The 57,671-nt window shown below is 35.4% G+C and carries 56 protein-coding genes (2 of these 56 cut by a window edge); 31 read left to right on the forward strand and 25 right to left on the reverse strand.

Annotation, left to right across the window (positions count from 1 at the left end; genetic code table 11):
* The 7 genes from ACFSRZ_RS03360 to ACFSRZ_RS03390 form a co-directional block, all read right to left on the reverse strand.
* Positions 1-392, reverse strand: partial view of an energy transducer TonB gene (locus tag ACFSRZ_RS03360; protein WP_379665102.1) — the 5' portion only. Its footprint begins 112 nt before the window's first position; 392 of the gene's 504 nt are visible here — the first part of the coding sequence; it begins with the start codon at positions 390-392; the stop codon falls past the left edge of the window.
* A gap of 56 nt (positions 393-448) precedes the next feature.
* Positions 449-1,705 carry a tetratricopeptide repeat protein gene (locus ACFSRZ_RS03365; RefSeq protein WP_379665103.1) on the reverse strand — a complete coding sequence of 419 codons (1,257 nt, stop codon included), beginning with the start codon at positions 1,703-1,705 and terminating at the stop codon, positions 449-451.
* Positions 1,706-1,778: 73 nt separating this feature from the next.
* A complete protein-coding gene (locus ACFSRZ_RS03370; protein WP_379665104.1) occupies positions 1,779-2,498 on the reverse strand; it encodes an energy transducer TonB in 720 nt (239 codons plus the stop codon).
* Positions 2,499-2,580: 82 nt separating this feature from the next.
* The gene (locus ACFSRZ_RS03375) at positions 2,581-4,158 is read right to left on the reverse strand and encodes a M56 family metallopeptidase (protein WP_379665105.1); all 1,578 of its coding nucleotides are present in this window, start codon (positions 4,156-4,158) and stop codon (positions 2,581-2,583) included.
* Entirely contained in the window at positions 4,155-4,664 is a 510-nt protein-coding gene (locus tag ACFSRZ_RS03380) for a hypothetical protein (RefSeq protein WP_379665106.1), read from the reverse strand. Before ACFSRZ_RS03380 ends, ACFSRZ_RS03375 begins: the two co-directional genes overlap by 4 nt.
* Positions 4,651-5,025 (reverse strand): BlaI/MecI/CopY family transcriptional regulator, encoded by a 375-nt coding sequence (locus ACFSRZ_RS03385; protein ID WP_379665107.1) that lies wholly within the window; start codon positions 5,023-5,025, stop codon positions 4,651-4,653. Before ACFSRZ_RS03385 ends, ACFSRZ_RS03380 begins: the two co-directional genes overlap by 14 nt.
* A gap of 13 nt (positions 5,026-5,038) precedes the next feature.
* Positions 5,039-6,103 (reverse strand): serine hydrolase domain-containing protein, encoded by a 1,065-nt coding sequence (locus ACFSRZ_RS03390; RefSeq protein ID WP_379665108.1) that lies wholly within the window; start codon positions 6,101-6,103, stop codon positions 5,039-5,041.
* A gap of 118 nt (positions 6,104-6,221) precedes the next feature.
* On the opposite strand from ACFSRZ_RS03390, the gene ACFSRZ_RS03395 reads away from it, so the two are divergent.
* From ACFSRZ_RS03395 to ACFSRZ_RS03410, 4 genes are all read left to right on the forward strand, one after another.
* Positions 6,222-6,722, forward strand: coding sequence for a DUF456 domain-containing protein (locus tag ACFSRZ_RS03395; RefSeq protein WP_379665109.1), 501 nt, complete (start codon positions 6,222-6,224; stop codon positions 6,720-6,722).
* 234 nt (positions 6,723-6,956) lie between these two features.
* On the forward strand, positions 6,957-8,651 hold the full coding sequence (lysS, locus tag ACFSRZ_RS03400; protein WP_379665110.1) for a lysine--tRNA ligase: 1,695 nt from the start codon (positions 6,957-6,959) through the stop codon (positions 8,649-8,651).
* A 129-nt stretch (positions 8,652-8,780) separates the two neighbouring features.
* Positions 8,781-10,517, forward strand: a complete 1,737-nt coding sequence (locus ACFSRZ_RS03405) for an FG-GAP-like repeat-containing protein (RefSeq protein ID WP_379665111.1) — start codon at positions 8,781-8,783, stop codon at positions 10,515-10,517.
* A gap of 72 nt (positions 10,518-10,589) precedes the next feature.
* Positions 10,590-11,036 carry a DUF805 domain-containing protein gene (locus ACFSRZ_RS03410; RefSeq protein ID WP_379665112.1) on the forward strand — a complete coding sequence of 149 codons (447 nt, stop codon included), beginning with the start codon at positions 10,590-10,592 and terminating at the stop codon, positions 11,034-11,036.
* 52 nt (positions 11,037-11,088) lie between these two features.
* Here the strand turns inward: ACFSRZ_RS03410 and ACFSRZ_RS03415 are convergent, their stop codons facing one another.
* Entirely contained in the window at positions 11,089-11,646 is a 558-nt protein-coding gene (locus ACFSRZ_RS03415) for a thioredoxin family protein (protein WP_379665113.1), read from the reverse strand.
* Between the two features lie 338 nt (positions 11,647-11,984).
* On the opposite strand from ACFSRZ_RS03415, the gene ACFSRZ_RS03420 reads away from it, so the two are divergent.
* On the forward strand, positions 11,985-12,902 hold the full coding sequence (locus tag ACFSRZ_RS03420; protein WP_379665114.1) for an FkbM family methyltransferase: 918 nt from the start codon (positions 11,985-11,987) through the stop codon (positions 12,900-12,902).
* Positions 12,903-12,905: 3 nt separating this feature from the next.
* On the opposite strand, the gene rsmG is transcribed toward ACFSRZ_RS03420, so the two are convergent.
* Positions 12,906-13,544 (reverse strand): 16S rRNA (guanine(527)-N(7))-methyltransferase RsmG, encoded by a 639-nt coding sequence (gene rsmG, locus ACFSRZ_RS03425; protein WP_379665501.1) that lies wholly within the window; start codon positions 13,542-13,544, stop codon positions 12,906-12,908.
* A 122-nt stretch (positions 13,545-13,666) separates the two neighbouring features.
* On the opposite strand from rsmG, the gene ACFSRZ_RS03430 reads away from it, so the two are divergent.
* Both ACFSRZ_RS03430 and ACFSRZ_RS03435 read left to right on the forward strand, forming a co-directional pair.
* Positions 13,667-14,758, forward strand: coding sequence for a fatty acid desaturase family protein (locus ACFSRZ_RS03430; protein ID WP_379665115.1), 1,092 nt, complete (start codon positions 13,667-13,669; stop codon positions 14,756-14,758).
* A gap of 3 nt (positions 14,759-14,761) precedes the next feature.
* The gene (locus tag ACFSRZ_RS03435; RefSeq protein ID WP_379665116.1) at positions 14,762-15,949 is read left to right on the forward strand and encodes a pyridoxal phosphate-dependent aminotransferase; all 1,188 of its coding nucleotides are present in this window, start codon (positions 14,762-14,764) and stop codon (positions 15,947-15,949) included.
* 2 nt (positions 15,950-15,951) lie between these two features.
* Here the strand turns inward: ACFSRZ_RS03435 and ACFSRZ_RS03440 are convergent, their stop codons facing one another.
* From ACFSRZ_RS03440 to mraZ, 14 genes are all read right to left on the reverse strand, one after another.
* Positions 15,952-16,167 (reverse strand): hypothetical protein, encoded by a 216-nt coding sequence (locus ACFSRZ_RS03440; RefSeq protein ID WP_379665117.1) that lies wholly within the window; start codon positions 16,165-16,167, stop codon positions 15,952-15,954.
* Positions 16,168-16,441: 274 nt separating this feature from the next.
* A complete protein-coding gene (ftsZ, locus tag ACFSRZ_RS03445; RefSeq protein ID WP_379665118.1) occupies positions 16,442-18,343 on the reverse strand; it encodes a cell division protein FtsZ in 1,902 nt (633 codons plus the stop codon).
* Positions 18,344-18,386: 43 nt separating this feature from the next.
* On the reverse strand, positions 18,387-19,709 hold the full coding sequence (gene ftsA, locus ACFSRZ_RS03450) for a cell division protein FtsA (protein WP_379665119.1): 1,323 nt from the start codon (positions 19,707-19,709) through the stop codon (positions 18,387-18,389).
* Between the two features lie 5 nt (positions 19,710-19,714).
* A complete protein-coding gene (locus ACFSRZ_RS03455; RefSeq protein ID WP_379665120.1) occupies positions 19,715-20,440 on the reverse strand; it encodes a cell division protein FtsQ/DivIB in 726 nt (241 codons plus the stop codon).
* Entirely contained in the window at positions 20,437-21,783 is a 1,347-nt protein-coding gene (gene murC / locus ACFSRZ_RS03460) for a UDP-N-acetylmuramate--L-alanine ligase (RefSeq protein ID WP_379665121.1), read from the reverse strand. Before murC ends, ACFSRZ_RS03455 begins: the two co-directional genes overlap by 4 nt.
* Positions 21,780-22,880, reverse strand: a complete 1,101-nt coding sequence (murG, locus tag ACFSRZ_RS03465) for an undecaprenyldiphospho-muramoylpentapeptide beta-N-acetylglucosaminyltransferase (RefSeq protein WP_379665122.1) — start codon at positions 22,878-22,880, stop codon at positions 21,780-21,782. Before murG ends, murC begins: the two co-directional genes overlap by 4 nt.
* 78 nt (positions 22,881-22,958) lie before the next feature.
* Positions 22,959-24,143 (reverse strand): FtsW/RodA/SpoVE family cell cycle protein, encoded by a 1,185-nt coding sequence (locus ACFSRZ_RS03470; protein ID WP_379665123.1) that lies wholly within the window; start codon positions 24,141-24,143, stop codon positions 22,959-22,961.
* A gap of 5 nt (positions 24,144-24,148) precedes the next feature.
* Positions 24,149-25,483: a UDP-N-acetylmuramoyl-L-alanine--D-glutamate ligase gene (gene murD / locus ACFSRZ_RS03475; protein ID WP_379665124.1), complete on the reverse strand. Its 1,335-nt coding sequence runs from the start codon at positions 25,481-25,483 to the stop codon at positions 24,149-24,151.
* Positions 25,484-26,710, reverse strand: a complete 1,227-nt coding sequence (gene mraY, locus ACFSRZ_RS03480; RefSeq protein ID WP_379665125.1) for a phospho-N-acetylmuramoyl-pentapeptide-transferase — start codon at positions 26,708-26,710, stop codon at positions 25,484-25,486.
* Position 26,711: 1 nt separating this feature from the next.
* Positions 26,712-28,175 carry a UDP-N-acetylmuramoyl-L-alanyl-D-glutamate--2,6-diaminopimelate ligase gene (locus ACFSRZ_RS03485; protein ID WP_379665126.1) on the reverse strand — a complete coding sequence of 488 codons (1,464 nt, stop codon included), beginning with the start codon at positions 28,173-28,175 and terminating at the stop codon, positions 26,712-26,714.
* A complete protein-coding gene (locus ACFSRZ_RS03490) occupies positions 28,176-30,185 on the reverse strand; it encodes a penicillin-binding protein (RefSeq protein WP_379665127.1) in 2,010 nt (669 codons plus the stop codon).
* 14 nt (positions 30,186-30,199) lie between these two features.
* On the reverse strand, positions 30,200-30,526 hold the full coding sequence (locus ACFSRZ_RS03495) for an FtsL-like putative cell division protein (RefSeq protein WP_379665128.1): 327 nt from the start codon (positions 30,524-30,526) through the stop codon (positions 30,200-30,202).
* A complete protein-coding gene (gene rsmH / locus ACFSRZ_RS03500) occupies positions 30,527-31,426 on the reverse strand; it encodes a 16S rRNA (cytosine(1402)-N(4))-methyltransferase RsmH (RefSeq protein ID WP_379665129.1) in 900 nt (299 codons plus the stop codon).
* Entirely contained in the window at positions 31,413-31,880 is a 468-nt protein-coding gene (gene mraZ, locus ACFSRZ_RS03505; RefSeq protein ID WP_379665130.1) for a division/cell wall cluster transcriptional repressor MraZ, read from the reverse strand. Before mraZ ends, rsmH begins: the two co-directional genes overlap by 14 nt.
* Before the next feature lie 205 nt (positions 31,881-32,085).
* Here mraZ and ACFSRZ_RS03510 point away from each other — a divergent pair, with 205 nt between their 5' ends.
* The 18 genes from ACFSRZ_RS03510 (at position 32,086) to ACFSRZ_RS03595 (ending at position 45,426) form a co-directional block, all read left to right on the forward strand.
* Positions 32,086-32,850 carry an alpha/beta fold hydrolase gene (locus ACFSRZ_RS03510; protein ID WP_379665131.1) on the forward strand — a complete coding sequence of 255 codons (765 nt, stop codon included), beginning with the start codon at positions 32,086-32,088 and terminating at the stop codon, positions 32,848-32,850.
* A gap of 3 nt (positions 32,851-32,853) precedes the next feature.
* A complete protein-coding gene (gene yihA, locus ACFSRZ_RS03515) occupies positions 32,854-33,465 on the forward strand; it encodes a ribosome biogenesis GTP-binding protein YihA/YsxC (protein WP_379665132.1) in 612 nt (203 codons plus the stop codon).
* A gap of 5 nt (positions 33,466-33,470) precedes the next feature.
* The gene (locus tag ACFSRZ_RS03520) at positions 33,471-34,157 is read left to right on the forward strand and encodes an RluA family pseudouridine synthase (RefSeq protein WP_379665133.1); all 687 of its coding nucleotides are present in this window, start codon (positions 33,471-33,473) and stop codon (positions 34,155-34,157) included.
* A 29-nt stretch (positions 34,158-34,186) separates the two neighbouring features.
* Positions 34,187-35,224, forward strand: coding sequence for an alkane 1-monooxygenase (locus tag ACFSRZ_RS03525; protein ID WP_379665134.1), 1,038 nt, complete (start codon positions 34,187-34,189; stop codon positions 35,222-35,224).
* Positions 35,225-35,230: 6 nt separating this feature from the next.
* Positions 35,231-35,965 (forward strand): nitroreductase family protein, encoded by a 735-nt coding sequence (locus ACFSRZ_RS03530; protein ID WP_379665135.1) that lies wholly within the window; start codon positions 35,231-35,233, stop codon positions 35,963-35,965.
* A 554-nt stretch (positions 35,966-36,519) separates the two neighbouring features.
* Positions 36,520-38,133 (forward strand): vitamin K epoxide reductase family protein, encoded by a 1,614-nt coding sequence (locus ACFSRZ_RS03535; protein WP_379665136.1) that lies wholly within the window; start codon positions 36,520-36,522, stop codon positions 38,131-38,133.
* Positions 38,134-38,241: 108 nt separating this feature from the next.
* Positions 38,242-38,430, forward strand: a complete 189-nt coding sequence (locus tag ACFSRZ_RS03540; protein WP_379665137.1) for a hypothetical protein — start codon at positions 38,242-38,244, stop codon at positions 38,428-38,430.
* 16 nt (positions 38,431-38,446) lie between these two features.
* Positions 38,447-38,680: a hypothetical protein gene (locus tag ACFSRZ_RS03545; protein WP_379665138.1), complete on the forward strand. Its 234-nt coding sequence runs from the start codon at positions 38,447-38,449 to the stop codon at positions 38,678-38,680.
* A gap of 11 nt (positions 38,681-38,691) precedes the next feature.
* Positions 38,692-38,883, forward strand: a complete 192-nt coding sequence (locus ACFSRZ_RS03550; RefSeq protein ID WP_379665139.1) for a hypothetical protein — start codon at positions 38,692-38,694, stop codon at positions 38,881-38,883.
* An 83-nt stretch (positions 38,884-38,966) separates the two neighbouring features.
* Positions 38,967-41,153 carry a peptidase domain-containing ABC transporter gene (locus tag ACFSRZ_RS03555; RefSeq protein WP_379665140.1) on the forward strand — a complete coding sequence of 729 codons (2,187 nt, stop codon included), beginning with the start codon at positions 38,967-38,969 and terminating at the stop codon, positions 41,151-41,153.
* A gap of 81 nt (positions 41,154-41,234) precedes the next feature.
* A complete protein-coding gene (locus ACFSRZ_RS03560) occupies positions 41,235-41,444 on the forward strand; it encodes a hypothetical protein (RefSeq protein WP_379665141.1) in 210 nt (69 codons plus the stop codon).
* A gap of 53 nt (positions 41,445-41,497) precedes the next feature.
* On the forward strand, positions 41,498-42,790 hold the full coding sequence (locus ACFSRZ_RS03565; RefSeq protein WP_379665142.1) for an HlyD family secretion protein: 1,293 nt from the start codon (positions 41,498-41,500) through the stop codon (positions 42,788-42,790).
* 78 nt (positions 42,791-42,868) lie between these two features.
* Complete coding sequence (locus tag ACFSRZ_RS03570) at positions 42,869-43,051, forward strand: hypothetical protein (protein WP_379665143.1); 183 nt, start codon at positions 42,869-42,871, stop codon at positions 43,049-43,051.
* 133 nt (positions 43,052-43,184) lie between these two features.
* Complete coding sequence (locus ACFSRZ_RS03575; protein ID WP_379665144.1) at positions 43,185-43,367, forward strand: hypothetical protein; 183 nt, start codon at positions 43,185-43,187, stop codon at positions 43,365-43,367.
* 132 nt (positions 43,368-43,499) lie between these two features.
* Positions 43,500-43,697 (forward strand): hypothetical protein, encoded by a 198-nt coding sequence (locus ACFSRZ_RS03580; protein WP_379665145.1) that lies wholly within the window; start codon positions 43,500-43,502, stop codon positions 43,695-43,697.
* 33 nt (positions 43,698-43,730) lie between these two features.
* Complete coding sequence (locus ACFSRZ_RS03585; RefSeq protein ID WP_379665146.1) at positions 43,731-43,922, forward strand: hypothetical protein; 192 nt, start codon at positions 43,731-43,733, stop codon at positions 43,920-43,922.
* 733 nt (positions 43,923-44,655) lie between these two features.
* Complete coding sequence (locus tag ACFSRZ_RS03590; RefSeq protein ID WP_379665147.1) at positions 44,656-44,853, forward strand: hypothetical protein; 198 nt, start codon at positions 44,656-44,658, stop codon at positions 44,851-44,853.
* A gap of 369 nt (positions 44,854-45,222) precedes the next feature.
* Positions 45,223-45,426, forward strand: a complete 204-nt coding sequence (locus ACFSRZ_RS03595) for a hypothetical protein (protein ID WP_379665148.1) — start codon at positions 45,223-45,225, stop codon at positions 45,424-45,426.
* A 41-nt stretch (positions 45,427-45,467) separates the two neighbouring features.
* Here the strand turns inward: ACFSRZ_RS03595 and ACFSRZ_RS03600 are convergent, their stop codons facing one another.
* Complete coding sequence (locus ACFSRZ_RS03600) at positions 45,468-47,846, reverse strand: penicillin acylase family protein (RefSeq protein ID WP_379665149.1); 2,379 nt, start codon at positions 47,844-47,846, stop codon at positions 45,468-45,470.
* A 72-nt stretch (positions 47,847-47,918) separates the two neighbouring features.
* Between ACFSRZ_RS03600 and ACFSRZ_RS03605 the strand changes: the two genes are divergently transcribed.
* The 4 genes from ACFSRZ_RS03605 to ACFSRZ_RS03620 all read left to right on the forward strand — a co-directional run bounded on the left by ACFSRZ_RS03605 (position 47,919) and on the right by ACFSRZ_RS03620 (position 55,876).
* The gene (locus ACFSRZ_RS03605; protein ID WP_379665150.1) at positions 47,919-49,046 is read left to right on the forward strand and encodes a DegT/DnrJ/EryC1/StrS family aminotransferase; all 1,128 of its coding nucleotides are present in this window, start codon (positions 47,919-47,921) and stop codon (positions 49,044-49,046) included.
* Between the two features lie 6 nt (positions 49,047-49,052).
* A complete protein-coding gene (gene galE, locus ACFSRZ_RS03610) occupies positions 49,053-50,060 on the forward strand; it encodes a UDP-glucose 4-epimerase GalE (protein WP_379665151.1) in 1,008 nt (335 codons plus the stop codon).
* Between the two features lie 242 nt (positions 50,061-50,302).
* Complete coding sequence (locus ACFSRZ_RS03615) at positions 50,303-52,942, forward strand: BspA family leucine-rich repeat surface protein (protein WP_379665152.1); 2,640 nt, start codon at positions 50,303-50,305, stop codon at positions 52,940-52,942.
* A gap of 102 nt (positions 52,943-53,044) precedes the next feature.
* On the forward strand, positions 53,045-55,876 hold the full coding sequence (locus ACFSRZ_RS03620) for a M16 family metallopeptidase (RefSeq protein WP_379665153.1): 2,832 nt from the start codon (positions 53,045-53,047) through the stop codon (positions 55,874-55,876).
* A 57-nt stretch (positions 55,877-55,933) separates the two neighbouring features.
* Here ACFSRZ_RS03620 and fabD read toward each other — a convergent pair whose 3' ends face one another.
* Positions 55,934-56,821 carry an ACP S-malonyltransferase gene (gene fabD, locus ACFSRZ_RS03625; protein ID WP_379665154.1) on the reverse strand — a complete coding sequence of 296 codons (888 nt, stop codon included), beginning with the start codon at positions 56,819-56,821 and terminating at the stop codon, positions 55,934-55,936.
* Positions 56,822-56,930: 109 nt separating this feature from the next.
* On the opposite strand from fabD, the gene ACFSRZ_RS03630 reads away from it, so the two are divergent.
* Positions 56,931-57,440, forward strand: coding sequence for a hypothetical protein (locus tag ACFSRZ_RS03630; RefSeq protein ID WP_379665155.1), 510 nt, complete (start codon positions 56,931-56,933; stop codon positions 57,438-57,440).
* Between the two features lie 12 nt (positions 57,441-57,452).
* Positions 57,453-57,671, forward strand: partial view of a queuosine precursor transporter gene (locus ACFSRZ_RS03635; protein WP_379665156.1) — the 5' portion only. The gene runs 525 nt beyond the window's last position; the window shows 219 of its 744 coding nt (coding positions 1-219); the start codon lies at positions 57,453-57,455; the stop codon falls past the right edge of the window.

The following is a 57,671-nucleotide window of genomic DNA, read 5'->3' on the forward strand; positions in this document are numbered from 1 at the left end:
TCCAATGTAGGAAAACCGCTTGCTGCTGTTATGTCTGTAAGAGATCCATCTTTATCAATTACAAAGGATGTTTTGATCCTGGCACGATTCGTTTGTATTTCTTCTTTACAAACTTTAACCTTCTTTTTTAATTGCTTGTGATACTTCATTTTAAACTTAAGGCATTTTGCTCTTTCTACATCAAAATGTTTTGCAACAAATTTTCTCATTTTAAGACCTGTACACGCAATTATTTGTCTTGTATCTCCCGTACACCCCTTAAAAGCAGGAGCTCTCTCTACAATAACAATAGGGACACCTTGCTCTTCTGTTGAATCTTTATTTTCAAGATTTTCCTGTGAAAAGGAGAATAAAGAAGAGAATACAGTTAAAAGTAGTAATAGTTTTTTCATAGAATATTTTCAAGTTTAAGATGCACAAAAATAAAATTCTAAATCTATTGGCAAAACTATTCTAACTTTTCTCCTTTTAAAAAGTATTCTTTTTTGATCTCCTGCATCCTTCTTTTCGCGTAAGCAGTAAAATCTTTATCCATATTTTCAAACTGTAATACGTATTGATCATATAGTTTATAAGCTTTCTTCTTTTCCTTATAGTAATCGTCTGTTGTCTTTGCCAGTTGATATAGCGCTAAGTGATTCCCTCTGTTCTCTTTATAAGCTTTATCAAACATATTCATGGCCTCAAGAGGCTTTTTCAATTTCAAGTTCGCATGTCCTATTCCATAATATTCTTCATCTCTCTTGGTCACACCTATGTATGTTGCCATCATATAATTAAACTTGGCTTTTTGATAGTTTTTCAACTTCATTTCGGTATGTCCTAAATAAGTAAATATTTTAAAGTCTGTTCTATCAATATCTTTCGATTTTTCAAAGTATTCCTTTGCCTTTTCATGCTCTTCTTTATTGTAATAGGTTCTACCAAACATGTTGGTTACAAAGAGTTCATTAGGTGTTAAAGAATCTAACTTCTCCAATACTTGCAGCGTTACATCATATTGCTTTTCTCTATAAGTATGGTTTACCATCAATCGGTTCATATTTATATGGTTTGGCTCTAAGTCCAATCCTTTCTTTAAAAACAAGTAGGTTGAGTCTGTGTCTTGTAGTTTGTAATAACTATTTGCCAATTGATATAACGATTTTATATGTGTTGAATCTGTTTTATAAGCCTCCAAAAAACTGTTGATCATATCATCTCTTTTCTTCTTCATTGCATAAGCAACTCCTTTTTGATATGCATAATTAGGATTTGTCTTATCTACCGCAATCAACTCTTCAAAAGTTTTAATGGCTTTGTTGGCCTTTCTTTGAGTCAGATATAGCTTTCCTACTTGATACTTTATTAAAAGGTTGTAGGGATCTTTCTCAAGAAGTTGCTCATAGATCTCAATAGCTTTCTTATGATTTCTTAATTTTTGGTAGGCTTTTCCTAACTGAATCTGCGTTTTATAATCTTCTTTTTCTTTGAGTGCTTTTTCGTAATAAACTACAGATTGCTTTGTTTTATCTACTTGGTAGTAGATGCTAGCTATGGTTTTAAACTTATCAAAGGAGTCTTCTACTTTATCCAGTTGAGACAATGCCTTTTGATATCTTCCTACCAAGATTAAGCTATCAATCTCTTTATAGGTCTCTTCTGAGTTTTGAGCTGTCAGAGAAAAACTAACTGTTATTACTAGGAGAAAAAAAACCTTTTTCATGTGTACTTTGTTTTGCGATTTTTATCAAATATAAGAGTTTAAAAAGCATATATAAATTCTTCTATTGACTCCTTTATTCTATCATGATCCCCATAGGAAGTGTGTATCTAACGCCTACTGGCCTACCTCTTTGCTTACCAGGGGTCATTTTTGGTAATGACTTAATAATTCTTATTGCTTCTTTTTTTAATCTTGGATGTGGTGCTAAAGCCCTAATATCAACTACATTTCCTTCTTCATCAATTCTAAAAAGCATGGTTATTCGTTTCTTACCAGGTGCCAAACCTAGCTCATTAGGAAGATCTGAATCAAATTTCTTTTGAAAGTGCTTTTTCATCTTCTTGTTAAAACATGCTTTCAACTGTGCCTTGTTTCCTTTACAACCCGGAAAAACAGGGACATCCTCAATAACTGTAAAAGGCACATCTTCAACAACCTCTTCTTCTTCCTCTACTTCTTCGATCTCTTCTACCTCTACCGCTTCTGTTTCATCTGTTTCTGTAGTTTCAATCACAGTTTCTTCAACTTCCTTCTCATCTTCAACAACTTCAATTTTCTCCGGAGCTGGAGGTGGTGGAGTTTTGGGAATTTCCGGCTCTATACGTTCTGTAATTGGAATTTCCTCCTCAAGATCAGCATTCATTACCACATCTCCAAAGTCTCCAAATTGACGATCAAATGTCTTCTTCTCTATAGCTACATACGTGATAAAAAGAGCTAGTACCAAACCTATCTGCATGAACAGTTTACTATAGTTTTCTAGATTTGATTTTGGGTTTTTCTTGATTTCCATATTAAAAAATTTAGCATGAGAATTCCTACGCTACCGAACAGTAGTGCTAGTTAATTCTTAATTATTTTTGATTATATGATGCCTACTTTACGTCAATTCGTATCGGCAGTGTGTATTTTACATTCACTTTTACTCCTTTGTGTTCTCCGGGAATCATTTGAGGCAACTTTTCCATAATTTTAATCAGCTCTTCTTCTAGTTCTTTTGCAGGAGCTTTTACTTTGATATCTGTTACCTTTCCTGTTCTATCTATCTTAAACAGAACGATTATGCGCTTTTTCCCAGGTTTTAATCCTAATTTTTTTGGTAAATCTGAATCAAAATTTTGAACAAAATGTAGTTGCACATTTTTATTGAAACAATATTTGTCGTCGTCTTCACATCCTGGAAATGTTGGGATCTTGTCTATAACTGAAAAAGGAATAGAATTGACAAAGTAAGTTTTAGCTCCTGTTTGCTCATCTGAAAGATGGCTTTCAACTTTACCTAAGATTATATTTTTAGGTTTCTCATCATCTGCAAAGTAAGCAATCAACTTTCGGCCATTTTCCAGTTCAAAAAGTTGAACATCAAATTTCTTGAAATTTGGGTTTCGAACTACTTGTCTACCGATGATCTTTTCATATTCTTGAAGTTCAGCTACTGTTAAGTTATGAATCGTAATTTGTTTTTTAAAAGGATATACCGGGCCAAAATAACTATCAAACACTGATTTTGAATTGAGTTTTACCGAAGTTAAATTACCCCCATCACCCTTGTAAATCGTTGTAAAATCCTTAGAAAGAGTATAACTTTCAATTCCATTTTGAGCGCAGGAACTATAAATAATCATACTTAATACTAAGGGTAGAATCAATATATACTTCCATAGATTCATCCTTTTAGATTTCTCTTTGGTCATCATCATAATTCTTTTCTTGATGAAAGAATGTTTATAAAACTGATTGACAAAAGAAACATTCTCAACGTCAAAGAAACTAGTTAATATATGATTGATGTATGTGTCTTTTTGTTGCTTCTCGATCAATGCTGAATCTGACAAATACTCATGCACCAGTGTAATTCGCTTTTGATAAGTGTACACCAATGGATTGAACCACATGACAATTCTCAACACTTCAAAGAACAAGAGGTCCAAAGAGTGTTTCTGTTTGATATGAACCAACTCGTGTTCTATAATTTCTTTCTTCTTATCTAGTGATATGTTTTCTCCTAAAAAGATATAGTTGAAGAAAGAAAACGCAATATTAGTCTCCGGAATGGTGACAATTCTTTCCGTTTTACTTCTGTAAAGAGTAATGTATTTAACCAACTTAAACAGTTTGATCAAAAAGAGTACTAAAGAAATTGACGCACCTATATAAAAGATGATCTCCAAATAAGAAATATGATTTTCTTCAATGAGTATTTTTCCAAGACTTGTGTTTTCGATCACGTTTTGTGGTGATAGAACAATTTCCGGCAATACAATTGAGTATTCTTCTGAGATGGTGTTTTTAAAAGAAGAGAACTTTAAAAACGGAAGTACAAATGAGATCAAAACAGATGAGATTAGATACAGCCTGTTCTTTTTAAAGAAAGTCTCTTTGCTTAAGAAAAGATCATAAACCACTAAAAATAGTAGCTGAAATAAGATTACTTGCACAATGTAATTGATCATAATTCTTGTCTTTTAATTGAATTAGGAAGTGACATTTTTCCACATTGAGCAAAAGCAACATCTCTTGTTAGCGATATCTGTTTACTCTTTAAAAAATCTCCAATCACTTTTCCGTATTCTTCTGTTTTTTCTTTTCCTACTTGGTTGTATACTCTGTATGCATAAGCTTTTACCTTACCCTCTTTCGTAAAGTAAATCCTATTGAACAATTTGATGTTTTCATCATCAACACCCCAAGTAAAGTTTTTTGAGGTTAAAAAATCATTTAAGTCATAATGGAATTGTGACCATGATTTATAAATCGCTTCAAAACCATCTTTACTTATAGTTGGATTCAAGAGATTCACATGAGTATCGTCTAGTTTCAATACACTAAACTCTTTTCTATCGTCTTCATTAGCGACATTGAAAATTTTCACATCTGCAATTGTATCACTTGTTTTTTCTGACTTACAAGCAAAACTCAACAACAGCACAAACACTGAACAAATTCTAACGATTCTCATCTTCTTTTTTATTGATTTCTTTCAGAACCTTTTCAAGCTCTTCTACATCCATGTCATTTTTCTTTACAAAAAAGGACACCATACTTTTAAATGATCCTCCAAAATAACCATCCATCAATTTATGGAGGCTTTGATTGCTATAATCAGATTTTTCGATCAAAGGAGCATACACATACCCTCTTCCTTTCGGCTTATGAGAAACAAACTCTTTGTTCTCTAAAATTCTAACAATCGTAGAAACTGTATTATATGCAGGTTTCGGATTGGGTAGTTGATCGATCACTTCCTTTACCGAAGCTTCTTTCAAGTCCCATAAAACTTGCATAATCTGTTCCTCTGCCTTTGTTAATTGCTTATTCATTATCCATTTATATTTAATTGACACTTGCTAAGAAGGTGTCAAATATTGTTTGTACTCTATTAGGTCTTGTCAAATTCCATGCAGTAATCACAACCACTACATTTGTTTTTGGCTCTACAATGATCAATTGCCCTCCTGCTCCTCTTGCCAAAAAGATCGTATACTTTTTTCCTTTTCTATCAACCGGATCTTTCCACCAAAAATAACCATAATCATACTCCTGATATAACGGATTATCTTCCGCAGCTTTAACTACCGATGATGTAGCTTTAACAGCAAAATCTTCCGGAATGATCTGTTTTCCTTTCCATTTTCCTTTTTGCAAATACAACTGACCGATTTTAGCCAGATCACGTGATCGTAAAAAGATCAATGCCATTCCATTGTTTGATGGTCCTCCATTACCTTGCCAAAACCTATATTTTTCTATCCCTAATTCAGAAAACAAGTATTTTCTTGCAAAAGTTTCTATTGGCAAATTGGATGCATTTTGTATGGCTCCACTGATCAATGTAGGAGCAGCATTTGAGTAATTAAAAACCTTTCCCGGCTTTTCTCCCATTTCGGTACGAAGAATTGTTTGATACCAATCGCCAGAACTATTGATCAAATTTCGCCAATTGTTATCAGGACTGTTCCAAGGACTCTCTTTCCACTTTAAGCCATGCCTTTGAGTCAACAAATCTTGAATTCTTATCTCCTGCACTCCATCACTCACATCCTTGTACTTCTTATAATAATCTACAACCTTGTCATTGGTACTTTTTACAATACCTTGTTGAATTGCAGTTCCAAGGATAGTTGCTATGATACTTTTGGTAACTGATTGTGCTTGATGCAGTGAATCTTTATGCCACCCTTTGTAATAGTTTTCGTAGACAACTTTTCCCTCTTTCACTACTAAAAGACTATGAATATTCCCATATTCTCCATTCTCAATAGCTGCATTGGCTTTCAAAGCCTTTTCATATAGAACTTTGTCAGAATGCTTCTCTTTGAAGTTAATCTGTCCATGCATATTTACTCCCAAAAGGAGAAATATCACGGTCATTATTTTTATATATTGAATAGACTTCATTGAGAATATTTTTTCAAATGTAACTAAATTTTTAGTTTAAACTAATTTCTTAGTTCAATTTTAACATTTGTAACAAACATTCTTTTTTTTCGTTTCATATATACAACTAACATTGTCTATGGATATCTTACTTCTCTTTTTAGGTTTCATTTTTATGATCCTTGGTATCATCGGGTCTTTCTTACCTGTATTACCGGGACCTATTACAGGTTGGGTTGGATTACTACTATTACATCTCACAAAAACGATTCCTCAAAATTGGACGTTTTTGGGAATCACCTTGGCCATTGCCATATTAATATGGTTCTTAGATTATATTATCCCTGCCTTGGGAACAAAGAAGTTTGGAGGAAGTAAGTATGGTGTATATGGTACTACTATAGGATTGATTATCGGACTACTGTTCTTTGGCCCATTAGGAATTATCATCGGGCCTTTTGCCGGTGCATTAATTGGCGAATTGATGTTTGACAGTAACGATTCGAAGAGAGCTTTTAAAGCTGCTTTTGGTTCTTTTATTGGTTTTCTTTTCTCTACAGGGTTAAAGTTTATCACCAGTTTGGTGTATATGGGCTTGTTCTTATCTATTGTATGGGATCATAAGTCGGCCTTCTTTTAAAAACAAAAAAAAGCAACCCGTTTCAGGGAAGCTTTCCATTGGTTAACAAAACCACGGTACTTTTACGAAAGTACCAAAACAACACAACTAAAGCTGCTTTTTTCAAAACAGCCTACAAATATACTCGTTTTTTTTAACCCCACCAATCTTTTTTCTTTTTTTACAAACCTCTTTCTTTTGGCAAATGATTATCTTTGCGCCTTTAAATCATTAAAGAAGAAAACAGAATTTAAAATGCAATTATCAGAACAAGAAGTTGTACGTAGAGAAAAGCTATCGAAATTACGTGAACTAGGAATCAACCCTTATCCTGCCAATCTATTTCCATTAGACACAAATTCTAAGGAAATCAAAGAACAATTTGAGGAAGATAAACAGGTTGTTGTTGCTGGACGATTAATGTCAAGACGTATCCAAGGAAAGGCCTCTTTTGCTGAGTTGCAAGATTCTGAAGGAAGAATTCAAGTATACTTCAATAGAGACGAGATCTGTACTGGAGAAGACAAAACTTTGTACAATGAAGTATATAAGAAGTTATTAGATATTGGTGACTTCATAGGAATTGAAGGGACTTTATTTACTACAAAGGTTGGAGAGAAAACTGTAATGGTAAAAAACTTCACGTTGTTAAGTAAATCATTAAAGCCTCTTCCGTTGCCTAAAACAGATGCCGAAGGAAACACTTTTGATGAGTTTAATGATCCTGAGTTAAGATATCGTCAGCGATACGCAGACCTGGTTGTAAACCCTAATGTAAAAGAAGTGTTTGTAAAAAGAACCAAGCTATTCAATGCCATGCGTTCTTTCTTTAACGAAGCCGGATATTTTGAAGTTGAAACTCCAATTTTACAACCTATTCCTGGAGGAGCTGCTGCAAGACCTTTTATTACACACCACAATTCATTAGACATTCCATTATATATGAGAATTGCCAACGAATTGTATTTAAAAAGACTGATTGTTGGTGGTTTTGATGGTGTATATGAATTCTCTAAGAACTTCCGTAATGAAGGAATGGACAGAACTCACAATCCTGAGTTTACAGCGATGGAAATCTATGTAGCTTACAAGGATTACAACTGGATGATGGAGTTTACCGAGAACTTATTAGAGCATTGTGCTATTGCAGTAAACGGTACAACTAAAGCCACATTTGGAGAGCATGAAGTTGATTTTAAAGCTCCTTATGCAAGAGTAACGATGGCAGATTCTATTAAGCATTTTACAGGTTTTGATATTATTGGAAAATCAGAAGATGAATTGAGAGAGGCTGCTAAGTCTATGGGAATTGAAGTAGACGACAGCATGGGGAAAGGAAAATTGATTGATGAGATCTTTGGAGAAAAGTGTGAAGGAAACTACATACAACCTACATTTATTACTGACTATCCAAAAGAAATGAGTCCGTTGTGTAAAGAGCACAGAGAGAATCCGGAATTAACAGAGCGTTTTGAGCTTATGGTTTGCGGAAAAGAAATTGCAAATGCTTATTCTGAGTTGAATGACCCAATAGATCAACGTGAGCGTTTTGAAGCTCAGCTAAAATTAGCAGATCGTGGAGATGATGAAGCAATGTTTATTGATCAAGACTTCTTACGTGCTTTAGAATACGGAATGCCTCCTACTTCAGGATTGGGAATTGGAATGGATCGTTTGATCATGTTCTTAACCAACAATCAATCTATTCAAGAAGTGTTGTTCTTCCCACAGATGAAGCCGGAAAGAAAAGCTCCTACTGTAGAATTGAACGATGACGAAAAAGCAGTATTCGCAATCGTTGAAAAAGCAGAAAAAATAGAGCTTCCTGAGCTAAAAACTCAATCAGGGTTGAGTAATAAAAAATGGGACAAAACCATTAAAGGCTTGACAAAAAACAATCTTGTAAAAGTGAACAAAACTGAAGAAGGATTGTTTGTAGAGATTGTATAAAAACTAGATACATATATGTTAAAAGGATCGCAATTGCGATCCTTTTTTTATTACTTCAAAAGAATAAGTATCTTCGTAATCAATCTGTTAATCAGGTTAAACCAAATAACTAAAAATATTCAACTTATTATGACTCCTAGCTTTTCTATTATTAGAAAGGTCTTTTTGGTCTTTTCTTTATTTTTCTCACAGCTAATCATCGGACAAACTTTATTGTTTGGTGAAAGCGCTAATTCACGTGGTGTTGCCTATGCCTACGGTTCTTCTGTATATGGTGGTGGTGTGTCTTTTGCCGATTTTAACAATGACGGTTGGGACGATCTTACTTATGCAACAGACGAAACAAAAGAGGTGTACTTTTTTCAAAATAACAATGGTACCTTCACTCAAGTAGATTTAGGAATCAACCACCTGAACAGAGTAAAGCAGGTTCTTTGGGTTGATTATGATAATGATGGCGACAAAGATTTTTTAGCAACCAGTATTACAGGGATCAATAAGTTTTATCGAAATGACGGAAACTTATCTTTTACAGATATCACTAATACTTGTGGTTTGTTTACAGACAATCTGTTTACCTACGGAGCCACTTTTGGAGATATGGACAACGACGGAGATTTGGATGTGTTTATTTCCAACAGAGATGAAACCTTCACCCAACACAATTATCTATACAGAAATGATGGAGGCACATTTACCGATGTAACTACCAGTGTAGGAATCAACCTAGGTAGCGAATTGTCATTCTGTGCTTCATTCTTTGATTATGACAATGATGGCGATCAAGATATTTATGTAGCCAACGATAAGGTAGCCAATATCAACAGGCTATATCAAAATAATGGGAACGGAACTTTTACCGATGTATCTGTATCCAGCGGCGCAGGAATTGCCATTGATGCCATGTCTACCACTATAGGAGATTACAATAAAGATGGTTGGTTTGATGTGTATGTAACTCATACCAATGGTAACAACCTTTTAAAGAACAATGGAGACGGCACCTTTACCAATGTAGCAGTGGCAACCGGAACTTCTTTTGACAGTATTGCTTGGGGAGCTGTTTTTCTAGATGCTGATAATGATACCGAATTGGATCTTTATGTAAGTGGAATGTTAGATGGTTCTGATCCCAATAGGATTTCTGCGGCATTCTATCACAACCAAGGAGATGGCACCTTTGTAATTCCTAACAATATTGGTTTTCATAACGACACCAAATCTAGTTTTGCCAATGCCATAGGCGATGTAAATAATGATGGATTACCGGATATTGTTGTGATGAACAACGGTGGTGAGAATAACTTCCTATGGGAAAATAAGACCATTACCTCCAATAGCTGGATCAAAATAAAATTGGAAGGAGTTACCAGTAATAAAGATGGTATTGGGAACAAAATTGAAATCCACGCTAATGGAGAATCTCAATATAGATATACTGTTTGTGGCGAAGGCTACTTAGGTCAGAATTCCAGCAGTGAGTTTGTAGGGTTAAAAGACGCTACAAATATTGATTATATAAAAGTTACTTGGAATACAACTGGTCAAGTAGAAACAATTAACAACATTACTCCTAACCAAAGTATTACCATACAAGAAGGAAATGGTGTTCTTAGTACAGATGATGAGAATTTCTCTAATCTTTCTATCTATCCAAACCCAAGTGATGATGGGCTTTTTTATATAAAGAATCCTACACAAGAATCACTTAATTATAGAGTTTTTAACATCTTAGGAAAAGAACTGACAAAAGGAACTTTTTCTCTTGAGACCTCAATAGATTTAAGCTCTTTCTCTTCCGGAATATATTTAGTTAAGGTTTCATCCAGCAATAAATCACAAGCTTACAGAATAGTTAAAAAATAGTTTTTGGTAATCTACTGAAGATTAGATAACTTGCTTGCTTAGCTAACTAACCATTTAAACTAACTAATATCTATGGAAAGAATTAAATCTGAAGCAGAGTTTGGAATGATCGATTGGTGGAAAAAAGTTTTCATCGAAAATTACGCAAACTTTGAAGGTCGAGCCAGAAGATCAGAATACTGGTATTACGTCTTAGCAAACTTTTTAATTTCAATTGGCCTCTGGATTGTGGCCATTTTAGCCGCTTTGATACTTGGAGTTGCAGGAGGAATTCTTATGTACATTCTTATTATAGGATGGGGAGTTGCCAACATTATTCCAAGTTTGGCAGCTCAAGTAAGAAGATTACACGACACCAATAAAACGGGTTGGATGATCTTACTTGGTTTCATCCCGGTAATAGGAGGAATCATTCTTTTGGTATTCTACTTTACAGAAGGAGACAGTGGCGATAATCAGTATGGCCCTGACCCAAAAGCTCCAAATCATTCAACTATTAATGAGATTGGGAGTAATTAAAGATTCTATCTGAAAAAAATTAAAAAGCCAGCATTACAATGCTGGCTTTTTTTTATTGTTTCCATTTGATATTACAGCCTATACTCGGCTTTTCAGGTCCTGAATATTTATCATTGTTTAAGATCGCATCTAAAACTGCTCGGATACTTTCTCCAGTAACCGGAATACCATTGTCCGGTCTAGAATCGTCTATTTGACCATGATATACGGATTTCAATTCAGCATCAAATACATACAAATCCGGAGTGCATGCTGCATCATAAGCTTTAGCAACTTCCTGACTTTCATCATACAAATACGGGAACGGATATCCTACCTCTTCTGCATGAGTTTTCATTTTATCAGGAGCATCTTGTGGGTAATTTTCTACATCATTACTACTAATAGCTACAAAGCCAATTCCTTGATCTTTATAGTCTTTTGCCAAATGAACTAACTGCTCATTTACATGAATTACAAAAGGACAATGATTGCAAATAAACATGACCACGGTTCCTTTCTCTCCTCTAATATCTTGTAGAGAAATCGTATTTCCTGAAACGGTATCTGGTAATTTAAAATCGGGAGCTTTAGCTCCTCTTTCAAAACTGTTGGAAGGTGTTAAGGCCATGAATTATCTTTTTGTAAAAATACCATATTTCTAAAAATTCTAAAGCCTTATTTTTAATACTCCTTTTCATAAACAGCCTCACTTCTTAAGTCTTCAAAAACAAAATATTAAACTTTTGAATCTTCAAGAGGTCTAAAGGATAGGTTATAAGATGATTATCAACCGCTAACTAGTTTGTTTTTGAGTAGTGTACTTTGCCTTTCAGAACTCCCTGGATAATAAGGTAAATGCACTGCTCTCTTGTTTTTTTTAAAACTTTTAAGCTTTGTTTTAATCCGTTCGTAATATAATTTCTTACTATCTCTTAAAAAAAAATTAGATTTGCTTAAAAAACGAAGGTGCTTAAAAAACTCTTAAGAAAATTTGCAAGGTTTATAGGTTTTGTCATTCAACGTTTCAATCGAGAAGCTGAAGATCCAAAGTTGCTCGCTTTAGGAGCAATGCTCTCAAAACAACAAACAATGATGAACTCTAAAAACATTCAAGATTATGAGTTCAAGATCTTTAGTCAATGGGGTGATGATGGAATCATTCAATATCTGATTAAGAACATTACTATTGAGAATGAATTTTTTATTGAGTTTGGAGTTGAAGATTACCTGGAATCAAATACTCGATTTTTAATGATGCACAACAATTGGTCGGGTTTTGTTATGGATGGGTCTTCAGAGCACATCAACGGACTCAGAAAAAGAAGTTGGTACTGGAAATATGATCTTAACAGCAAAGCGGTTTTTATTGATCGAGAAAACATCAACTCTTTGTTATCTGAAATAGGCTGTTCTAATATTGGGTTGTTGCATATAGATATTGATGGTAATGATTATCATATTCTGGAAGAGATCGATTTATCGAAGCTCAACCCTTCTATAATCATCATGGAATACAACAGTGTTTTTGGAAAAGACAGAGCTATTTCTGTTCCTTACCGAAAGGATTTTGTAAGAGGAAAAGCTCATTATAGTCATTTGTACTTCGGAGCCTCTTTAAAAGCACTCAATCTTCTGGCAGTTAAAAAGGGGTATGCTTTGGTAGGATGTAACTTAGCCGGAAACAATGCTTATTTTGTACGAAGAGACTTGCTAAATGAGCAAGTAACTGAGATCTCTGTGGATGAAGCTTATGTAGAAAGTAAGTTTAGAGAAAGTAGAGATACTAACTTCAATCTATCTTATTTAAATGGCAACAAACGAATAGAAATCATGAAAGGTCTCGATGTACTTAATGTTGAGACTAATCAAATTGAAAAGCTGTAAGTTCTATTTAGACTTCCCTTGATACTTTAGTGGTAAATGCACTACTTTTTTGGTTTCAAAAAAGTCTTCCTCAAAATAATTAGGAAGGTCATAAATAGTAGCTTTAGGGAAATTTCTTAACTCTTCAGACAGATCTCCTCCTTTCAAATACAAAATCCCATTTTTAAGTTCGTGGTTTTGTTTTTTGGCTATTTTCCCTTTAGTCCATCGCACAAAAGTTTCCATTTGCGCTACAGCTCTACTTACAATAAAGTCGTATTCTTCTTTTACTTCTTCTACTCTACCATGTGTAGTTCTTAGGTTTTCTAATTGTAAACCTTCGGACACTTCATTAACAACTTTGATCTTCTTTCCGATGCTATCTACAAGGTGAAATTGAGTTTCGGGGAATAGAATAGCTAACGGAATTCCGGGAAATCCTCCTCCGGTTCCAACATCCATCACTTGTGCTCCGGCCTTAAATTGCATCACTTTAGCAATTCCCAAAGAGTGAAGAACATGTCGCAAATACAGTTCATCAATATCTTTTCTTGAAACTACATTGATCTTTAGGTTCCAATCTTGATACAGTTCTTGAAGCTTTGAAAACTGAGTTATCTGATTATCAGATAATTCAGGAAAATATTTAAGAATAATGTCCATCATAAAATAAGAAAGCACAAAAGTAATTAATCAAGTGAATAATTCCTTAAAAAAAGCACCGTTAATACATCTATGAATCATATAAAAACTATTACTTTTGTTTCTTAACTTTTCTCCCATATATGAAGACAGTAAACTTTTCAAGAATAGATAAAGCAAAATTCTTTAGAACCCTAAACAAGAGAGTTAATAATTACTTCAAAGAAAACGATATTAAAAGAACCGGTAATTGGAAGTTGTATACTAAAGCAGTAATCATGTTTACCATTTACCTTGTTCCTTTCATTTTATTGCTTACCGTTTCTATGCCTCAGTGGTTACAATTGTTATTAACTGCAGTAATCGGAGTTGGAATGGCAGGAGTTGGAATGAATGTTATGCACGATAGCAATCACGAATCTTTCTCAAGTAGAAAGTGGGTAAACAAATTAATGGGAAGCAGTATTTATATGCTTGCCGGAAATGTTTTTAACTGGAAAGTACAACACAACGTTTTACACCATACATATACCAATATTCAAGATCACGATGAAGATATTGATGCAGGAAGAGTAATTCGTTTTTCGCAACACGCCAAATGGTTCAGAATTCACGCTGCTCAAAAATATTATTCTATTTTCTTATACGGATTATTAACCATCAATTGGGCCATTACTACCGATTTTAAACAAATGCACAGCTATTTAAAGCGTAAACTTTCTTATGGAAAGTTTCCAAATCCGGCGACTGAGTGGACCAAATTGGTTGTAACTAAGATCCTATACTATGCCTTATGGATCGTATTGCCAATAGCCGTAATGGATGTTGTTTGGTGGAAAGTATTAATTGGATTTTTTGTGATGCATTATGTAGCAGGAATGATCTTGAGCGTCGTATTTCAATTGGCACATGTAGTACCAAATACGGAGATGCCTTTACCGGACAAAGATGGAAATTTAGAGCACACTTGGGCTATTCATCAGTTGTATACCACATCTAATTTTGCTCCTAGCAACTGGTTTATCAACTTCTATACCGGTGGATTGAACCATCAGGTTGAACATCATATTTTTCCACATATTTCTCATATTCATTATAAGAAGTTAGCTAAAATTGTAAAGGAAACAGCAAAGGAATTTAATCTTCCTTACAACGAATATAAAACCACCAGGAGAGCCATTATAGAGCATTTCAGACATCTAGGTAATCTTGGAAAAAAACCTCAAATGGCATAATCAATGGCACACCCATTATCTGATCGAATTAACAGTTTACCTGTTTCTCAAACTTTAGCGATGGCTGCTAAAGCAAGAGAGTTAAAATCACAAGGAAAAGATATTATCAGTTTAAGTTTAGGAGAACCTGATTTTAATACTCCAGATTTTATTAAGAATGCAGCAATAGAAGCGATCAATCAAGATTACAATTCTTACACTCCTGTAGACGGATATGTAGAATTGAAAGAAGCGATCAGTGTTAAATTCAAACGAGATAATGGTCTCGATTACGCACCCAATCAAATTGTAGTTTCAACCGGGGCAAAACAATCTATAGCAAATGTTGCTCAAGTTTTGTTAAATCCGGGTGATGAGATCTTACTACCTGCTCCGTATTGGGTAAGCTATTCTGCTATTGCAACTTTATGTGAAGCTAAATATGTAGAAATTCCTACATCTATAGACAACGATTTTAAAATTACTCCAGAACAGTTAGAAGAGGCTATTACACCTAAAACTAAGATGGTATTCTTTAACTCTCCTAACAATCCAAGTGGAACTATTTACTCGGAAGCCGAAGTAAGAGCTTTGGCCAAAGTTTTAGAAAAGTATCCACACATCTACATTCTTTCTGATGAGATCTATGAGCACATCAACTATGGTGTTAAACCTTTTAGTTTTGCTGCTGTTGAAAGTATCTACGACAGAACCATTACCGTAAACGGATTGGCAAAAGCATTTGCCATGACCGGCTGGAGAATTGGATTTATTGGTGCTCCTCAATGGATTGCTAAGGCCTGTACAAAAATGCAAGGTCAGATCACATCCGGAACTAACTGTATTGCTCAACGTGCTGCTATTACAGCTGTTTTAGCTCCAGTTAGCAAAGTACAATACATGGTAGATGAGTTCAAATCACGTCGTGATATGGTACTCGAGCTTTTGGGTGAAATTCAAGGTTTTCAATTGAATGTTCCTGACGGAGCTTTCTATATCTTCCCAGATATTTCTGCTTTCTTTGGAAAAACTTTCCAAGGGAAAACCATCAATAATGCTAATGATTTCTCAATGCTCTTATTAGAAGAAGCGAATGTGGCTACCGTTACAGGTGAAGCTTTTGGAGCTCCTAATTGTATACGACTATCCTATGCTGCTTCTGAAGAGCAACTCAGAGAAGCGATTCGTAGAATTAAGAAAGTTCTAAGCTAATTTTACAGTAAAATAAGTGCCAATACCAAGGTAAAGATGGAAACTTGAAGAATTGCTGCAGTTTGGCTGCGTAGTTTTTCGTGTTGGCTTAAGAAAGAGTTTTTGATCTGTGACAAAGATCCTGATTTCATGTCACGAACTGTTTGTCTGATTTCTTCTTTGTAAGCAGACGTTAAAATTCCTCTCTCAATGACTCGTGGGTGTGCTGTTGATTTCATTTTTTTATTGTTTTAAAGTTATGATTAATTACACTATATAGACGTGTAAGTAATTTCTTTGTTACACCCCTTTGCAACACATCAAAACAAAATCAACGTAAAAAAACAGATGAAAAATCGATAAAAATCCAGTAAAATCAACGCCTCTCACTAGTATTAGCCTCCTGCTTGAAAAAAGAAAAAAACGTTGTATTTAAGAGATTTTTAACGAAAAAAGAAAGCCGTACTCAAAATTTGGTCGAATACGGCTTATAGGTTAGGGGTCAAAACCTTCTTAATCTACATTATCATGTAAAAAAGAATTATTTGATCTCAATTGAATATCGTCATTATCATCAGTCGATAAACTTGTCTTAGACTTACTAATAGCGGTATTGGTATCATCCAAATCCACTCCTAGTCTTTTATAGGCTGGCTGACGCTCGATCTCATCAATGTTCTTGCTCATTTGGTCTGTGAACTTGTAATTGAACCCTTTCATCGTCTTACGTCTTTCTTCTGCTCTCTTTTGCAATTCAGAAATTGTTAAGCTTAATGGAGAAACTTCTTCACTCTCTGTTTCTATTTCATTAATCTCCTCTTGAGTGGCTGTGGTTTTCAATTCGAACTGCAATGCATCTTCTGCCACTTCTTCTTTTTCTATAGAAGAGCTTTTGTTGATTGTAGGCTCGATATCGAAATCCTCCAAAACAAAACGCTTTTCTACCACCTGCTCATCTTTTGCTACGATCTCTACCGGATCTTTTACCTCCATTCCTAAAATATCTTCCGTTAATTCGAAAAGTGTCTTAGGTTCTTCTGGCTTGATCTCTTCATAGCTATTCAATGGCAAATCAAATAATAGGTCTCCAGAAATTTCTTCTTTTACCTCTTCAATTTTCTCCTCTTCTTTAGCCGGAGTTACATTGGTTATGATAAAATCGTCTTCTGCTATATTTTCTACAGCAATCTCATCGTATACAACATCAATGTTCTTGATAAAATCTGTGGTAGGGATCAAATCCATTTTCACCTCTTCCTCTTCAAGATCATCTTCTAATACATGTACGATTTTCTTTTCTACTTTATCTATAGGCTCATCTACTACAGGCGACTTGCTTACCGTTTTCTCATTAGAAAAATCATAGGTTGCTTTTTGCTCATCTTCTAAGGTATGGATGATCTTTTTAACCTCTGTATTGGTAATATTACTTTGCTGATCTGCGGCAAATCCTGTAGCAACTATCGTTACTGAAATTGCATCTCCTAATGCTTCATCTTCTCCGATACCCATAATGATGTTGGCATCGTATCCTGCTTCTGTTTGAATATAATCATTGATCTCTCCGATCTCATCCAAGGTTACTTCATTGGTTCCGGAAACGATCAACAACAATACATTCTTAGCACCCTTAATCTTGTTGTCATTCAACAATGGAGAATCTAATGCTTTTACAATGGCATTTTTAGCTCTGTTCTGACCTTCTTCTTTGGCCGATCCCATAATAGCTGTTCCACTGTTAGACAATACGGTTTTGGCATCGTGTAAATCGATATTCTGCTTATAGTGATGTGTAATTACTTCTGCAATTCCTCTTGCTGCTGTAGACAACACTTCATCTGCTTTAGAGAATCCGGCTTTAAATCCGAGGTTTCCGTATACTTCTCTTAGTTTATTGTTATTGATGACAATTAAAGAATCTACATTTTCTCTCAATGCGTCGATTCCTAATTGTGCTTGTTTTGAGCGCATTCTTCCTTCAAACTGAAATGGCATCGTAACAATTCCTACTGTTAAGATGTCCATATCTTTAGCAATTTTAGCGATGATTGGTGCAGCCCCGGTTCCGGTACCACCACCCATTCCGGCTGTAATGAATACCATTTTGGTTTGCGTATTCAGCATTTTCTGAATTTCAATCATACTCTCTTTAGCAGCTTGCTCACCTACTTCAGGGTTTGCTCCAGCTCCTAGTCCAGAAGTCAAGTTGGCTCCTAGTTGGATCTTATTGGGGATCGGACTATTTTCCAATGCCTGTGCATCAGTATTACAAATCACAAAATCTACCCCTCTAATATTTTGGTGGTACATGTGATTTACTGCGTTACTTCCGCCACCACCTACTCCAATTACCTTAATAGCATTGGACTGTGATTTTGGCATGTCAAATAAAATGTTATCAAATTCTGCGCTCATAATAACGGTTCTATTTTGTTATTGGTTGTTTTATGTATGTTTTTTATTCTGCGTTATCCAAAAATTCTTTTAAGCCATCGGTAAACTTTTCGAAGAATGATTTCTTTTTAGGTTTTGGTGCTTCTTCAACCACTTCTTTTTCTTCTTCTTCTTTTGTTTCTTCTACAGCTTCAATTTCTTCCTCAGGTTGCTTTTCTTCTCTGGCATGATTTTCCAACCCTTCCATCAACAGCCCTACCGCTGTTGCATAAGACGGACTAGACAATGTGTCGTCAGAGTCTCCGGCAAGATGCTCATTAGGATAACCTATTCTTGCATCCATTCCTGTTATATATTCTACTAATTGACGTAAGTGTTTTAATTGCGATCCTCCTCCTGTAAGAACAATTCCTGCAATCAATTTTCCCTTTTGCGTCTCGTGTCCGTAATTTTTGATCTCTAAATACACGTGCTCTATAATCTCTTGCACTCTAGCATGAATGATCTTAGATAAATTCTTTAGAGTGATCTCTTTAGGTTCTCTACCTCTTAACCCCGGAATAGAAACAATCTCAGTTTCTTTATTTTCACCCGGCCAAGCCGATCCAAATTTTATCTTTAGCAGTTCTGCTTGCTTTTCAATGATAGAACATCCTTCTTTGATATCTTCTGTAATCACATTTCCACCGAAAGGAATTACTGCCGTATGACGAATAATCCCGTCCTTAAAGATGGCCAAGTCTGTTGTACCACCTCCTATATCGATCAAAGCAACTCCTGCTTCTTTTTCTTCTTGACTTAAAACAGCTGATGCTGATGCTAAAGGCTCTAATGTGATATCAGATAAATCCAATCCGGCACTTTTTACACAGCGTCCGATATTTCTAATTGAAGACACTTGCCCTACAACTACGTGGAAATTAGCTTCTAACCTTCCTCCGTACATTCCTATAGGTTCTTTAATCTCTCCTTGACTATCTACTTTAAATTCTTGCGGTAACACATGAATGATCTCTTCACCGGGAAGCATTACCAATTTATGAACTTGATTCACCAAATTCTCAATATCGATCTCATCTATAACCTCATCTGCATTAGAACGAGTAATGTAATCGCTATGATGCAAACTACGGATGTGTTGTCCTGCAATACCCACCACAACATTCTCTATCTTATGTCCGGAAACACTTTCTGATTCTTCTACAGCTTGTTGAATGGATTGAATGGTTTGAGTAATATTACTCACAACCCCACGCTTTACACCTAAGCTTTTAGCCTTACCAATACCTAAAACTTCCAGTTTTCCGTATTCGTTCTTGCGTCCGATCATAGCAACAATCTTTGTTGTTCCAATATCTAAACCGACAGCTATTTTGTTATTTTCCATCTCTATTATTTTACACCAACAACCTGATTATGGTATTTAATGTTTATGGTTTTGTATTTATGTATTGTACTATCACGAAAAGCTTTGTTATAAAATGCTTTTAGTTTTCTAAATTTTTGGTCAATTTCCTGTAATCCTCCAAATTCTACCTTATAATTTCCGCTCCTAACAGTCAATAAACACTCTTTGGAATTCTCAAAATGAATTCCAACGATCTCTTTTTTCAAAAAGTCATCTGCTATTATTTTGCGTAATAGTTGATTAACTTCTCCTAAATTTTGGTCTTTTTGCACCCCTGTAATCAACGGAACTCTGGCCGAATAATTATCGGACAGAGGAACCTTTACCCCTTGCGAATCAAGGTAGTAAGTTTCATCATCGGCGATCACTCTGGCAATTGGGGTTCTTTGTTTGATCAGAGAATTTAAAGTTCCATCTATTGTTATGAAAAGCGAAGCTTTTTCGATGTAAGGGTTTTTTAAAATCTCTTTCTCTAAACGGTATAAATCTATTACAGATTTTGCTTGGTTTTGAACTGATTTGTCGTTTTGTATTAACAATTTATTAACCATGCCATGAGTTAAGAAATTATTCTCATCAGATTCAAAATCAATATTGATTTTCTCCACCTTCTTTTCGCCATTTCTATGATTAGAAAATCCGTACAAGAATCCCAAAGAACTCAGTAAAATCAACAGAAGCAGGTATTTTAAAGTTCTTTTTAACTTCATACTTTTTCTATTGAGTTTAATTGATCTGTTACTTCACTTATCATGACACCAATGTCTCCGGCTCCTAACATTGCCACAATTTTAGCTCCTGATTTTTTGATTTCAGAGACTAAATCTTGTCTGTATGTTATTTTTTTGTTTCCATTGTTAATTTTTGTCAATAACCACTCAGAATTCACACCTTCAATAGGCAATTCTCTGGCCGGGTATATATCCAACAGCAACACCTCATCGAACTGAGACAAGCTTGATGCAAAATCATCAGCAAAATCTTGTGTTCTAGAAAACAGGTGAGGTTGAAAAATGACCATATTTTTCTCTTCAGGATACATTTCCTGAACAGCATCATATACTGCGTTGATCTCGGTTGGGTGATGTGCATAATCATCGATCAAAACCAGATCATCCGTTTTTATTTTATAGGAGAACCGTCTTTCTACTCCTCTAAAGCTTTGTAACGATTCTTTAATACTATCTGTAGAAATTCCATATGACTCAGCCATAGCAAAAGCTGCCAAAGCATTCATCAAATTATGTTTTCCGGGAAGTGAAAACTGAATTCCATCTACATATTTTTCCGGAGTTTTCACATCAAAAACATAACTTCCATCTTTGATCGCTACATTTTGGATTTGGTAATCTGCTTCTTCTTCTACTGCATAAGAAGTTCCTTTAACCCCTACTCCTTTTGCCACAAATACCTGACCGGACACTTTATCTGAAAATTCTTGAAAAGAATCTTCCAATTCTGAATGATGTCCATAGATATCTAAATGATCAGCATCGGTAGATGTAATACATGCAATGTTTGGAGATAGTTTTAAGAAAGAGCGATCAAATTCGTCTGCTTCTACAACAGTCAACTGATCACCTCCGAGAATAAGGTTCGAGTGGTAATTCTCTGAAATTCCTCCTAAAAAGCTCGTAGCGTTATAGGGTTGCATGATATGACCCAAGATAGACGACGTTGTTGTTTTCCCGTGAGTTCCGGCTACTGCAAAGCAAAAAGAATCTTCTGTGATTAATCCTAGCACCTCAGCTCGTTTCATAATTACAAAACCATTGTCTTGGAAATAATTCAACTCCTTATGATCTTTAGGAATAGCCGGTGTATAAACGATTAACGTATTATTTTTCTCTTTAAAATTTGAAGCAATTAGATCTATATCATCTTCAAAATGGATATCAATCCCTTTCGATTGCAAATCGTCTGTAAGCTTGGTAGCTGTTTTATCATATCCGCCAACTTGTTTTTTGGTCGCGTGAAAATAACGGGCAAGAGCACTCATACCGATTCCTCCGATCCCTACGAAATAAACATTATGTATTTCTTTTAAATTCACAGACCTAATAGTTTTTCAACTTGATTTACAATTTGATTTGTTGCGTTTGGCAAAGCCAACTCTTTAATATTTTCACTTAAGCTCTCTTGCTTTCCTTCATCTTTGATCAAAGTCTCAAAAAGAATCGGAAAAGTTTCCAGCTCGTTTTCTCTTAATAAAATGGCTGCATGCTTATCTGATATTGCTTTTGCATTTTTGGTTTGATGATCTTCTGCCACATTAGGAGAAGGAATAAAAATGGTAGGTTTCCCTACAATGCAAAGCTCAGAAACAGAACTTGCTCCAGCTCTTGAAATGATAATATCTGCAGCTGCGTATGCTAAATCCATCTGATTAATGAACGCATGCACATGTACATTCTTTTTCTCATCGTGTTTTTTATACTGATCGTAATACAGTTTTCCGCATTGCCAGATCAGCTGTACTTTTTGTTCTTTAAAAAACGGAAGGTTCTCCTCTATTAATTCATTGATCTTTCTCGCCCCTAAACTTCCTCCCAGAATTAAAATGGTCTTTCTTTTCTTTTTAAGATCGAACAGTTCTCTTGCTTTCTCTATTTTTTCTTTTACATGAATAGACAACAAACTTGCTCTTACCGGATTACCGGTTTTCACCAATTTATTTGAAGGAAAAAACCGCTCCAGATTATCATAAGCCACACAGACTACGTTTGCTTTCTTCCCAAGGTGTTTATTGGTAATTCCCGGGAAGGAATTTTGCTCTTGAATCAACGTTGGAATTTTCTTTCTGTGTGCTGCCATTAAAGTAGGCCCACTTGCAAAACCTCCAGTACCAATAGCCACGTCCGGCTTGAATTTTCTAATGATTCTTCCTGCTTTGATCAGGCTATCCAATAATTTGATAGGAAACATTAAATTTTTCAATGTCAACTTTCGTTGGATACCCGAAATCCATAATCCTTTGATCTCATAACCCGCCTGTGGCACTTTCTCCATCTCCATTTTATCCTTTGCTCCCACAAACAAGAAATTAGCTTCAGGGTATCTTGCTCTTAACTCATTGGCAATAGCAATTGCAGGATAGATATGTCCTCCTGTTCCTCCTCCGCTAATCAATATGTTAATCGATTGTTTCATACAGTCAAAAACATTTTTTTAATTCGGTTATACGGAACATTGCAATCAAGCTTTCCAGTAAAAAAATTATATGTCCTTTTACAATGTTTCATGCAAAATATCTAATGGATTATCATCTAAAATTGATTCTTCTGTTTCTTCTTTGGATGCACTTACACTTAAGATCATTCCAATAGCAAAACACGTCATCCAAATGGATGTACCTCCACTACTAATTAGTGGTAATGTTTGACCCGTAACCGGGAATAAATTAGTGGCAACCGCCATATTAATGGATGCTTGGAATATGATAGGCAATCCTACTCCAATCACTAAGAGTGTTCCAAATACCGTTGTTGCTTTTCTTACTGTAATAAATATTCTGAATAGCAATAAGAAATACACAAAGACAATCAAAATAGCCCCTATCAACCCATATTCTTCCACAATAATCGCATAGATAAAATCTGATGAAGATTGTGGTAAAAAGTTCTTTTGTATACTCTTTCCGGGACCTTTCCCAAAAGCTTGCCCCGTAGCTATGGCTATTTTTGCTTTTTCTACCTGATATGCCTCAGCACCGTCTGAACTTGAGAAATTCTCAATTCTCTTTTGCCATGTACTCACACGGTTTGGCATGGCATCAGGAAATGCTTTTGCAATCAGAATGAAAATGGCAAAAGCCACGACTCCTGTTCCAAGGATAAAGCCTATATATTTTAATGGATATCCTCCTATAAAAGCTACAATCAATATCATAGAAAATATGATTGCTGTGGTAGAGAAGTTTGCAGGCAAGATCAGCATCAAGATCAACCCTACCGGCAGCCATAATTGCCAAAGGCTTTCTTTAAACCTGATCTTAGTATCCTTATTTTTTGCCAGATATCTTGCTACATACACCATTAAAACCAATCCGGCCAATGTTGATGTTTGAAAACCTATTCCTACAAAAGGAATTCGTATCCACCTACTCGCATTTGCTCCTCCAATAGTTGTTCCTTGTGCCAATGTATAGATGAGCAAGACAAAAACTATAGGAAGCATTAAAACTGACCCGCCGCTAAAATACCTATACGGAACTCTATGTACTCCGTAAATAATGGCAAACCCCATGATTAACAGGACCACATGTTTTAAAAGATATCCAAGAGTTGAACCCCCGACTACATTTACCAGATTTGCACTGGCACTGTATACCGGCATAAAGGAAAAGATAGCTAGGATAGCCACCAATGCCCAAATGGTTCGATCTCCTTTGATATGTTTTAAAATTTCTCTCACAGGTTTTATAAACTTCTTACTGCGTTTTTAAATTGACGTCCTCTGTCTTCGTAACTATCGAACAAATCGAAACTAGCACAAGCTGGTGATAACAATACTGCATCTCCTTTTTGAGATAGTTTATAAGCAACTTTTACAGCCTCTTCTGCTCCTGCTGTTTCCACCATCATATCTACTACATTAGAAAAAACTGCTTTTAATTTTTCGTTATCTTCTCCAAGGCAAACTATTGCTTTCACCTTTTCTCTTACCAACGGTAACAGGTCACTGTAATCATTTCCTTTATCAACACCTCCTACAATCCAAACTGTTGGCTGCTCCATACATTCCAAAGCATAAAACGTAGCATTTACATTGGTAGCTTTTGAATCGTTGATAAACTGAACTCCATTTACTTTTTGAACATTTTCTAATCTGTGCTCAGCACCTTCAAAGTTTACCAAACTTTCTTTGATAGACTGACTTCTTACATTAAGTAATTGTGAAGCCAAAGTTGCTGCCATTGTATTTTTTACGTTATGTTTTCCTTGTAATGTTAATTTAGAAATGCTCATGCTAAATTCTTCTGTATTTAATCTTGTTATTATTTTATCTTCTTTTAAAAACGCCCCATATTCCAACTCTCTCTCAATGGAAAAAGGAACTAATTTTGCGTAGGGCAAATGTGCTCTTAACCCTTCTTCTATGACTTCATCATCTGCATCATAGATTAAAAAATCACCTCCATCCTGATTCATCGTGATCTTGAATTTTGAAGAGACATATTTATTGAAATCGTAATTGTAACGATCTAAATGATCTGCGGTAATGTTTGTAATAATTGCAATGTGTGGCTTGAAATTATTAACTCCGTCTAATTGAAAACTACTAATCTCCAACACATAATTATCTACATTATTTTCAGCTACATGTTGCGCAAAACTATCTCCTATATTTCCTGCAACACCAACATCAACACCTGCTTCTTTTAACAAATGATGCGTTAAAAGAGTTGTCGTTGTTTTCCCGTTGGATCCGGTAATTCCTATGATGGTTGCATCTGTATATTGCGATGCAAATTCAATTTCTGAGATTACAGGTATTTGCTTCTCTATAAGCTTTTGTACCAAAGCAACCTTTTCCGGAATTCCGGGGCTTTTCATTACCAGATCAGCATTCAAAATCAATGATTCTGTATGCTTTTCTTCTTCAAAATCAATCCCGTGATGTAAAAGAACTTCTTTATACTTTTTTTGAATCTTGCCTTTGTCTGAAACAAAAACATTGTATCCTTTTTTCTTTCCTAAAATGGCGGTTCCAACTCCACTTTCACCACCTCCTAAAATCGTCAGTCTCTTCATTTACCTCAACTTCAGTGTCACTATTGTAAATACAGCCAGTAAGATTCCTACAATCCAAAATCTGACAACAATCTTACTTTCGTGATATCCTAATTTTTGATAATGATGATGAAGTGGCGACATCTTGAAAATCCTTCTTCCTTCTCCAAACTTCTTTTTTGTGTATTTGAAGTAAGAGACCTGTAACATTACCGATAGGTTTTCTACAACAAAGATTCCGGCCAATACAGGCAACAATAATTCTTTACGAATTGCTATGGCAATAACCGCAATGATTCCTCCAATTGTCAAACTTCCTGTGTCTCCCATAAAAATTTGGGCCGGGTATGTATTGTACCATAAGAACCCTATAAGCGCTCCGGCAAAAGCCAGAATATACACTGTCATTTCCCCTGAATTAGGAATGTACATGACATCTAAATAATCTGAGAAAACTATGTTACCTGAAATCCAAGCAAACAGACCTAACGCGACGACTATAATAGCAGACGATCCTGTTGCCAATCCATCAATTCCATCAGTAAGATTTGCTCCATTTGAAATTCCGGTTACAATAAAAATGGTAATGAAAATGAAAATGATCCATCCGTATTTTTCATATCCTTCTCCTAAGAAACTAAGCGCACTTGAATAGTCTAACTCATTATTTTTAAAGAATGGCACTGTAGTTTTGGTTGACTTATGAGCCTCTCCAAAGATTTGTCTTCTTCCGTCCTCTTGAACGATTTGCTGATCGGCAGGAAGTTGTTCTTTTATAGTAACTCCATCATGGAAATACAGCATTGAACCTACGATCAAACCTAATCCTACTTGCCCCAATACTTTAAACTTTCCTTTCAATCCTTTTTTATCTTTCTTGAACACCTTGATGTAATCATCAATGAATCCAATAAGCCCCATCCAAACTGTTGTGATCAAAAGAATGATCACATAGATATTATCTAATTTTGTTAGTAGAATTACCGGGATCAGCGTAGAAAAGATAATGATCAAACCTCCCATTGTAGGTGTTCCGGCTTTTTGAGTTTGCCCCTCCAAACCAAGGTCTCTGATCGTTTCTCCTACTTGTTGTTTTCTTAAATAGTTGATGATTCTTTTTCCATAAATAGAAGAAACCAACAATGCAAGAATAAATGCCATCGCTGCCCTGAAGGTGATAAATTGAAACAATCCAGCCCCAGGAAAATCGAATTGAGAATCTAAATATTCAAATAAATAATACAGCATTTTACTTCTTTAATAGGTTAAAACATTGGGTTACTTCTTCTAAATCGTCAAAATGAAATCGCTCTCCATTGATCTCTTGATAGGTTTCATGACCTTTCCCTGCAATCAACAAAATATCTCCACTCTCAGAAAATTTACACGCTGTTTTAATTGCCTGTCTTCTGTCTGATATGGTTAGGGTTTTCTTATAGTTTTCCGGAGAAACACCAGCTTCCATTTCTTCCAAAATGACGTCCGGATCTTCTGTTCTTGGGTTATCTGATGTAAAAATGGCCTGATTACTTAGTTGAGAGGCTATATGCGCCATTTTTGGTCGTTTGGTTTTATCTCTATCACCTCCACACCCCACAACTGTAATTAGTTTTTCATTGTCTGTTCTGATATCATTGATGGTTTCCAAAACATTCTTCAATGCATCCGGTGTATGCGCGTAATCTACGATTGCTGTAACACCATTTTCTGAAACTATATATTGAAATCTTCCACTTACACTTTCCAACTCGCTAAGGATAGTAAGTACTTCAAATTTATCTAAGCCTAATTCACTCGCTGTTCCAACAATTGCCAAAAGGTTGTATGCATTAAACGTTCCGATCAGTTTGGTCCACACTTCAACACCATCAATTGAAAGGAGCGTTCCTGAGAACCTTTTTTCAATGATCTTAGCTTTGTAGTCTGCTAAGGTTTTAAGTGCATAGGTTCTCTTTTTTGCTTTTGTGTTCTGCATCATCACATTTCCGTTCTTGTCATCAATATTTGTCAAGGCAAATGCCGATTTAGACAAAGAATCAAAGAAGGATTTCTTCACATCTCTATATTCTGCAAACGTATTGTGGTAGTCTAAATGATCATGAGAAAGGTTGGTGAAAATTCCTCCTGAGAATTCCAACCCTTCTGTTCTTTTTTGATGAATTCCATGAGAACTCACTTCCATAAAACAGTAATCTACTCCGGATTCGACCATTTCATTCAAAAAACGATTGATAGTTACTGAATCGGGTGTTGTATGGGTTGCCGGGTATTCTTTACGGTCTACCAAAACTTTTACCGTAGATAGTAATCCGGTTTTATATCCTGCTTTTTGAAACAATTGATACAACAAAGATGCAATGGTTGTTTTACCATTAGTTCCGGTTACCCCAACCAAATTTAGTTTTGCTGATGGGTTGCCATAAAAGTTAGAAGCTACAATTGCCAATGTTGTGTTTGAATCATCAACTTGCACATAGGTTATATTTTCAGCTCTCTCTTCAGGTAAATCTTCACAAATGATCGAGCTTGCACCCAATTCAATTGCTTTTTCTATATATAAGTGACCATCAACCGTTACTCCTTTTTGAGCCACAAACAGGTCTCCTTTTTGCACTTTTCTCGAATCAAAGATCACTTGAGAAATATCCACATTGGTATCTCCGTAAACAGCATTTACAGAAACTTTATACAATATGTCTTTTAACTTTTTCAATTAAGAAAGATTTAAAATGATTGTCGCTCCCTTTTTGATAGGAGTTCCTTTTCTTATTGATTGTTTTTTTACTTTTCCAACACCTCTAACCTTCACTTTCAGTCCGATATTTTCCAAAAGAGATATAGCATCCATCGCCGGCATCCCTCTTACATTAGGCACCTTTTTCCCATCCACATCTTTTGTAATATTCGCATAGGTATCCTTGATGATTTTCGAATCAAAATCATCTGGAACAACTTCTCTTTGAACTGGTGTACTGGTATATATTTTTTGAGCGATCTCCTTAAAAACCGGAGCTGCTACGGTTGCCCCGTAATATCCTTTCTTCTTATTAGGCTCGTGTATTACAACAATACAAGAGTATTTTGGTTTGTTTACCGGAAAGAATCCGGCAAAAGAGGCTGTATATTTTTTCGTAGAATAGTGACCTAGAATTCTCTTTCCTTCTTCATTGGTATGTGTTGGCACCCAATTTTTTGCAGTTCCTGTTTTACCCGCCATTGAGAATTCAGGAGAATAGATATTATCTGCCGTTCCTTTGATCACAACATTCTCCATTACCTTCTTCATCTTTTTGATGGTTTCAGGAGAAGCTATCTGCTTATTTAAGACTACGGTTTCAAATTTCTCTTTGGTAACATTTTCTTTTCGCAGTTCTTTGATAAAACGAGGCTTTACCATCACACCATCATTTGCAACCGCATTGTAGAGCATTAATGTTTGTAATGGAGTAACAGATACACCATATCCCCACGACATCCACTCCAGACTGATCTTGTTCCAACGTTTTGTTTTAGGACGAGGAATAAATGGTTTTCCTTCTCCTTTAATTTTTAAGCCTATTTTTTCTGTAAGTCCGAAGTTTTCTAAGTGGTTAATGAATTTCTCCGGTTTATCGTCGTAGTGTTTTCGAATCAGTTTTACGATTCCGACATTTGAAGAAACCTCAAAAACACGTCCGGCTGAGATCTCTCCATATCCGTCTCTTTCTGAATCTTCAACTTTCTTACCGTGAATAAATATTCTTCCTTTCTCCGTATCCACTACTGTAGAAGTATCTATTACTTTGTCTTCTAAAGCTGCCATTAAACTAGCAAGTTTGAAAGTCGAACCCGGTTCGTGCGACTCCCAAACCGCATAGTTTCGCTTTTCGTAATATTTACCCTTTTTTGTTCTTCCTAAGTTTGAAATTGCCTTGATCTCTCCTGTAGCCGTTTCCATAACTACTGCACAACCATGATCTGCTTCGAAATATTCTAATTGTTTTAACAAGGCGTGATGTGTAATATCTTGAATATTCACATCTATTGTTGTAATCACATCAAAACCATCTATTGGCTCTTGTTCGTTTACATTATTGATAGGCTTCCACTGACCTTTTCCGATCTTTTGCTTCAATCGAGAACCGTCAATTCCTTTCATATCATCGGCGTAAGCCCCTTCAATTCCGGCCTCACCTCTTTGATCGTGGTACCCAATGGTGCGTTCAGCAATTTTTCCAATAGGATGCGCACGTACTGTTTTTTGCTCAGCAATAAACCCACCTTTAAAAACCCCCAATTTAAAGATGGGAAATTGCTTCATTTTTACGTAATCGTTGTATCCAACATTCCTTGCTATTAGCAAGTACCTGTTCTTCAACTTTCTTGCATTACGTAACTTTTGTTCATAATGACTGCTTGGTTTTCCCAAGAAATCCGACAAAGATTTTGAAAGAGCTTTTACATCTCTATTAAATATCTTACTGTCTACCGACATAACATCCATTCGGATGGTGAACTTAGACATTGAAGTTGCCAAAAGGTTTCCGTCAGCTCCATACACATTTCCTTTGTTTGCATAAATCGTAAACGGCTTTTGCGTCAGATCTTTTGACATCTGTCGATACTTATCACCTTCTACATATTGAATGCTGACTACTCTAAAAATAATTGCAAAGAGAAGAAACGTCATAAAAGAAGCTACTATGTAGAATTTAGTGAGTATGCTTTTTTTATGAGTTTCCAAGTTGATGACGTTTATTAATCTTTACTAATTACTTTTATTCTTTTGGGCGGAGTCTTAGCGGGCTGCAAACCCATTTTCTTAGCTTTCTGGCGAATGTTTGACTCCATTTTCATTCGCATGAGCGTCGTTTGTGTATCTATATACTCGGCTCGCAGTTCTCGTTTCAGCTTATTCAGCTCCGAAATCTTTAGCACTTTTTTGTCTGCACTATGTGCATTAGAGATCATTATTAATAAGAGAGCTACAACAAAAATGATCATCCTCCAATTCTTAAAAGCAGACTCATTTGTGAGGAAACTTCCTCTCAATACATCGTATATACTTTTTTTAACCTTAGACATTTACACTTTTAATGTAGCTACTCTTAATTTAGCGCTACGAGCCCTGTTATTGACGTTAATTTCCTGTGGGGTAGGCACTATTAACTTTCCTACTTTCATTAATGGAACATTGGTGTTTCCATAAAAATCCTTTTCGGGCTCGCCGCTAAATAATCCTGTACGTATAAACCTCTTAACCAATCGATCTTCTAGTGAATGATAAGAGATCACACTTAATCTTCCTTCAGGATTTAACAATCCTGGTATCTGATTTAAAAATTCTTTAAGAACTTCCAACTCTTCATTTACTTCAATTCGAATTGCTTGAAAAATCTGAGCTAGTATTTTATGCTCTCTTGCTTTTGGCAAGTACCTTTTTAATACCTGCTTTAACTGAAAGCTTGTTTCTATTCTTTCTTTTTCTCTTTCTTCAACAATTGTTTTTGCTATCGATCTGGCATTCCTCAATTCTCCGTAGAGAAACAAAACATCCGCCAACTCTTTTTCCTCATAATCATTCACCACTTCTTTTGCAGATATCTTTGAGTGCTGATTCATCCTCATATCCAACTCACCTTCAAATCGAATTGAAAATCCTCTTTCAGCTTCATCAAACTGATGAGAAGAAACTCCCAAATCTGCCAGAACACCGTCTACCTTTTTTACCCCATAAAATTTTAAGAACCTAGAGATATACCTGAAATTCTCTTCGATCAGCACAAAGCGATCATCATCTATTTTATTTGCTATCGCGTCCGGATCTTGATCAAAAGCGTAAAGCCTCCCATTTTTTCCCAGACGTTTTAAGATCTCCTTAGAATGGCCACCCCCTCCAAACGTCACATCAACATACACTCCATCTTTTTTGATGTCGAGAGCATCCACACTCTCATTCAACAAAACAGGATTATGATAACTCATCTACATCCGTATTTCCCATTACTTCTTCTGCAAGAGCAGCGAAATCCGTCGCAGCATCATCTATGGCTTTTTCATAATTATCTTTATCCCAAATCTCAATGATGTTGATTGCAGATGACAGCACCACATTCTTTTCAATACCCGCAAACACACATAAATCTTTTGGAATCAATAATCTCCCCGAGGCGTCCATTTCTACCACTTTCACTCCAGCTGTAAACCTTCTGATGAAGTCATTATTCTTTTTCACAAACCTGTTCAACTTGTTAATCTTACTCATCATCACATTCCACTCCTGCATCGGATACAACTCTAAACACGGCTGAAAAACAGCTCTTTTCACTACAAAACCTTCTTGCAACACAGGCGCAAGCTGCTTCTTGAAAGCCGATGAAATCATCAGTCTTCCCTTAGCATCCGCCTTACACTCGTATGTTCCGGTCAAGTTGATCAATGGTTTGGATTTTGCCTATTGAAGCCAAAAATAGAAAAAAATCACCACTTTTTACCACTTTTTACCACTTTGTTGATAAAATTTAACACGCAGTTTCCTTTTCCATCAAATTCGACCCTAAAATTTTGAATTTCAACAAGATTGCAATTGAATGCAATTGTCATAAAAAAAGCCTACATTTGCGTTTAAGTCTAACTAGAAAATAATGACTGAAAACTTAAAGACCGAAGGGAAATTTACCTATGCTGAAGCAGGTGAAGGACGAGCTATAATTGTACTGCATGGATTGATGGGAGCCCTAAGTAATTTTGACAAGACCTTTGAGTATTTTTCTAACAGAGGATATAAAGTTCTTATTCCAGAACTTCCCTTATACACACTGCCTTTAATAAAGACAAACGTTAAAAATCTAGCGAAATATTTGCATGATTTTATTGCCTATAAAGAATTAAAAGATGTTGTCCTTTTAGGAAACTCTTTGGGAGGGCATATTGCCCTTTATTACACCAAACATTTTCCTGAAGATGTAGGTGGTTTAGTTCTTACAGGAAGCTCTGGACTTTACGAAAAAGCCATGGGGGACAGTTACCCAAAAAGAGGTAATTACGAATACATCGAGCAAAAAACCAAAGACGTTTTTTACGACCCTGAAATCGCTACAAAAGAGTTGATCGATCAGGTGTACAAAATTGTTAATAACCGTAATTCTGTTATAAAAACTTTGGCAATTGCAAAAAGCGCCATCAGACATAACATGGCTGGCGATTTGCCAAATATGCATCAACCTACTTGTATTATTTGGGGAAAACAAGACAATGTAACTCCGCCAGAAGTAGCGGAAGATTTCCATAAGTTACTCCCTGATTCTGATCTATTCTGGATAGATAAGTGTGGACATGCTGCCATGATGGAAACTCCAGAAGAGTTCAATAAGATTTTAGAAGACTGGTTTACCACTAGAAATATTTAAATCATGAAAATCAAGTCGGCAGAGTTCATCATAAGCAATACTGATGTCTCTAAATGTCCTAAGGAAAGACTTCCTGAATATGCTTTTATTGGTAGATCCAATGTAGGCAAATCCTCTTTGATTAATATGCTGATGAGCAGGAAAGATCTTGCAAAAATCTCAGGAAAACCAGGTAAAACACAGTTGATCAATCACTTTAAGATTAACGAAAACTGGTTCTTAGTAGATCTTCCCGGTTATGGATACGCCAAAGTTTCTAAGAAGAAACGTCAAAAATTTCAAAGTTTTATTGAGGACTATTTCTTAAAAAGAGAACAGCTTGTTTGCACTTTTGTTTTGGTAGATTCTAGGCACGATCCACAAAAAATTGATCTGGAGTTTATGCAGTTTTTAGGCGAAAACAGAATTCCTTTTTGCATTGTATTTACAAAAGCAGATAAATTAGGGAGCTCAAAATTGAACAAACAGATCGTTTCTTATAAAAAGAAGTTATTACAGACTTGGGAAGAAGTGCCTACATCCTTTATTACATCTTCTTCTACAGGGTTTGGTCGTGACGAATTTTTAAAATTTGTTGATGGGGTTAATCAGGACGTAGCTAGCAATTTCCAATAATTCAAATGCACTCTCACAAAGACAATTTACAAGTTCTTTTTGAAGACAATCACCTTATTATTGTCAACAAAAGAGCTGGTGATATTGTTCAAGGCGACAAAACTCAAGACAAACCTTTAAGTGATGTTGTTAAGGAATACATCAAAGAGAAATACAACAAACCCGGAAATGTTTTTTTAGGTGTGGTTCATAGATTAGATCGCCCTACCTCAGGAATCATCATCTTTGCAAGAACTTCTAAAGCCTTAGAAAGACTCAACAAAATGCTTCGTGATAGAGAGGTTCAGAAAACCTATTGGGCAGTAGTAAAGAGTTCTCCTAAAAAAGAAGACGGAACACTTATCAACTACCTAAAAAAGAACCCTAAGAACAATAAATCTTCTGTTTTTCAAAAACCAATAGACGGTAGCAAAAAAGCTATTTTACATTACAGAGCTATCAAAAAATTAGATAATTACTGTTTGTTAGAAATTGACTTAGAAACCGGAAGACACCATCAGATAAGAGCTCAATTATCTTTTTCCGGAATGCCTATTAAAGGGGATCTGAAATATGGTTTTGCGCGTAGCAACAAAGATGGAAGTATTCATTTACATGCTAGAAAAATAGAATTCATCCATCCGGTTAACAAAAATAAAATTAACATCGAAGCTCCTGTTCCACAAGATGTTATTTGGAAAGCTTGTCTATAGTTTTTTGTATCTTTAGGCAAATCGGTATTATGAAACGCTTAAAGTATCTTTCAATTCTCTTATTACCAATTACCGTATACATTTCTTTTACTTCCAATGGCTGGCTAACACTTCTTCCGGTTATTGTTTTTTTTGGCTTTGTTCCTCTACTAGAATTATTCTTTCAACCCGACAAAAGTAACTTTAGTAAAGAGCAAGAAGCGTATGAAAAAGAACAAAGTATTTACAGCGCTATCTTATACTTGATGATTCCTATTCAATTGATCTTTTTAGGTTATTTCCTTTTTAGTATTCAAGACACCACGTTGACAAACCTCGATCTTATCGGAAGAGTTTCTGCCATGGGTTTACTATGTGGAGTTATTGGCATTAATGTGGGGCATGAACTGGGACATAGAAATAATAGAATCGATGAGTTTCTGGGCGAAATCCTGTTACTCACTTCACTGAACACCCATTTTTTACCTTACCATAATGGAGGGCACCATTACAATGTTGCCACTCCTAATGATGCTGCTACCGCAAGGAAGAACGAACTACTTTATATTTTCTGGATACGATCACATTTTATGAGTTATTTTCAAGCTTGGCAATTGGAGAACAAAAGAATGAAGGAAAACAACCGAAGTTGGTTTCACCTACAGAACAGAATGGTTGTTTACAGTTTTGCCAACATCATTCTTTTAGGTACAATCTTTTATTTTTTTGGCGAATTTGTCTTGCTAGCTTTTATTTCTGCTGCAATTATTGGCATTCTTCTTCTTGAAACTGTAAATTATATAGAGCACTATGGATTGTTAAGGGAGAAAAATAAACACGGTAGGTATGAAAGGGTGAAAAGAACTCATTCATGGAATTCTGATCATGTTATTGGTAAAGTTATGTTATTCAACCTTTCCAGACATTCAGACCACCATTACAACGGAAGCAAACACTATCAATTATTAAAATCCTTACCTGAAAGTCCACAAATGCCAACGGGATACCCTGGAATGATGCTTCTTTCTTTGATTCCTCCTTTGTGGTTTTCTTTCATGAATAAAAAACTTCAACAAATAACCTCTTAATAGATTATGACACAAGAAATGACGGTTTCAGAAGCGATACACTATCGTCGCTCTGTACGTATCTATGATCCTGAGAAAAACATTGATCCAAAAGTTGTCAAAAAATGCATTGAACAGGCTGTGTTAGCTCCTAACAGCAGCAACATGCAGTTATGGGAATTTTATCATATTACCTCAAAAGAGACTCTTGAAAAGATTGCTCCCTTATGCTTTAATCAAAACGCTGCAAAAACAGCTCAACAACTTGTAGTGGTAGTAACCCGAAAGGATTTGTGGAGAAAACGAGTGAAAGCCAATTTAAATATGCTAGACAAAATTTACCCTCCTAAGCCTAGACCTGAACAAAGTGGGAGAGAAAAAGGATTAAGAAAATACTACGGAAAGCTTATTCCTTTTGCCTATGGTGAATTCTTAGGTCTTTTTGGACTCATAAAATATATAACCATTCTTTTCACCGGGTTATTTAGACCTATGTATAGAGAAGTAAGGAAAAGCGATATGCGTGTTGTTGTTCATAAAACTGCTGCTTTGGCAGCTCAAAACTTCATGATTAGCATGGCTGCAGAAGGTTACGACACTTGTCCTATGGAAGGTTCTGACACGTGGAGAGTTAAAAGAGTTTTAGGGCTTCCTTTAGGTGCTGAAATTAACATGATCATCTCTTGCGGAATTAGAAAACCGGAAGGAGTTTATGGAGATCGTTTTCGAATTCCTTTTGAGGAAGTTTACAGAAAAGTATAAGCTTCACCTTCAAATTGCTATAATTATCCCCAAAAATGGGGATGAAAAATTTCACCATTTTCGGTGATTGACAAGCATTGTATCATTCAATATTTTTATCTAGAAAAATTGAAGGAAAGAAAAAGTTTAGAAATTACCCCCAAATTTTTTTTAAAACTTTTCACCTTTTTTATTGGTAAGTAAAAAGATTACCTATTGACGTAGTAACTATTCCTTGAATGCACACAAGTTGTACTCAGAGGAGTTTGTAGCGACTTATAATTAAAGTAAAACCAAAACCAAAGTACACAGCGAATGTTTTAAAATGTTCGTTGAACAAATCTTTTACAAAATGAAAAAATCAATAGCATCCCTAAGAAAAGTTTTAACCAAAAAAGAATTACAAAACCTAACGAATAGCAATACATGACATTTAGCAAGCAGCACTTAATCATGAGTGTTCCTTGCTTTTTTTAAGCAAAAATGAGACTGTTAAAATTCCTCTCATTTTTGACTATTGGCATTAGCCTACGAATAAATAGCTTTATATTTCCAACGCTTAAAAGAAAAGAAAAATGTTTAAAATTGCTAGTTTACTACTGCGCAAGAATTCTATTCCGTTTGATAAAGAAGAATTATCATTTCAAATAGAAAGCCATCCCTCATACCCTAGTTTACATTCTATTACCGGTGTATTAGATCATTTCAACATCGAAAATGTAGCTGCAAAAGTTCCTGTTAACACCGAAGTTCTTAACCAACTTCCCAATTCATTTATTGCTCAAGTAAATGGTGATCAAGGGTTGAAACTTGTTTTACTGGAAAAACAAAAAACCAACTATATCATACATAGTTTGGAAGGTAAAAAAGAGAAAGTTTCAACACAACGCCTTCTAGAACTGTTTACCGGAATTATCGTAGCTGTAGAGAAAGACGAAAACTCTCAGGAAAAACCTAAGAACAAAAAACTCTTGAATACCATCGGCTTTTTTATAGCTAGTATAAGTATTCTTGGAGTATTGTTTTTATCAGAGCCCAGCATCGCTACTTATACCTCATTACTCATCTCTGTGGTTGGAGTTTTAGTTAGTATTTCAATTGTAAAGCAAGAGTTTGGAATTAAAAATGCTATTGGAGATACCTTCTGTTCTTCGGAAAGTGAAAAGAAAGATTGTAATGCTGTGCTAACATCTAAGGGTGCCAATATCTTTAAAAATCTAAAACTTAGCGATCTTAGTTTGATTTACTTTATAGGTATTAGCTTAAGTATTCTACTACTTGGCATTCAAAAACTAAACTTGGATCTTATCTATATCATTAGCTTACTAAGCATTCCTATCACCTTATATTCTATCTATTATCAAGCTTTTGTTGTAAAAACATGGTGCTTATTATGTCTTAGTATCGTTGGAATTTTATGGCTACAAGCCGGAATCCCTTTTGTATTGGATTCGTTCAGTTTTGCTGTTGATTTTCAACCTATCGAAGGATTGATATTACTTCTCAGCTTCACACTAGCATTCTCAATTTGGAACTTCTTAAAGCCTAAGTTTTCTGAGTTTTCTGAAAACAAGCAGTACAAATTAGATTATTATAAGTTCAAGAGAAAGTTCAGTTTGTTCTCTACTCTTTTAGGAAGTAAACCTGGAATAAACACCTCTATTCAAGACGACAATGAAATTGTTTACGGGAACCCCAGATCAAACTTAGAAATTGTAATTATAACCAACCCGTTTTGCGGGCACTGTAAGCCTGTACATACAATTATAGAAGATATCATTCATCAACATAAAGACATTGTAAAAGTCAGAGTTCGATTCAACATCAATTTAAGAGATCTGGAAGGTGATGTTGTAAAGATCACTACCAATTTAATGAGTATACATGAAACCGAAGGTCAAGAAGTAAGTTTAAAAGCCATGGATGAAGCCTACAATGTGTTGTCTCCAGCGGAATGGATAGAAAAATGGGGCAAGTATGCTTTGAACAGTGAGCAATATATAAAAACCTTAAACAGACAGAAAGATTGGTGCACGGATCATAAGATCAATTTTACGCCAGAGATCTTAATTAACGGATACTCTTTTCCAAAGGAATATGACAGGGAAGATTTAAAGTTCTTTATAGAAGAGCTTTCTGAAAAATATAACGAAGCTGTATTGGAAACAGCTACCGAAAATGCATCATAAAAAAACAAGGCCCGAAGGCCTTGTGAACAATATTCTCTCGCAAAGAATAGACACAAACAGTGAGTGTCTTTAAATGTTCGCTGCAAATGTAACTTAAAATTTTAAATGATGAAAAAATCAATTTTAAACATCGGAAAAGCTTTAAGCAAAGCAGATCAACAGGAAGTTAACGGTGGTATCAAGCCTTGGTGTCAAGGCGGTGGAGACCCTGAGTGTTGCGGTACAGGACCAGGACAGTGTGGTATTGGGCATTGTGCTGGAGGTATTTTAAACAATGGTGTTTGTGTTTGTTTCTAACTCTAAATCTTAAATGATGAAGAAATCAATTTTAAGCATTGGCAAAGCTCTCAACAAAACTCAACAGAAATCGATTCTGGGAGGAGATCCTATTCCAAACGGAAATTGCGGAAGCTATCCTACTTATCCTAACCTTAGTCCCGGAGGCTATACAAACACTGCTTGTTCTACAACAGCAGACTGTCCTCCAAACCCTCTACCAGGCGCACCGTATATGTGTGACTTCGGATGTTGTTTATACGCCTACTAAAACCTTAAATTATGAAAAAATCAATTTTAAATATCGGAAAAGCTTTAAGTAAAGCAGATCAAAAAGAAATTAATGGAGGAGGAAGAGGAAATTGCTCTCTTTCTTACTGTTTAAGTCACTGTCAATACGAATGTGTAGAGACAGTAAATTGGCATACACAACCTCCTTGTTGGGAGTGTGTAGACACAAATAACCATCAATAACCAACAAAATGAATTACAAACGTATGTCTGAAAACAGGCATACGTTTATTTTATTTGATTTATTATTTTTATAAAAAAATTGCATGCGGAAATTCCCTACGTATAGACAAACAGAGGCTAAAGACTGCGGTCCTACTTGTATTAAAATCATAGCAAAACACTATGGTAAGATCATCAACACTCAACAGTTAAGAGATCTTAGTGAAACTACACGAGAAGGGAGTAGTTTAATGGGATTGAGTGATGCTGTAGAATCTGTTGGCTTTAAATCTCTAGGAGTTAAGCTTTCGCTAGAAAAGCTAAAAGAAGCTCCGTTGCCATGCATACTTCACTGGAACAAAAATCATTTTGTTGTTCTATATAAAATAAAAAAAGACATACTTTATATTTCAGACCCTGCACACGGACTTATTACACTAACCAAACAAGAATTTTTAAAACATTGGATTGGGCAAAATGCAGATGAAACCACTGAAGAGGGAATTGCTCTTTTGGTAGAACCCACACCAAAATTCTATACCGAAGAATTTGAAAAAGATGAGAAATTCGGGTTCTCATTCATCTTTAAATACTTATACAAATACAAGAAATTTGTAACACAACTTATCATAGGATTGCTAGCCGGTAGTTTACTACAACTCATCTTTCCTTTCTTGACTCAAAGCGTAGTTGATGTCGGAATCAAAAATCAAGACATCAACTTTGTGTACCTCATATTAATAGCCCAACTATTCCTATACGTGGGTAGAGCCGGTTTAGAAATCATTAGAAGTTGGATCTTGCTTCACTTGAGCACCAGAATTAATATCTCTTTAATTTCCGATTTCTTTATCAAGCTTATGAAGCTTCCCATCTCTTATTTTGATGTAAGAATGACCGGAGATTTATTACAACGTATCAATGATCATAAGAGGATTGAAAAAATACTGACAACCTCATCGTTAAACATTCTCTTTTCCATGTTCAATCTTGTCATTTTTAGCATTGTTCTTGGATATTACAGCTTTCAAATATTAGGAATTTTTGTACTCGGTAGTATTCTTTACTTCGGATGGGTATTGTTCTTTTTCAAAAAACGTAAAGAACTCGATTACAAAAGATTCTCGGAAGTTAGTCAAGAACAGAGTAAAGTGATTGAATTGATTAATGGAATGCAAGAAATAAAGCTTCACAACGCTGAAAAGAGAATGCGTTGGAATTGGGAATATGTTCAAGCACGACTCTTTAAAGTTGCCACCAAAAGTTTGGCTTTGGAACAAACCCAAAGTGTAGGTTCTAATTTCATCAACGAGTTAAAAAACATGCTAATTACCATCCTTTCTGCCAAACTGGTAATTGATGGTAATATTACTTTAGGGATGATGATGGCCATTAGCTACATCGTGGGGCAGCTTAACTCTCCTATTGCTCAATTGATAAGTTTCATGAGAGATGTACAAGACGCCAAAATATCATTGGACAGACTTGGTGAAATTCATAATATGGAAGATGAAGAGGTTCCCGGAGATAATAAAGCAACAAATATTCCTGAAAATGCTCCTATACGACTCAAGAATATTTCCTTTCGTTATACCGGAGGGTTAGAACCTGTTCTAAAAGATTTAAACTTAGAGATTCCGGCAAACAAAACAACAGCAATTGTTGGGGTAAGTGGTAGCGGTAAAACAACTTTGATGAAGCTACTTCTAGGTTTTTACAAACCTGACAAAGGAGAAATTGCTGTTGAAAATTTCAACTTAAATAATATCTCACAAAGAGTTTGGAGGCAACATTGTGGAGTGGTTATGCAAGAGGGGTATATTTTTAATGATACCATTGCCAAAAATATTGCTGTGGGTGAAGATTACATAGACAAAGAAAAATTAAACCATGCGATTCATGTTGCTAATATTTCTGATTACATCCAAGGGCTTCCTTTAGGATATAATACAAAGATCGGAAATGAAGGTTCCGGTTTGAGTACAGGGCAAAAGCAACGTTTGTTGATTGCAAGATCTGTATATAAAAATCCTCATTTTTTATTTTTTGATGAAGCCACTTCGGCATTGGATGCCAACAATGAAAAAGTAATTATGGAGAACCTAAATAACTTTTTCAAAGACAAAACAGCTGTAGTTATAGCCCATCGTTTAAGCACGGTGAAAAATGCTCACCAGATCATTGTTTTAGACGGCGGAAAGGTTATTGAAAATGGAAATCATGAGGAATTGATCAAGTTAAAAGGAAGTTATTATCACCTAGTAAAAAATCAATTGGAACTAGGTAATTAAAAATATCTCTCGCGAAGGTAGACACAAACCTTGAGTGTCTTTAAATGTTCAGGGATTTAAATTATTTTAAATCATAAGGTTATGAAAAAATCAATTTTAAACATTGGAACGCCTCTAGATAAAGCAGAGCAAAAAGCCATTGTAGGTTCTGGAAGAGGATGTACAACTGATTGCGAATGCTATTGGTCGCACGGAGGAAATGATTCTTTTGGTTATGTATGCTATAACCCAACCGGGCAGTTTGGCATTTGTGTTCAAGGAATTTATACAGAACCTCCATGCGGATTCTAAATTTATTAGGCATGAGAGTTTTTTCTCTCATGCTCTAACAACAACTTTAATTTATGCCACAAGAAATTTTAGATCAAGAAATACGAAGTGAAGAAGTACAAGAGATACTTTCCTATGTTCCTAATTGGATGATACGATGGGGAAATACTCTAATTCTTATTCTTGTTATTATTTTATTAGGAATTAGCTGGTTTGTAAAATACCCGGATGAAATCACATCTCAGGTTATGATTACCACCACAAACCCTCCTCAAAAATTGTATGCAAATGCCAATGGTAAATTTGAGGTAATTCTAGCAAGTGATACCGATACTGTTATAGCTGGAACCCGACTTGCCATCATAGAAAATTCTGCATTGTACAAAGATGTTCTCTTGTTAAAAAGCATTGTAGATACATTGAAAGTGGATAAATTAAATTTTGAATTCCCCATAGATCAACTCCCTCCATTGATTCTTGGAGACATTAATGCAAGCTTTTCGCAATTTGAAAACAACTATGCAGATTATGATAGTAATAAAAAATTAAACCCATATAAAAACCAATATGATGCAAATGCATATTCGGTAACTCAAGCTAAATTTAGGTTACAATTACTTAGTGATCAAAGAGAAATTGCAAAACAGAAATACGATTTAAACAAATCGGATTTTGAAAATCGTCAAAAAGTACTGTTCGAAAAAGGAGCTATTTCAGCAAAGGATTTAGAAAATAAACGAATAGAGCTTTTGAACTCAGAAAATACACTGAAATCATTAGAAGCCTCTATCTCACAAACTCGAGAATTGATTAGTAATTCAAACAAAACCCTGAAAGGCACTGATATAGAAAAACAACAGCGAGAAGCTAGGCTTCTTAAGAATGCTATTCAGTCATTCTATCAGCTAAAAAAAGAGATCAACGATTGGGAGAGACGATATGTTTTAAAATCTGATATAGATGGACAAGTTAGTTTCTTATCTATTTGGGATAAGAATCAAATTGTAAAAACAGGAGATCTTATTTTTACCATCATCCCAACGAGACAACGTTCTTATATAGGCAAAATAGAAGCTCCGGCTGCTAATTCGGGAAAAATAAAACCTCAACAGAAGGTAATAATTCAATTGACAAATTATCCTTCAGATGAATATGGAGAGCTCAATGGGAAGATCAGTACAATCTCATTAGTTCCCAATCAACAAGGAAATTACTTAATAGATGTTATCATAGATAAAGAGTTGGTAACGTCTTATGATAAAAGGATCCCTTTCAGACAGGAAATGAAAGGAACGGCTATGATTATAACCGAAGATTTACGTTTGATAGAACGTTTTTTCTATCAACTTAAGAATATATTTAATTAAAAAATTCTCTCGCAAAGAATTCATACAAACAAACCCTTGGAATGTCTTTAAATGTTCGAGGGTTGAAACCCTATCATCATGAAAACTTCAATTTTAGAAATTGGCAATGCTCTCGTAAAAGAGCAATTACGCTCTATTCACGGAGGTTTTGCCTCTTGCTCTACTGCAAATCAGTGTGCAGACATATACAACTTAACAGCTTTTGACCCTTTGCCGGATTCTGCTTTTGTGTGCAGAAACGGATGGTGCTCATTTGTCTGATATCCAACCAAAAAATAATTAGACAATACTGCTTTCTCATTATACAATGAGAAGGTGCTCCATATTCTTTCGCAAAGAACAGACTCATACTGTGAGGGTCTCTAAATGTTCACAGCTTTAAAACATTTTAATTATGAAAAGCTTAAAACAACTAGGAAAAATCCTTAGTAAGGCAGAGCAAAAGCAGGTTAACGGAAGTGGTAGACCTTGTCAAGACCAATGCCCTCCTGTTTTATCTCCTGGAGATTACTGTAGAACTGGTGCTTGTCAGTTCGGTCAATGTAATGCTCAAATGATCTGTGAAGATTTCATTTAAAGTTTAATGAAGAATCCCTTTTTGGGATTCTTCTTGTCATATAAATCTAAAATGAAAATCAAGCGAGAGACAGACACAGTCCTTGAGTGTCTATAAATGTTCAAGGCTTAATTCATACTTAAACTTTTTATTATGAAAAAATCAATCTTAAGCATTGGAAAAGCTCTTAACAAAGCAGAGCAAAAACAAGTAAATGGAGGAAGACTAAAACCAAGTCCTTGTTGTAATCCAACACTTAGCTGTTGTGTTCCAAATCCAAATTACAACGGTCAGAACTGTCAATTTATTCCGGGAGACCCTAACGCATTTCCAGTTCCTTACTGTATCTAACTAACTATCAATCTATTTTAAACATTAATTCTTATGAAGAAAACAATTTTAAACTTCGGAAAAGCTCTAAATAAAGTAGAGCAAAAAGAAATTCAAGGAGGATCTGGATGTCCTCAAATAGACCCTAATGAATGTACAGGATGTGGAGGGTATCCAACCCCTAATGGATGCTGTCTTGGAGATGCAGCTGTATGGGCTTGCTTGAATCTTGGTGGCAGAGAATAATCTGATCTATGGCAATGCAGTAATCCTTTTTTAAAGTTCGCAATTTTTTGATACGTGCATTCGCCTTTATTAGTTCTAGCTAGAGGCTTTGTGCCTCTAGCTTTGAACAATCGCTATATAAAAAAGACACAAACCCTGAGTGTCTCTAATAGTTCAGGGCATTTTAACTTAACACATACTCATTATGAAAAAGTCAATCTTAAACATTGGTAGAAGTTTAAACAGAGCTGAGCAAAAACAAATTCAAGGAGGTAATCTCCAATGTCGCTTAGAATGCTATGACACTTGTTATGCCGAATCTGGCGGTGACAGAATGGTTTATGCTAATTGTTTAGATCAATGTCTTCCAAGCTGTAACTAATCAACTTCTTATTTAAAAATATTTTTTCGCGAAGAATAGACACAAACCTTGAGTGTCTCTAATGGTTCAAGGCATTTATGATTTCTAATTTTTATTATGAAAAAGTCAATTTTAAACATTGGGAAAGCTTTAAACAAAGCTGAACAAAAACAAATTCAAGGGGGTATTACTGCTTTCCAAGCTTGCAATCAAGCTGTGCACTATTGGTGCACTCAATCTTGGTGTGAATCACATGGTAATATATGGTATGAATGTGAAGGCTCTTGTATATTAAATGTCCCTCATTTCCCTCCATGTTAAAACAAACAGGGCAGACACAAACCTTGAGTGTCTTTAATGGTTCAAGGTATTTATGATTTCTAATTTTTTATTATGAAAAAGCAAATTTTAAACATTGGAAAAGCTTTAAACAGCTCAGAACTAAAACAAACTTTTGGAGGCGCTCCGGGAGGTGACTTTATCTGTGAATCTACTCACAATTTTTGTAGTCCTAGTAACACAGGGCTTTGTCGCTGGAACGAAGAATGCAACTATCCTTTAGGTAGATGTATGTGCCCAGAAGATTTTTAAGATCTCTGAGTTTCATTACTAATTACACCAGAGGCTATATGCCTCTGGTTTTTCTCGCAAAGAATAGACATTCACCTTGAGTGTCTCAAATGGTTCAAGGATTTTACATTCATAATTACACTTATGAAAAAATCAATTTTAGGTTTTGGTGTTGCTTTAAGCGCGTCAGAACAACAATCTATAAATGGAGGCAGCAATTCTTGCAACTACCCCTTCAGTTATCCGGTTTCAGACTGTAGTCAATGTGTAAATACCATTTTACCTGGTGCCCCTACTTTTTGCTTTAACAATTGTTGCATCATGGCAACCTAAAAGGTATAAACCCGAGTACCTCAACTATTTCGGGCTCATTTTTTAAAACTTATGATAATGAAAAAACAAATTTTAAACATCGGAAAAGCTTTAAACAAAGCTGAACAACAACAAGTGCTTGGAGGTATGTTTAGAGATCCATGCCCATGTACAGGAAGTTACACGACTCACTCAGACGGTACATGTTCTTATCCTGCTCTTTTCCCAATTGGGTTTGTATGTCTTGGTGAAATCCAAGGAGGGCTTTGCTGCGAAAGCTAAAAGTTTATAAAACTTCAGGATCTAACAGATCCTGAAGTTCATTATTTTTTCTTGAAAATCAAGATATTTTTAGACTTCTCTATCTCGCCTTGATTTAGCAACATTTTTACAAACTCGCCATTTAAATATTTCTGAGCTTGATCATCATAATGATCGCTAAAAACATTCCCTGATTGACCAGTTGGAAGGATGCTCATACTATTTTCTACATTAGAAAAATCAATCACTCTTCTTGTTGATGGACCTGCATGTACTTTATAATATCCCGTGCTATCTAATTTGAACAATTGATTATTGATTACCTCATTACCTCCATCCATATTGAATGGACCAACATTAAATGTATTTCTTAGCATTTCTCCTCCGGCTGCAAGTGCGTGCCCGTGCTCTACAGAAGCAACTTTATTCCAAGACCAATCAGCTACATTAGCACCTAATTGTTTCTCTAAAAAAGCAACAGTATTCTTAAAAGAGGTCTGTATAATCTCTTTTTTAGTTTCTTTTTGATCAGTAGTTACATCATCCCACCAAACGGATTCTCCTCTAGCCAACTGAACTGCAATTACCTTCTTCATTAGATGTGTACTTAAAAACTCAGGAAAAGCATCTCCCATCTCATCTTTATATGTGTTCTTTAAAAACTCATACAAGAATCGAGTATAGATTGTAGGTGCATTTTTTTCTTTGGCATATTCCCCATTCCATTCGTTCAAAGTTTCAAGGGCTTTCTGCTCATTCTCATAAAAATCATTCGTATCCAAAGACGCAACCATATTCTCTATATTTTTTACTACAATAGGCGATGTTACATCAAAGATCATTTTCTGAACATCTTCACTGGTCCAATCATTTTTCTCTTCCAACAACTGCTCAATTCTATAACCTCTGTCTTCTGGCAAATAATATCCCGGGTATAGAATTCCCGCTATAGAATCGGGTTGATTGTTAGCAGAATAAACATAATTCCAATTAGGATTGATAGCTTGCGGGTTTTGTTCAAAGTCTAAATACTCTAGAATCTCATCCTTTCCATCAGCACCATTCAAAATCAATTTTGTATTTAAGGAATCTCTGTATTTATATAGTTTTCCTGATGCAAACCAAGCAATATTATTGTTTGCATCTCCATACATAATATTAAGTCCAGGAGCATGCAATAAGCTGGCACCAGCTTTAAAATCATCCAAAGAACCTGCATGTGACATTTGGTAGGCTACATCTAAAATTCTATTGTCTAATTTTGTGTAAATCCATTGCATTGCTACCGGTCTCTCACTTCTAACTTCATTTAAAAGATCATTCATAATAGGGCCATGCTGACTAACTTTTACTTGAAAAGTTGTATCCGGCTTGTCTTTTATCTTGATCGTTTTTCTTAATAACTCATACTTCTGATACCCTGTTGGTGTCTTGTACTCATTTTCATTCTCTGGATTGTTCTCTTCAAAATAAAAATCGATATCGTCATTTTCAAACATGGTCAATCCGTAAGCATAATTTCTGTTATGTCCTAGTAAGGCAAAAGGCGTTAGTGCCAAGTTATAACCATACATTTCATAATCGGGCGTTTTAATATGGGATTGGTACCAAACTGAAGGTTGTGAAAACCCAATATGTGGATCGTTGGCAAAAATGACCTTTCCATTCTTTGTTTTATCCGCCCCAATAACCCATGAATTACTTCCAATAAATGGAGAAACAGGAAGGTTTTCATAGATCTTGCTCATCGCTTTTGCTGTAGCAGCCTTCAACTCCGGGTTCTTTTCATTCTTAAGAATAGCAGTGTCTTCATAAATTGGAATATCCAGTTCTTTTAAATACTCTACTCCTAATTTTTCTTTGATCTCAGTTAATAAAGGATCTGTTTTTTGCGCCATTGCAAAACTGAAAGACATATATCCAAAAACATTGTACACATCTTCAATTGTGTACTTTTCTTTCTTAACTCCCAACAATAAGAATTCTACCGGAGTAGGTCCATTTTCTATAAACTGATTGATTCCATCCAAATAAGCTTTTGTGTATTGATATGGCTTATCGTTTTTATCCAGTTTTGCTATTGCTTTGTTTGCATCTTCTGTGATTCCCAAACCGGAAAAGAACATGTCTACCTCTACTAATTTCTCACCCAATACTTCAGAAAGTCTTCCCGGAGCAATTCTACGAATCAATTCCATTTGCCACAATCGATCTTGCGCATGAACATACCCTAATGCTCTATAGGCATCTGTTTGATTTTTAGCGTTGATATGAGGCACTCCGTAATCATCAAAATAAACAGTTACTTCATCATTCAAATGAGCTAACTCTAACTCCCCATCATAGGTAGGATGAAGGGTTCTTGTATATAGCCATATCCCAGCTACTAAGAGGATAACAATGATTAAGATTACCTTGAGTATTTTTTTGAATCGTTTCATACAGAATCGTTTGAGTTTTCTCAAAGATAACAGATTTAAATTGTATTTTTGAGGTCGTAAAATTCAGCATTTATGAAAAAAATTCAGATGGTAGACCTGAAGGGTCAATATGAAAAAATCAAAAGTACTGTTGATCAATCTATTGAAGAAGTATTAAACTCTTCTGCATTTATCAACGGACCTTATGTAAAAGAGTTTCAAGCAGATTTAGAAAAGTATTTAGACGTAAAGCACGTAATTCCATGTGCCAACGGAACTGATGCTTTGCAAATAGCAATGATGGGATTAGGCTTGGAGCAAGGAGATGAAGTAATTACTGTAGATTTTACCTTTGCTGCTACTGTTGAGGTTATTGCATTGCTAAAACTAACTCCTGTTTTAGTTGATGTTGAGCCAGATACGTTTAACATAGATATTGATGCCTTAAAAAAGGCTATAACTCCTAAAACAAAAGCCATTGTTCCGGTTCACTTATTTGGTCAATGTGCTAATATGGAAGCTATTTTAGAGGTAGCTAAAGAGCATAATTTATATGTTATTGAAGATACTGCTCAGGCTATCGGAGCTGATTATACATTTTCTGATGGTACTAAGAAGAAAGCAGGAACCATCGGTAATGTAGGAACTACTTCGTTCTTCCCTTCTAAAAACTTAGGTTGTTATGGAGACGGTGGCGCTATTTTTACCAATGATGATGAGCTAGCTCATATCATCAGAGGGATGGTTAACCATGGAATGTACAAGCGTTACTATCATGATGTTATTGGAGTAAATTCTCGTTTAGATAGTATTCAAGCTGCTGTATTAAAAGCAAAGCTTCCTAATCTAGATGCTTATTGTGATGCTCGTAGAAATGCAGCTGCTTATTATACAAATGCTTTCTCTAGCAACCCTAACATCATTACACCAATTATTAGCGATTTTACAACACACGTATTCCATCAGTATACATTACAAATTACCAATGGTAAAAGAGATGCTTTACACAAGTACTTGTTAGACCAAGGAATTCCAAATGCTATATACTATCCTGTACAATTGCATAAGCAAAAAGCGTATCAGGACGATCGTTATAATGAAGAAGACTTTAAAGTCACAAACTCTTTGATTGAAACTGTGATCTCTTTACCAATGCATACAGAGTTGACTGAAGATCAATTGCAATTTATTACGCAAACAGTTTTAGACTTTGTAGGTTAAGATATTATGAAGAGGATCTTAGTAACAGGCGGGTTAGGATTTATTGGATCTCACACCGTTGTAGAATTACAAAATTCAGGTTATGATGTAGTAATCATAGACAACTTATCTAATTCAAAAATTGAAGTATTGGATAACATCACTTCAATCACAGAAAAAAAACCTGATTATCACAATATAGATCTTCGAAATAAAAAGGATGTTCAGCACTTTTTTCAGCAAGAAAAAATTGATGGCATTATTCACTTTGCTGCCTCTAAAGCAGTTGGAGAAAGTGTTGAGCAACCCTTAAAATACTACGAGAACAACATTACAACTCTTGTATACCTTTTACAAGAGATGAAAAAGCACAAGATCTCTAATTTTATTTTTAGTTCTTCATGTACCGTATATGGTCAGTCAGATGAACTTCCCATAACTGAAAAAGCTCCTGTAAAGTCTGCAGAATCTCCTTATGGAAACACCAAGCAAATAGGAGAAGAGATTATCCAAGAAAGTTGTAAAGCAGATGGATTAACTGCTATTTCGTTACGTTATTTCAATCCTATTGGAGCTCATGAGTCTGCTAAAATTGGAGAGCTTCCTCTAGGAGTTCCTCAAAATCTGATTCCTTTTGTTACACAAACCGCAGCAGGGATTAGAGAACAATTATCTGTTTTTGGTGGTGATTACCCTACTCCAGACGGAACAGCTATTCGCGATTACATTCACGTAGTAGATTTGGCACAAGCACATATTGTTGCCTTAGAGAGATTGATCAACAACAAGAACAAATCTGACTATGAAGTCTACAATGTAGGAACAGGAAAAGGAAGTTCTGTACTTGAAGTTATTCAAGTTTTTGAAAAGATCTCTAACACTTCATTAAATTATAAGATTGTCGATCGTCGTGAAGGAGATATAACTGCTGCTTATGCAAACACTACCCTTGCCAACAAAGAGCTAGGATGGAAAGCAAAAAAGAGTATTGAAGAAGCTCTTTCTTCTGCTTGGAAGTGGCAACAAAACCAATAAATTCTTTCGTTTTTTCTTTTGTCTCTAATTATCACCCAATAGTTAGTTTACTGAAAATCAACTCATTTTCCAATAGCTAATTCTTTATTTTTTTCATAGATTTATATCTCAAAAATCGTGAAAAGGAAAAAGTGCTATGAAAATCCCCCAGGCTTTTTGCATGCCCTTCGCATTATGCTTATTAGGTAAGCATAGCATTCTACACCTTTTCTTCAATCATTATTCACTAAAACCTCAACACTATGAAAAAAATTACTTTTGTTTTTTTATGTGCAATTTTCTCATCATTCTCATTGATGGGACAATCACAAAGTGATTATTTTATCACAACGTGGGAAACCACAACTGCCAACGAATCCATTACTATTCCTTCTAATGCAGGAACCTACAATATCGATTGGGATGATGATGGAAATTGGGATGCAACAGGAGTTAGCGGCTATCAAAGCCATACTTACGCTAGCGCCGGTCAACACAAAATTACCATTGAAGCCACCTCTTCTTCTTTTCGAATTTACTTCAACAACACAGGAGACAAAGACAAGATCTTAGAGGTCAATCAATGGGGTACAACTCCTTGGGCATCTATGAGAGATTCTTTCCATGGTTGTTCTAATTTAAATATTACTGCCACTGATGCTCCAAATTTATCTCAAGTAACAGATATGACCCGAGCATTTTCTCGCTGTACTAACTTGACAACACCATCACTTAATCATTGGGATGTGAGTAATGTAACGAACATGAATTTACTTTTCTCTAACTCTTCACCTTTCAATGCTGATATTTCTAGCTGGGATGTTTCTAATGTAACAACCATGAGACAAGTATTTACATTTTCAATTTTCAATCAAGATATTGGATCTTGGGATGTAAGTAATGTTACAGACATGTATTCTATGTTTCAAGGAGCTTCAAAGTTTAATGCAGATATCTCTAATTGGGATGTAACATCTGTATCAAACATGAACTATATGTTTGAAAGAGCTACTAATTTTAATCAAAACATAGGTTTATGGAATGTTGACAATGTAGGTGCAATGACGGGAATGTTTTTAGAGGCCAGAGAGTTCAATCAAGACATAGGCTCATGGAATATGAGCAATAAAGGGAGTCTTTATGAAATGTTTCGCCTTGCAAAAAATTTCAATCAAGATATTAGTAACTGGAACGTTTCTGCTGCAACATCTATGAAATTCATGTTCAAAGGAGCAACTCGTTTTAATCAAGATTTAGGTGCTTGGGATATAGATCAAGTAACAGATATGGACGATATGCTAGATAATACAGATATTTCTACAGCTAATTATGAAAGTATCTTGGTTGGCTGGGGAAGTCAGAATGTGAAGTCAAATGTTCCTTTAGGAGCTTTAGGTAGAATTTACTGTTCTGCTGCATCCATTACCGGGCGTCAAAATCTTACCAACAAAGGATGGGTTATTTCTGGTGATGTTCTTAATTGTCAAGCAGCATTTTTTATCACCAATTGGGAAACTACTTCTTCTAATGAGTCTATAACTTTCCCTATCATCGGTGGAACTTACGATATTGATTGGGATAATGATGGTGTATTTGAAACAACCGGAGTTTCTGGTTATCAAAGTCATACATTTGCCAATCCCGGTACTCACAAGGTTATTATAAAATCTGATAATACTTTAAGAGTAAACTTCAACAATTCTGGAGATAAAGATAAGATTATAGACGTTATTCAATGGGGAGACATTAAGTGGTCAAGTATGGAAAATGCTTTCTATGGATGTTCGAAGTTAGAAGTAACAGCAACTGATGCTCCAGATTTAAGATTGGTAACTAGCTTAAAAAGAACCTTTGCGAGATGTAGCGCTTTGAGCCCTACAAATTGGAACAATTGGAACATTATTAATGTTACCAACATGAATCAAACGTTTTATCTAGCATCAAACTTTAATGCCAGTATTGGAGATTGGGATACATCTAATGTAACAACGATGAGAAACACAATCTCATTCACAATCTTTAATCAGAATATTGGAAATTGGAAAGTTGGTAATGTTACCGATATGTATTGCATGTTCCAGAGTGCTTATGCCTTCAATCATGACATTAGTGATTGGGACGTGAGTTCTGTTGGAAACATGAACTATCTTTTTCATCGTGCCTGGAGGTTTAATCAACCTATTGGAAAATGGGATTTAAATGCCGGAGCTATTCAAGGAATGTTCTTAGAAGCTTTTGATTTTAATCAAGATTTAAGCGGATGGAATAACAAAATGAGCAACAAAACTAATTTCTACGAAATGTTTAGAGGTGCTAAATCTTTTAACGGTGATGTTAGTGGATGGAATGTTGGAAGTGCATCTAATATGCAATTTATGTTTAAAGGCGCTACAGCTTTTAATCAAGATCTAGGAAATTGGAATGTAAGCAATGTGACTAACATGAACGGAATGTTAGATAATTCCGGAATCTCTAGAACCAATTATGAAAACATTTTAGTAGGGTGGTCTAACCTTACCAGCATTCCTCAAAACATTACTTTAGGAGCAGCGGGAAGAACTTATTGCTCTTCAGCTTCTGTAACAGCAAGACAAGATTTGGTGAACACAAATGGATGGACGATTATTGGTGATGCTAACTCCTGCTTAAGACAAGCTTCTCAAAATACAATCTCGGATGCTGTCTTATTATATCCAAATCCCGTAACAGATGTTTTACACATAAACTACAACAGCGGACTTCTTAAAGATCTTCATATTAGCATTATTGATATGGCAGGAAGAAGTGTTATGAATATTACAGGGAAAAAGTCTTTTGATGTTTCTAAGCTCAAAAGAGGTATATACACAATTGTTGTACGAAGTAAGACTCTCAACAATTCAAAAAAGTTCATCAAGAACTAATTTTTATTAAGAGGAAGGCTTTAACCTTCCTCTTTTCTTTAACAATCCATTAGGCTTTTGAACGTTGTTATTTTAGTAAATTCACGCACCAAAACTACAATCATGACAAGAAAACTAATTATAGGAGTTCTTTTGACTTGCTTTATTGCATGTCAACCTACTAAGGAAGCAGCTCCAGACTTATCTATTAATTACGAAAAGATCACTTTAGACAACGGACTGGATGTTATCTTTCATGTTGACAAATCCGATCCGGTTGTTGCTGTAGAGCTTATGGTACACGTAGGTTCTGCCCGTGAGATAGAAGGAAGAACAGGATTTGCTCACCTTTTTGAGCATTTACTATTCTTAGAATCTGAAAACCTTGGAAAAGGTGGTTTGGATAAAATGGGTGCTCGAATTGGAGGTTCCGGCGCCAACGGATCTACTTCTCGAGATAGAACAAATTACCTACAAACTGTACCTAGCGATGCCTTAGAAAAAATGATCTGGGCTGAAGCCGACAAATTAGGTTGGTTTATCAATACAGTAACAGATCCTGTATTAGCTAAAGAAAAACAAGTTGTAAAGAATGAGAAAAGACAACGAGTTGATAATGCTCCTTACGGTCACAGACAATATGTGATTGGTAAGAACTTATATCCAAAAGATCACCCATACAATTGGCAAGTAATTGGGTCTTTAGAAGATCTTCAAAATGCAACTGTTAATGATGTAAAGAACTTCTTCAAAAAATGGTATGTTCCTAACAATTCAACTTTAGTTTTATCAGGTGATATTGATGTAGAGCAAGCTAAAAAATGGGTTCACAAATACTTTGATGAAATTCCAAGAGGAGAAGAAATTGCTCCAATCGAAAGACGTTCGGGAGTAGTTGCTGAAACTAAGAATCTATATTACGAAGACAACTTTGCTCGTTTACCGGAATTAACACTAACCTGGCCATCTGTAGAGCAATACAACAAAGATGCATACGCATTAGATATTTTAAGTGAATATTTATCATCAGGAAAAGAAGCACCTCTAAACAAAGTTTTAGTAGACGATCTAAAGATTGCTCCCGGTGCTACTATGTTTAATTTTACATCTGAAATTGCAGGGCAAATTCAATTGATCGTTAGAGCATTTAACAATATCAAATTAGATGATGTAAAAAAAGGAATCGATCAAGCGTTTGCCGATTTTGAGAAGAATGGAATCCCACAAAAAGATCTGGATAGAATTAAAGCAGGGTTAGAAACTGATTTCTACGGAAGCTTATCCAGTGTTCTTGGAAAAGGATCTCGTTTAGCTTCATACAACACTTACACAGGTGACCCTGGTTTTGTTACTCAAGACATCAAAAACACATTGGCTGTTACTCAAGAAGATGTAATGAATGTGTACAACAAGTACATCAAAGGAAAAAATTATATTGCTACCAGCTTTGTACCTAGAAATGGGAAAGAATTAGCTTTAGCAAATTCAACAGAAGCTGAAGTAGTAGAAGAAAAGATTGTAATTGGTGCTGAAGAGACATTTGATGCTTCTATTGCAGCCAAATATGAAAAAACACCTTCAACATTTGATCGTTCTGTTGAGCCTCCTTATGGTTCTGCTCCATCAGTAAAAGTACCACAGGTATGGGAAGATAAATTAGACAACGGATTAAAAGTATTTGGAATTCAGAATGATGAAGTGCCTTTGGTACGTTTTAATATTGTAATTGACGGAGGGCAATTATTAGAAAGCATGGACAAATTAGGGGTTGCTAATTTAACAGCCAATCTAATGTCTAGAGGTACTAAAAACAAAACAGTAAGTGAATTGGAAGATGCCTTAGCTCAATTAGGAGCTTCTGTAAATATTTTTGCAGGAAAAGAAAGCATTAGAATTAGCGGAACCACTCTAGCAAGAAATTACCAAGCTACACTTGACCTAGCAAAAGAAATGTTATTAGAGCCAAGATGGGATGAGACAGAATTTGAGTTATTAAAGAGAAGAGCTATTACCAACTTAAGACAGCAAGAAGCTAGTCCGGGATCTATTGCTACAAACAACTTTAATAAGTTGATCTACGGTGAAAACAATATTCGTTCTAAGAACTTACTTGGAAGCATCGAATCTATAAACACAATTACCATAGATGATCTAAAAGCATATTATAATAATTACATCTCTCCTTCGGTTGCTAAAATGCATATCGTAGGTGACATCAATAAAGACAATGTAATGAATTCTTTGGCTGGCTTCCAATCTGATTGGGCTGCTAAAGATGTAACAATTCCTGAATACAAAACTCCGGAAGCTCCTAAGAAGTCTACTGTGTATTTCTATGATGTACCAAATGCAAAACAATCGCAGTTACGATTTGGAGCACCTGCTTTAGCATTTAATGATGCTGATTATTATCCGGCTACTGTAATGAACTACATTCTTGGTGGTGGTGGATTTGCTTCGCAATTAACACAACAATTACGTGAAGGAAAAGGATATACATATGGTATCGGTTCTTACTTCTCCGGAGGAAAAGACAAAGGTCCTTTCGGTATTTCAAGTGGTGTGAGAAGTAATGTTACTTTAGAAGCTTCTCAATTGGTAAAACAAATCTTGGAGAACTACGGAAAGAATTATAACGAGAAAGATCTAGCAACCACCAAAGGTTTCTTGATCAAGAGTAATGCAAGAGCTTTTGAGACTATGGGTGCTAAATTGAGAATGTTAGAGAATATTAGTACTTACGAGTTACAACCTAACTATGTAAAAGACCGTGAAAAGATTGTAAACGATATGACAATTTCTCGTATTCAAGAATTGTCTAAAAAGTACATCGATCCAAACAAAATGATCTGGTTGGTTGTTGGTGATGCTAAAACGCAATTGAAACGAATGGAAAAATTAGGATTTGGAAAACCTATTCTATTAAACGAAACAGAAATTCCGATCAAGGATTAACCAATATAAAAGCCCGTTCAAATGAACGGGCTTTTTCGTTTCTTATTTATTTTGTTTTTATGCTTCAAAACTAGCTCCGCTAGCAGTTACGCTTCTATCGATCTTACGCATCAATCCCTGTAATACTTTACCAGGACCAACTTCTACAAATTCAGTTCCTCCATCAGCAATCATAGCTTGTATTGATTGTGTCCATTTTACCGGAGCTGTCAATTGTGCAATCAAATTCTCTTTGATCTCAGCTGCTGAAGTTACTGCTTTCGCAGGCACATTTTGATATACCGGGCAAGCAGGCTCCTTAAATTCTGTTGCTTCAATAGCAGCAGCCAACTCTTCTCTAGCAGGCTCCATCATTGGTGAATGAAAAGCTCCTCCTACAGGTAATACAAGAGCTCTTCTTGCTCCTTTTTCAGTTAATATCTCACATGCTTTGTTAATAGCCTCTACCTCACCGGAAATTACCAACTGCCCAGGGCAGTTATAGTTTGCAGCAACTACAACTCCATCAACATCATTACATACTTGCTCTACAACTTCATCTTCCAATCCTAAAACCGCCGCCATTGTCGATGGTTGCATTTCACATGCTTTTTGCATTGCCATAGCACGCTTAGACACCAATTGCAATCCGTCTTCAAAAGACAATACTCCCGCAGCAACTAAAGCAGACAATTCTCCTAAAGAGTGTCCTGCAACCATTTCCGGGTTAAAGTCATCACCCAATACTTTTGCTAAGATCACAGAGTGTAAGAAAATAGCTGGCTGTGTTACTTTGGTTTGTTTTAATTCTTCTGCAGTTCCTTCAAACATCACATCAGTAATGCTGAATCCTAAAATCTCATTAGCATCTTCAAAAAGCTCTTGAGCTAACTCAGAGTTTTCGTATAAGTCTAATCCCATTCCGGTAAACTGCGCTCCTTGTCCAGGAAAAATATATGCTTTCATTTATGTTTAATTTCGGTTGTTTGACGCCGCAAAAATAGGAATTTTCTTTTGCAAAAAACATTCATTAAATATCTGATAGAGAATGTTATCTTTGTTATATTACAATCAAATGGCAGTATTATTTCACTTTTTCTTTGAACTTGTACGAGTTGGGGTACTATCATTGCTATATGGTTTTATTATTTGGTTTTTGGTTACAAAGGCTCTAAAACTGACATCGATCAAGAAGAGATTCCTTGTTCCCTCACTTTTTGTAATTCTTTTTATTTGGCGATTCTCTTATTGGAGAGACAATGGTTTAGGAGATTTTGGCAGAGTTCCATTATCTTCGAACTATGTAGTTGAAATAATTGACTGGTCTTGGGTAAGAATAAAAAAGAATGGCGAATCTGTAAATAATAGATCGGATTTTCAAGACATTGAAGAGTTGTATTTTGAAAAGGGTATTTTATACGCTCAATTGAGGAAAGGATACTTGATTTTAAATAGTAGTAATGATAAAATTCATCATCCAATCAACAAAGAAAAATTTATGAGCCTAGGAGGAGATCTAAACAAGCTAAGAACTCCTGATCGTTTTCACTCAGGCTATTGGGGATGGGGACTTTTATTTTTTTAAACAAAATAGATAATGACAACAAACAAACAATCTCAGGCACAGATTATCTATCTTATTTTAGCAGCATTATTTATTGCTTCTTTGGTAACTTCCAATCTTATTTTTCAAAAGTTTTTCTACTGGTATCCTTTTGATGCCGAAATTTTTGGAGTCAAGCTTTTTGAAGTTTCGGTAGGGTTGCTCCCCTATCCTATTACTTTTTTGATTACTGATATTTTATCAGAAGTATAT

The organism is Pseudotenacibaculum haliotis (assembly GCF_042684245.1).
Classification (GTDB): Bacteria; Bacteroidota; Bacteroidia; order Flavobacteriales; family Flavobacteriaceae; genus Polaribacter; species Polaribacter haliotis_A.

What these genes read in the sequence shown, in the direction of transcription:
- ACFSRZ_RS03365 (WP_379665103.1), bottom strand. Translation starts at nt 1,705, where the DNA reads ATGAAAAAGGTTTTTTTTCTCCTAGTAATAACAGTTAGTTTTTCTCTG.
- ACFSRZ_RS03370 (WP_379665104.1), bottom strand. Translation starts at nt 2,498, where the DNA reads ATGGAAATCAAGAAAAACCCAAAATCAAATCTAGAAAACTATAGTAAA.
- ACFSRZ_RS03375 (WP_379665105.1), bottom strand. Translation starts at nt 4,158, where the DNA reads ATGATCAATTACATTGTGCAAGTAATCTTATTTCAGCTACTATTTTTA.
- ACFSRZ_RS03380 (WP_379665106.1), bottom strand. Translation starts at nt 4,664, where the DNA reads ATGAGAATCGTTAGAATTTGTTCAGTGTTTGTGCTGTTGTTGAGTTTT.
- ACFSRZ_RS03385 (WP_379665107.1), bottom strand. Translation starts at nt 5,025, where the DNA reads ATGAATAAGCAATTAACAAAGGCAGAGGAACAGATTATGCAAGTTTTA.
- ACFSRZ_RS03390 (WP_379665108.1), bottom strand. Translation starts at nt 6,103, where the DNA reads ATGAAGTCTATTCAATATATAAAAATAATGACCGTGATATTTCTCCTT.
- ACFSRZ_RS03395 (WP_379665109.1), top strand. Translation starts at nt 6,222, where the DNA reads ATGGATATCTTACTTCTCTTTTTAGGTTTCATTTTTATGATCCTTGGT.
- lysS (WP_379665110.1), top strand. Translation starts at nt 6,957, where the DNA reads ATGCAATTATCAGAACAAGAAGTTGTACGTAGAGAAAAGCTATCGAAA.
- ACFSRZ_RS03405 (WP_379665111.1), top strand. Translation starts at nt 8,781, where the DNA reads ATGACTCCTAGCTTTTCTATTATTAGAAAGGTCTTTTTGGTCTTTTCT.
- ACFSRZ_RS03410 (WP_379665112.1), top strand. Translation starts at nt 10,590, where the DNA reads ATGGAAAGAATTAAATCTGAAGCAGAGTTTGGAATGATCGATTGGTGG.
- ACFSRZ_RS03415 (WP_379665113.1), bottom strand. Translation starts at nt 11,646, where the DNA reads ATGGCCTTAACACCTTCCAACAGTTTTGAAAGAGGAGCTAAAGCTCCC.
- rsmG (WP_379665501.1), bottom strand. Translation starts at nt 13,544, where the DNA reads ATGGACATTATTCTTAAATATTTTCCTGAATTATCTGATAATCAGATA.
- ACFSRZ_RS03430 (WP_379665115.1), top strand. Translation starts at nt 13,667, where the DNA reads ATGAAGACAGTAAACTTTTCAAGAATAGATAAAGCAAAATTCTTTAGA.
- ACFSRZ_RS03435 (WP_379665116.1), top strand. Translation starts at nt 14,762, where the DNA reads ATGGCACACCCATTATCTGATCGAATTAACAGTTTACCTGTTTCTCAA.
- ACFSRZ_RS03440 (WP_379665117.1), bottom strand. Translation starts at nt 16,167, where the DNA reads ATGAAATCAACAGCACACCCACGAGTCATTGAGAGAGGAATTTTAACG.
- ftsZ (WP_379665118.1), bottom strand. Translation starts at nt 18,343, where the DNA reads ATGAGCGCAGAATTTGATAACATTTTATTTGACATGCCAAAATCACAG.
- ftsA (WP_379665119.1), bottom strand. Translation starts at nt 19,709, where the DNA reads ATGGAAAATAACAAAATAGCTGTCGGTTTAGATATTGGAACAACAAAG.
- ACFSRZ_RS03455 (WP_379665120.1), bottom strand. Translation starts at nt 20,440, where the DNA reads ATGAAGTTAAAAAGAACTTTAAAATACCTGCTTCTGTTGATTTTACTG.
- murG (WP_379665122.1), bottom strand. Translation starts at nt 22,880, where the DNA reads ATGAAACAATCGATTAACATATTGATTAGCGGAGGAGGAACAGGAGGA.
- murD (WP_379665124.1), bottom strand. Translation starts at nt 25,483, where the DNA reads ATGAAGAGACTGACGATTTTAGGAGGTGGTGAAAGTGGAGTTGGAACC.
- mraY (WP_379665125.1), bottom strand. Translation starts at nt 26,710, where the DNA reads ATGCTGTATTATTTATTTGAATATTTAGATTCTCAATTCGATTTTCCT.
- ACFSRZ_RS03495 (WP_379665128.1), bottom strand. Translation starts at nt 30,526, where the DNA reads ATGTCTAAGGTTAAAAAAAGTATATACGATGTATTGAGAGGAAGTTTC.
- rsmH (WP_379665129.1), bottom strand. Translation starts at nt 31,426, where the DNA reads ATGAGTTATCATAATCCTGTTTTGTTGAATGAGAGTGTGGATGCTCTC.
- ACFSRZ_RS03510 (WP_379665131.1), top strand. Translation starts at nt 32,086, where the DNA reads ATGACTGAAAACTTAAAGACCGAAGGGAAATTTACCTATGCTGAAGCA.
- yihA (WP_379665132.1), top strand. Translation starts at nt 32,854, where the DNA reads ATGAAAATCAAGTCGGCAGAGTTCATCATAAGCAATACTGATGTCTCT.
- ACFSRZ_RS03520 (WP_379665133.1), top strand. Translation starts at nt 33,471, where the DNA reads ATGCACTCTCACAAAGACAATTTACAAGTTCTTTTTGAAGACAATCAC.
- ACFSRZ_RS03525 (WP_379665134.1), top strand. Translation starts at nt 34,187, where the DNA reads ATGAAACGCTTAAAGTATCTTTCAATTCTCTTATTACCAATTACCGTA.
- ACFSRZ_RS03530 (WP_379665135.1), top strand. Translation starts at nt 35,231, where the DNA reads ATGACACAAGAAATGACGGTTTCAGAAGCGATACACTATCGTCGCTCT.
- ACFSRZ_RS03535 (WP_379665136.1), top strand. Translation starts at nt 36,520, where the DNA reads ATGTTTAAAATTGCTAGTTTACTACTGCGCAAGAATTCTATTCCGTTT.
- ACFSRZ_RS03540 (WP_379665137.1), top strand. Translation starts at nt 38,242, where the DNA reads ATGAAAAAATCAATTTTAAACATCGGAAAAGCTTTAAGCAAAGCAGAT.
- ACFSRZ_RS03545 (WP_379665138.1), top strand. Translation starts at nt 38,447, where the DNA reads ATGAAGAAATCAATTTTAAGCATTGGCAAAGCTCTCAACAAAACTCAA.
- ACFSRZ_RS03550 (WP_379665139.1), top strand. Translation starts at nt 38,692, where the DNA reads ATGAAAAAATCAATTTTAAATATCGGAAAAGCTTTAAGTAAAGCAGAT.
- ACFSRZ_RS03555 (WP_379665140.1), top strand. Translation starts at nt 38,967, where the DNA reads ATGCGGAAATTCCCTACGTATAGACAAACAGAGGCTAAAGACTGCGGT.
- ACFSRZ_RS03560 (WP_379665141.1), top strand. Translation starts at nt 41,235, where the DNA reads ATGAAAAAATCAATTTTAAACATTGGAACGCCTCTAGATAAAGCAGAG.
- ACFSRZ_RS03565 (WP_379665142.1), top strand. Translation starts at nt 41,498, where the DNA reads ATGCCACAAGAAATTTTAGATCAAGAAATACGAAGTGAAGAAGTACAA.
- ACFSRZ_RS03570 (WP_379665143.1), top strand. Translation starts at nt 42,869, where the DNA reads ATGAAAACTTCAATTTTAGAAATTGGCAATGCTCTCGTAAAAGAGCAA.
- ACFSRZ_RS03575 (WP_379665144.1), top strand. Translation starts at nt 43,185, where the DNA reads ATGAAAAGCTTAAAACAACTAGGAAAAATCCTTAGTAAGGCAGAGCAA.
- ACFSRZ_RS03580 (WP_379665145.1), top strand. Translation starts at nt 43,500, where the DNA reads ATGAAAAAATCAATCTTAAGCATTGGAAAAGCTCTTAACAAAGCAGAG.
- ACFSRZ_RS03585 (WP_379665146.1), top strand. Translation starts at nt 43,731, where the DNA reads ATGAAGAAAACAATTTTAAACTTCGGAAAAGCTCTAAATAAAGTAGAG.
- ACFSRZ_RS03590 (WP_379665147.1), top strand. Translation starts at nt 44,656, where the DNA reads ATGAAAAAGCAAATTTTAAACATTGGAAAAGCTTTAAACAGCTCAGAA.
- ACFSRZ_RS03595 (WP_379665148.1), top strand. Translation starts at nt 45,223, where the DNA reads ATGAAAAAACAAATTTTAAACATCGGAAAAGCTTTAAACAAAGCTGAA.
- ACFSRZ_RS03600 (WP_379665149.1), bottom strand. Translation starts at nt 47,846, where the DNA reads ATGAAACGATTCAAAAAAATACTCAAGGTAATCTTAATCATTGTTATC.
- ACFSRZ_RS03605 (WP_379665150.1), top strand. Translation starts at nt 47,919, where the DNA reads ATGAAAAAAATTCAGATGGTAGACCTGAAGGGTCAATATGAAAAAATC.
- galE (WP_379665151.1), top strand. Translation starts at nt 49,053, where the DNA reads ATGAAGAGGATCTTAGTAACAGGCGGGTTAGGATTTATTGGATCTCAC.
- ACFSRZ_RS03615 (WP_379665152.1), top strand. Translation starts at nt 50,303, where the DNA reads ATGAAAAAAATTACTTTTGTTTTTTTATGTGCAATTTTCTCATCATTC.
- ACFSRZ_RS03620 (WP_379665153.1), top strand. Translation starts at nt 53,045, where the DNA reads ATGACAAGAAAACTAATTATAGGAGTTCTTTTGACTTGCTTTATTGCA.
- fabD (WP_379665154.1), bottom strand. Translation starts at nt 56,821, where the DNA reads ATGAAAGCATATATTTTTCCTGGACAAGGAGCGCAGTTTACCGGAATG.
- ACFSRZ_RS03630 (WP_379665155.1), top strand. Translation starts at nt 56,931, where the DNA reads ATGGCAGTATTATTTCACTTTTTCTTTGAACTTGTACGAGTTGGGGTA.